Origin of the sequence: Cysteiniphilum marinum (genome assembly GCF_014857925.1) — a bacterium.
Lineage (GTDB): Bacteria > Pseudomonadota > Gammaproteobacteria > Francisellales > Francisellaceae > Caedibacter > Caedibacter marinus.
Genome location: NZ_JACYVZ010000007.1, coordinates 1 through 57,671 on the forward strand (window position 1 = coordinate 1; position 57,671 = coordinate 57,671).

At 38.4% G+C, this 57,671-nt stretch carries 42 protein-coding genes and 1 tRNA gene (1 of these 43 running past the window's edge); 19 read left to right on the top strand and 24 right to left on the bottom strand.

Translation table 11 applies throughout. The annotated features are described in order from the left end of the window. Window positions 1-125: transposase (locus IE867_RS05375; RefSeq protein ID WP_192483753.1), on the bottom strand; the 125-nt coding region annotated here is incomplete at its 3' end. 168 nt (window positions 126-293) lie between these two features. On the opposite strand from IE867_RS05375, the gene IE867_RS05380 reads away from it, so the two are divergent. Next, window positions 294-1,259, top strand: a complete 966-nt coding sequence (locus tag IE867_RS05380; RefSeq protein WP_192483754.1) for a hypothetical protein — start codon at window positions 294-296, stop codon at window positions 1,257-1,259. Window positions 1,260-1,344: 85 nt separating this feature from the next. On the opposite strand, the gene IE867_RS05385 is transcribed toward IE867_RS05380, so the two are convergent. The 9 genes from IE867_RS05385 to aphA all read right to left on the bottom strand — a co-directional run bounded on the left by IE867_RS05385 (window position 1,345) and on the right by aphA (window position 10,588). Further along, entirely contained in the window at window positions 1,345-2,646 is a 1,302-nt protein-coding gene (locus tag IE867_RS05385) for a sensor histidine kinase (protein WP_192483755.1), read from the bottom strand. A 7-nt stretch (window positions 2,647-2,653) separates the two neighbouring features. Then, entirely contained in the window at window positions 2,654-3,871 is a 1,218-nt protein-coding gene (locus IE867_RS05390; RefSeq protein WP_192483756.1) for a hypothetical protein, read from the bottom strand. Window positions 3,872-4,028: 157 nt separating this feature from the next. Further along, window positions 4,029-4,865, bottom strand: coding sequence for a hypothetical protein (locus tag IE867_RS05395; RefSeq protein ID WP_192483757.1), 837 nt, complete (start codon window positions 4,863-4,865; stop codon window positions 4,029-4,031). Window positions 4,866-5,006: 141 nt separating this feature from the next. Beyond that, window positions 5,007-6,743 (bottom strand): protein-disulfide reductase DsbD, encoded by a 1,737-nt coding sequence (dsbD, locus tag IE867_RS05400; protein WP_192483758.1) that lies wholly within the window; start codon window positions 6,741-6,743, stop codon window positions 5,007-5,009. A gap of 81 nt (window positions 6,744-6,824) precedes the next feature. Further along, window positions 6,825-7,034, bottom strand: a complete 210-nt coding sequence (xseB, locus tag IE867_RS05405; protein ID WP_192483759.1) for an exodeoxyribonuclease VII small subunit — start codon at window positions 7,032-7,034, stop codon at window positions 6,825-6,827. Then, entirely contained in the window at window positions 7,024-8,502 is a 1,479-nt protein-coding gene (gene xseA, locus IE867_RS05410; RefSeq protein WP_192483760.1) for an exodeoxyribonuclease VII large subunit, read from the bottom strand. Before xseA ends, xseB begins: the two co-directional genes overlap by 11 nt. 13 nt (window positions 8,503-8,515) lie before the next feature. Next, complete coding sequence (locus IE867_RS05415; protein ID WP_192483761.1) at window positions 8,516-8,662, bottom strand: hypothetical protein; 147 nt, start codon at window positions 8,660-8,662, stop codon at window positions 8,516-8,518. A 351-nt stretch (window positions 8,663-9,013) separates the two neighbouring features. Beyond that, complete coding sequence (gene lexA, locus IE867_RS05420; RefSeq protein WP_192483762.1) at window positions 9,014-9,631, bottom strand: transcriptional repressor LexA; 618 nt, start codon at window positions 9,629-9,631, stop codon at window positions 9,014-9,016. Between the two features lie 255 nt (window positions 9,632-9,886). Continuing rightward, window positions 9,887-10,588 carry an acid phosphatase AphA gene (gene aphA / locus IE867_RS05425; protein WP_192483763.1) on the bottom strand — a complete coding sequence of 234 codons (702 nt, stop codon included), beginning with the start codon at window positions 10,586-10,588 and terminating at the stop codon, window positions 9,887-9,889. Between the two features lie 307 nt (window positions 10,589-10,895). Between aphA and IE867_RS05430 the strand changes: the two genes are divergently transcribed. From IE867_RS05430 to aroC, 5 genes are all read left to right on the top strand, one after another. Further along, on the top strand, window positions 10,896-11,246 hold the full coding sequence (locus IE867_RS05430) for an ArsC/Spx/MgsR family protein (protein WP_192483764.1): 351 nt from the start codon (window positions 10,896-10,898) through the stop codon (window positions 11,244-11,246). 75 nt (window positions 11,247-11,321) lie between these two features. Next, the gene (tgt, locus tag IE867_RS05435) at window positions 11,322-12,440 is read left to right on the top strand and encodes a tRNA guanosine(34) transglycosylase Tgt (RefSeq protein WP_192483765.1); all 1,119 of its coding nucleotides are present in this window, start codon (window positions 11,322-11,324) and stop codon (window positions 12,438-12,440) included. Window positions 12,441-12,531: 91 nt separating this feature from the next. Beyond that, complete coding sequence (gene cysS, locus IE867_RS05440; RefSeq protein WP_449720071.1) at window positions 12,532-13,920, top strand: cysteine--tRNA ligase; 1,389 nt, start codon at window positions 12,532-12,534, stop codon at window positions 13,918-13,920. A gap of 29 nt (window positions 13,921-13,949) precedes the next feature. Further along, window positions 13,950-14,909, top strand: coding sequence for a 50S ribosomal protein L3 N(5)-glutamine methyltransferase (gene prmB / locus IE867_RS05445; protein WP_192483767.1), 960 nt, complete (start codon window positions 13,950-13,952; stop codon window positions 14,907-14,909). Further along, the gene (aroC, locus tag IE867_RS05450) at window positions 14,899-15,960 is read left to right on the top strand and encodes a chorismate synthase (RefSeq protein WP_192483768.1); all 1,062 of its coding nucleotides are present in this window, start codon (window positions 14,899-14,901) and stop codon (window positions 15,958-15,960) included. The genes prmB and aroC overlap by 11 nt, the downstream gene beginning before the upstream one ends. 116 nt (window positions 15,961-16,076) lie before the next feature. Here the strand turns inward: aroC and iglH are convergent, their stop codons facing one another. The 8 genes from iglH to IE867_RS05490 all read right to left on the bottom strand — a co-directional run bounded on the left by iglH (window position 16,077) and on the right by IE867_RS05490 (window position 37,367). Then, a complete protein-coding gene (gene iglH / locus IE867_RS05455; protein ID WP_192483769.1) occupies window positions 16,077-17,549 on the bottom strand; it encodes a type VI secretion system baseplate subunit TssF/IglH in 1,473 nt (490 codons plus the stop codon). Between the two features lie 5 nt (window positions 17,550-17,554). Beyond that, on the bottom strand, window positions 17,555-20,752 hold the full coding sequence (locus IE867_RS05460; RefSeq protein ID WP_192483770.1) for a DUF4280 domain-containing protein: 3,198 nt from the start codon (window positions 20,750-20,752) through the stop codon (window positions 17,555-17,557). 9 nt (window positions 20,753-20,761) lie between these two features. Further along, on the bottom strand, window positions 20,762-21,253 hold the full coding sequence (tssI, locus tag IE867_RS05465; protein WP_192483771.1) for a type VI secretion system tip protein TssI/VgrG: 492 nt from the start codon (window positions 21,251-21,253) through the stop codon (window positions 20,762-20,764). Then, complete coding sequence (gene iglE, locus IE867_RS05470) at window positions 21,253-21,672, bottom strand: type VI secretion system lipoprotein IglE (RefSeq protein WP_192483772.1); 420 nt, start codon at window positions 21,670-21,672, stop codon at window positions 21,253-21,255. Before iglE ends, tssI begins: the two co-directional genes overlap by 1 nt. 97 nt (window positions 21,673-21,769) lie before the next feature. Then, a complete protein-coding gene (locus IE867_RS05475; protein ID WP_192483773.1) occupies window positions 21,770-25,153 on the bottom strand; it encodes a hypothetical protein in 3,384 nt (1,127 codons plus the stop codon). Then, a complete protein-coding gene (locus IE867_RS05480; protein WP_192483774.1) occupies window positions 25,150-27,795 on the bottom strand; it encodes a hypothetical protein in 2,646 nt (881 codons plus the stop codon). Before IE867_RS05480 ends, IE867_RS05475 begins: the two co-directional genes overlap by 4 nt. Before the next feature lie 8 nt (window positions 27,796-27,803). Then, a complete protein-coding gene (locus IE867_RS05485; RefSeq protein WP_192483775.1) occupies window positions 27,804-32,342 on the bottom strand; it encodes a hypothetical protein in 4,539 nt (1,512 codons plus the stop codon). Window positions 32,343-32,381: 39 nt separating this feature from the next. After that, window positions 32,382-37,367, bottom strand: a complete 4,986-nt coding sequence (locus tag IE867_RS05490; protein WP_192483776.1) for a hypothetical protein — start codon at window positions 37,365-37,367, stop codon at window positions 32,382-32,384. Between the two features lie 442 nt (window positions 37,368-37,809). Between IE867_RS05490 and tssB the strand changes: the two genes are divergently transcribed. From tssB to iglJ, 5 genes are all read left to right on the top strand, one after another. Continuing rightward, window positions 37,810-38,379 carry a type VI secretion system contractile sheath small subunit gene (gene tssB, locus IE867_RS05495; protein WP_151192517.1) on the top strand — a complete coding sequence of 190 codons (570 nt, stop codon included), beginning with the start codon at window positions 37,810-37,812 and terminating at the stop codon, window positions 38,377-38,379. 12 nt (window positions 38,380-38,391) lie between these two features. Further along, complete coding sequence (gene tssC / locus IE867_RS05500) at window positions 38,392-39,942, top strand: type VI secretion system contractile sheath large subunit (RefSeq protein ID WP_192483777.1); 1,551 nt, start codon at window positions 38,392-38,394, stop codon at window positions 39,940-39,942. Window positions 39,943-40,015: 73 nt separating this feature from the next. Next, window positions 40,016-40,684, top strand: coding sequence for a type VI secretion system tube protein IglC (gene iglC, locus IE867_RS05505; protein ID WP_192483778.1), 669 nt, complete (start codon window positions 40,016-40,018; stop codon window positions 40,682-40,684). 33 nt (window positions 40,685-40,717) lie between these two features. Next, window positions 40,718-41,893, top strand: a complete 1,176-nt coding sequence (gene tssK, locus IE867_RS05510; protein ID WP_192483779.1) for a type VI secretion system baseplate subunit TssK — start codon at window positions 40,718-40,720, stop codon at window positions 41,891-41,893. A gap of 9 nt (window positions 41,894-41,902) precedes the next feature. Beyond that, entirely contained in the window at window positions 41,903-42,691 is a 789-nt protein-coding gene (gene iglJ / locus IE867_RS05515; protein WP_192483780.1) for a type VI secretion system baseplate protein IglJ, read from the top strand. A 45-nt stretch (window positions 42,692-42,736) separates the two neighbouring features. Here the strand turns inward: iglJ and IE867_RS05520 are convergent. Together IE867_RS05520 and IE867_RS05525 are read right to left on the bottom strand one after the other, a co-directional pair. After that, window positions 42,737-42,812 (bottom strand) — tRNA-Glu (locus IE867_RS05520). A 325-nt stretch (window positions 42,813-43,137) separates the two neighbouring features. Beyond that, the gene (locus IE867_RS05525) at window positions 43,138-43,569 is read right to left on the bottom strand and encodes an acyl-CoA thioesterase (protein WP_192483781.1); all 432 of its coding nucleotides are present in this window, start codon (window positions 43,567-43,569) and stop codon (window positions 43,138-43,140) included. Window positions 43,570-43,723: 154 nt separating this feature from the next. On the opposite strand from IE867_RS05525, the gene lepB reads away from it, so the two are divergent. The 4 genes from lepB to rnr are packed head-to-tail and all read left to right on the top strand — an operon-like array spanning window position 43,724 to window position 48,610. Next, window positions 43,724-44,557, top strand: a complete 834-nt coding sequence (lepB, locus tag IE867_RS05530; protein ID WP_192483782.1) for a signal peptidase I — start codon at window positions 43,724-43,726, stop codon at window positions 44,555-44,557. A gap of 3 nt (window positions 44,558-44,560) precedes the next feature. Continuing rightward, window positions 44,561-45,271 carry a ribonuclease III gene (gene rnc / locus IE867_RS05535; protein ID WP_192483783.1) on the top strand — a complete coding sequence of 237 codons (711 nt, stop codon included), beginning with the start codon at window positions 44,561-44,563 and terminating at the stop codon, window positions 45,269-45,271. A 2-nt stretch (window positions 45,272-45,273) separates the two neighbouring features. Continuing rightward, window positions 45,274-46,206, top strand: a complete 933-nt coding sequence (gene truB, locus IE867_RS05540; RefSeq protein ID WP_192483784.1) for a tRNA pseudouridine(55) synthase TruB — start codon at window positions 45,274-45,276, stop codon at window positions 46,204-46,206. Further along, window positions 46,184-48,610 (top strand): ribonuclease R, encoded by a 2,427-nt coding sequence (rnr, locus tag IE867_RS05545; RefSeq protein ID WP_192483785.1) that lies wholly within the window; start codon window positions 46,184-46,186, stop codon window positions 48,608-48,610. Before truB ends, rnr begins: the two co-directional genes overlap by 23 nt. A 135-nt stretch (window positions 48,611-48,745) precedes the next feature. Here the strand turns inward: rnr and secF are convergent, their stop codons facing one another. The 4 genes from secF to acnA all read right to left on the bottom strand — a co-directional run bounded on the left by secF (window position 48,746) and on the right by acnA (window position 55,260). After that, on the bottom strand, window positions 48,746-49,699 hold the full coding sequence (gene secF, locus IE867_RS05550) for a protein translocase subunit SecF (protein ID WP_192483786.1): 954 nt from the start codon (window positions 49,697-49,699) through the stop codon (window positions 48,746-48,748). Between the two features lie 9 nt (window positions 49,700-49,708). Further along, window positions 49,709-51,655, bottom strand: coding sequence for a protein translocase subunit SecD (secD, locus tag IE867_RS05555; protein WP_192483787.1), 1,947 nt, complete (start codon window positions 51,653-51,655; stop codon window positions 49,709-49,711). Between the two features lie 80 nt (window positions 51,656-51,735). Beyond that, window positions 51,736-52,092: a preprotein translocase subunit YajC gene (gene yajC, locus IE867_RS05560; RefSeq protein WP_117003873.1), complete on the bottom strand. Its 357-nt coding sequence runs from the start codon at window positions 52,090-52,092 to the stop codon at window positions 51,736-51,738. A 477-nt stretch (window positions 52,093-52,569) separates the two neighbouring features. Then, window positions 52,570-55,260, bottom strand: a complete 2,691-nt coding sequence (gene acnA / locus IE867_RS05565) for an aconitate hydratase AcnA (RefSeq protein ID WP_192483788.1) — start codon at window positions 55,258-55,260, stop codon at window positions 52,570-52,572. 201 nt (window positions 55,261-55,461) lie between these two features. Between acnA and IE867_RS05570 the strand changes: the two genes are divergently transcribed. From IE867_RS05570 to IE867_RS05585, 4 genes are all read left to right on the top strand, one after another. Beyond that, on the top strand, window positions 55,462-55,716 hold the full coding sequence (locus IE867_RS05570) for an AbrB/MazE/SpoVT family DNA-binding domain-containing protein (protein ID WP_192483789.1): 255 nt from the start codon (window positions 55,462-55,464) through the stop codon (window positions 55,714-55,716). Further along, complete coding sequence (locus IE867_RS05575) at window positions 55,713-56,048, top strand: type II toxin-antitoxin system PemK/MazF family toxin (protein ID WP_192483790.1); 336 nt, start codon at window positions 55,713-55,715, stop codon at window positions 56,046-56,048. The genes IE867_RS05570 and IE867_RS05575 overlap by 4 nt, the downstream gene beginning before the upstream one ends. A gap of 91 nt (window positions 56,049-56,139) precedes the next feature. Beyond that, on the top strand, window positions 56,140-57,132 hold the full coding sequence (locus IE867_RS05580; RefSeq protein ID WP_192483791.1) for a sensor histidine kinase: 993 nt from the start codon (window positions 56,140-56,142) through the stop codon (window positions 57,130-57,132). Window positions 57,133-57,190: 58 nt separating this feature from the next. Then, window positions 57,191-57,671, top strand: the 5' portion of a protein-coding gene (locus tag IE867_RS05585; RefSeq protein ID WP_192483792.1) for a response regulator transcription factor. The gene runs 200 nt beyond the window's last position; only the first 481 of its 681 coding nucleotides appear in the window; the start codon lies at window positions 57,191-57,193; its stop codon lies beyond the right edge, outside the window.

Consider the following 57,671-nt stretch of genomic DNA (forward strand, 5'->3'; position numbering starts at 1 on the left):
ATCTGCGTTGAATGCACACCATACTTTGAGGAAATCTCATTAATCGTTAAATCGCCTTTTATCGCGTCCAAAGCAACCTTGGCTTTAAATTCTGCTGTATAGCTTTTATTCTTCTTAGCTGGCATTTTTACCTCCTAACTTGGCACACAGTTTAACATTTTTGAGGCGCTTTTTGTGTCTCTAACTGTGGTCCAAAATATGGGGAGTATTATACTGGCATTTTTACCTCCTAACTTGGCACACAGTTTAACATTTTTGAGACGCTTTTTGTGTCTCTAACTGTGGTCCAAAATATGGGGAGTATTATATTATCATTTTCTTGGAAAGCTAAACAATTTCAAAAGATAGCCAATCAACTTACTGTCACAGCAGATACTCAAAAGAAGTATATTGATGAAGGCATTAATCAATTAGTTGATTTGACAATCGAAGTTATTAACATGTCAAAAGATCAGAAGAATCATCTGGAGTACAGTAGTAATAATAGCTCAAAGGAGTATATTAAGAATCATGGAGAAAGAAGACGTGCCGCGCTAATCGATTTTAACTTTACAAAAATACTTGAAGAACTTTCAGAGGAGAATAGAGCGCTATACATTGATAAGCTAGGAATAGGTAATTTTGATAAACTAATGATAAAGTCTGATTTTATTTCTTCACGCGCTTTAGCACTTTTGCCAATGGAAACTCAAAAGCAATATATTGATCACATAGGGTATAGAACACTAAAAGAGTTTTCTAAAAAAGATAAAAAATTAGAAAAGTGGCTAACAAACTGGACTGATAACGTAAAAAATAAATCTATAGCGCAGGTTTTAAGAAACTTTCATGATATGTGTGAAATTGATCAAGAAAACGCACCTAAGAAAACTTATGCGCCTTGTAAAGCTATAGTAAATAATATTGAATACAAAGTGCCATTTTTCTTGATTAATTACTACCAAGTGAACTCAGCAGAAAAGGCTATTAATCAACTTTTAATTGAAAAAGATCCATTACATGTACTTGAGCAGGCGACTGATGATTTTAAAGTCAATGTGGTGGATAAAATAGATGCTATTAAGCACGGGAATACGAAAGCAAGTTATGAGTATGAATTGAAAGCTTATCATTCTATGAAACAAGCGTTAAAAGAAAATGTTAATGAGGCTCAAAAGTATTTTTTCAAGCAAAAAGACTTGGGAGATGATCGTGACTTTGAGTTAATATTTAGGCGTGGTTCAAAAGAAGCTCAATATATAGGCATGGTTCAGAAATGAGGTATTTTAGTAAACACAATACGTGACGAATTGTAGCGTCCCTGACTATTTGGCGTTGATAGTCCCACGGTGAATGCGGATATGATCAAGCACCTTCTATTATTTTTAGCTTAATGGTCACCGTTAATCCTGTACTATTTGTATTATTGGCAAATGTCAACTCCCCTTGGTGCTTTTGAATGATTTCATTAGCGATATACAATCCAAGACCATGCCCAGGCAAGGCACTATCCCCTTGACTAAATGGCTTCTTTAAGCCAGATAAAACGCTTTTATCGACACCATAGCCTTGATCCTGAATATAAATATTGACATATTTACTCTCAATGACATAACTAATCTGTGCATAATTTCCATACTTAATCGCATTATTGATCAAATTGTCTATTGCGCGTTTAAACAACGCTCGATCAACTAAAACATTAATTTTTTGAGAATAATTGACTGGTATAAGCATAGCATTTTCTTGATATTCAGCCACTATTTCCTTAAGGAACGACTTAATATCCATACTCACGCATTTTTTCCTATCTAGCGGTTTTGAGCTTATGAGTATATCGTTAAGCATCGTATTCATTTCGATCATTGTTTTTTCACAAATACTTTGCAGGTTGTCTATATAGTTATTTCTAACTCTAAATAACAATTTTGATACAGGTGATTTGAGATCATGACTTACTGCAGCCATGTTTAACTTAAGTTTCACGATTTCATTGATCGCTTGATAATTTGCCTCTATCAGATTCTTCACTGTATTTGCTTTAAATAGGTTGAGTTTTTTGGGAGAGCTATCTGGCATTATAAGCGAGCTTTGTCTTAATCTAATGATAATACCACCTATCCCAATCGCCCTAAGAAAAACAAAAATAACCAACAAGGCCAGTAAGCAATAAAGTAACTGCAACAGAATAGCAAGCATACTCATTTTAATTGGTCGCGACTCTATATCAATATAAATATTAAGCCAGCCATTTCCATCATTTGAGTAAACAGATAAGCAGTTATTATTATCATGTAGAACAAATTGATGAATGATATCATGTGTTAATTGTTCTCTATTTAACTTTATATTACATTGCGGCTGAGCTGAAACTTCTCTTGTCACCTGAAATACGGTACCATCTAATGCTAATTGCATTTTCTGTATTTGTAAATTTACTGCCCCACCTTTCCGAGCTGATCGCCCCCAATCACCCAATACGACATCCATTACCTTAACTAAGCTATCGTCACTGAGGTTATTGAGCCTTTTATTGTCTTGACGCAACCCAATGAGCGTTTGTGCAGCAAAAAAACTATTTATACCAACAATCAAAAGGATCAGGATAATAATGGCAACAGCCATGGGCAAAGGGATCATTTTTTTAAGATGGTTAATATTACCCATAGAATTTTTAACTCAATGATCTTATGGCGAGAATATTGAGAACAGCAAGCAATACTAACACACATAAAAGCAAGCCAATTCCCAGATTATAATAGGTGTACACTAATGGCCAAGTGACTAATGTTATCGCGTAGTAAACACCAAAGCTCATCCCCATTTTGCGCTTCTCGTGTTGATATAATAATGGCAGATAAGTAGTTAAAGCCAGCATGCCAAACCATAATATCACCGGATACACGATGATTGCTGCTAATTCCGCACCTATGATACTCAAGACTTTGAATAAAATACAAAAAGACACGGTTATACAAAATGCGACATAATTAACTTTCTGTGGTGAAAAGATCTTTATTATCACTGGGTATATTGTAAATGCACTCAAGAACATTAATACATTAATTGCTATTTGTATCAATAGTATCACCGATAACGGATAAGGCATTGAAGTATAAAAATCAATCATCAATCCTGTTGATATGCCCACCACCTGATAAAACAATACCGCTGAAATGATAATGTACACAAAATTTCTGTTCTTAAATAAGCTTAAGTTTGCAAGGAGAAAGCTTGCCAACATCTTGCTTTTCTTTGCTTTAGAAATATTGCTTTGTATATTACATCTCAATAAAAAGCATATAAAATAAGCGATGAATATTAAAATAACTGCAGCAAAAACCAAAGTACTCAAGCTAAACATTGATCGAAAATGCAGTAATAGCGATGAAAAAATTCTGTAAACAGAATAAGTCGATATAAATATTATAGCTATTAGATAGCCCTGATCTAGGCGCGTATTTTGACAGTCTATGTTGTTGATAGCAATATACACACAGAGTGTTAGGATACAATAATGTGCACTCGTAAAGATTGCAATAAAACAAAAAATCACACCATCTACGAGTGTTATTTCTTTAAAGCCAAACTTGACCTCACATAAAAGCAAGATATAGCCCAACATCAAGACGAGTAAACAATATCTTAGTAACCTAACACAATGACTTCGATCACTTAAATAACCGATCCAAAAGCACAATATAAATGCAGCCGAAAACAATACGCCTTGGTACATATTAACTGCCAATGCATCTAAAGTAGTTGACGTGAGGGTAACATAAACTGGGTGTATACTCGCAATGACACTTTGCCATACTGAAAAACTAATAGCATCCGCCAGCGCAATAACAAAAAGAAATATAATACCACCATGCGCTCTACTTTGCATCATAATCACCCTAACATTTGAACACCCAAAAAATTATTGATGAGCAGTATATATCCTACCCTACAGTAAGTGAATAATAATTGAATTAAAGATTTAATTAAAGTAGACCCTTAAAGCAGGTAACTTGAGTTGAGCATGAGTAGTTTCAACTCAGGTTTTATCATAAAAACACAGGGCTTTTGCACGCTTGATCTAGGCAATACTGCACCGTGTCGCTTGAAGCAACATCTAAAATATCAACGACACCCTCATTAAGGCCTGAAAAAGGCTTTGCATAGCTTACTTTATATAGTTTTCCGTCATTCATTTTTTCGATTACTAGCTGAGCATCTGTTTGCTTTGGTCTAAACACTTCTTCAATCCTAAAGTCATTTCCACTTTGCAATTTGATATAATATGATTTAGCAAGATATGGCACATCTTGATTGTTATTTTTTAAATACAAAGTTTGATCTGCAAAGGTTAATTGGCGTTTTGTATCAGAGTTTTCGTACACGCTTGAAGCACTCTCAAGAATAGAATTATAGGATACCACAGGTTGTGCACATCGAGCATCTATACAATTTTCACCATAGGATAAGCTAAATTTCCTATTATGCTCCATGTCTTTACGCACATCCTTCACACTTAATAAACAGGTTGTAGTATTCACGGACAAAGTTGATCCGCATGATTTATTAGTCACCACTAAATCATATGGCTGAAGTTGCTCATTCAATTTATTAACAATAGTACTTACCTCAGGGTAATCAGGCTCGGCATTGTTGATGCTATCAAATGAATAAGCAAGGTTAATTTCAAGCAACGATTCTTGTTGCGCTTTAATACCATAGATACTAAAAGCAGAGACACTGGTTATCACTTGTTTTGTCGCAGCACGCGATGAATCATCACTACCCGCCCCACCACCACAGGCGCTCAAAAAAGCACCCATAACAGTTAATAAACTTGTTAAACTTATTGCCTTAATCTTCTCTTTTGAAAGAAATTTGCTCATACATAACCCCATTATACTTTTATGATTATTCTAACTAAGGAGATCATCCTTATTCGACCAATATGATCAAAATGCGCTCACCAGGAACAAGCGTCATTATACAAATGAAATCTCAAAAAAATAGCGTAGTTCTACGGTATTTTAAGGAAATTTGATATTTATAGCCGCATGCTCTTTTGAAAGCGCTACATTCAATTGCTGCTTCAATGCATTAATATCAACTACCCCAGCAATGCGCTTAATTTCACTATTTTGTTGATTGCGCAAAATAAGTGTTGGTAAACCTAATACGTTCGCCGTTTTAAGCAGCTCCGTGCTATTGGCGTTATAGTCTGAAACATCCACCTTAATAACCTTGATATTATTTTTCTTAAAGTAGTCTTGCATGGTAGGCGATAGCAAAATGGCTTTAAGCTTTAAGCAATTCTCACACCAATGTGCAAAGTAGTCGATTAGAACATATTGATGCGTTTTTAATGCTAAAGTGACTTGTTGCTCGAGCTCTTGGCTATTAGATACTGTAGTGAAATCGTTTTGTGTAGAGGTCGTGCTTGTCTTGTTTACGGTGTGTAAAGTGTGATTAGCAACTATGATTAATAGCACCAAAAACAGGATAACAGCCGCAATAAAATGTTTGGTTTTTTGTTGGATAGATGCGGATATAACAGATGCATAAACAAGATAGATTACGTAAACACTAATCAATAGAACATATAGGCTAAAAATAATAGCTTCTAATAGCGTAATGCGACTTAAAAGGAAAATTGCCATTGCTAACATCGCAAAGCCAAAAATGACTTTGATTTCCTGCATCCATGCGCCTGATTTCGGTACAAAGCGCTTAAGTCCAAGCGCAATAAGCATCAGAGGCACACCCATACCAAAACCTAGCGCAAAAAGTGCTACCCCTCCATAAAGAATATCACCTGTTTGCACAATGGTCGTTAATACTCCAATTAAAGGGGCTGATGTGCAAGGTGATAATACCAAGCTTGCAATTGCACCCATGAGAAAGCTTGCGAATATGCCGCCGGTTTTAATATTGTGTTGTGATTGTCCAAGGCGCGCACTAAGCGCTTGAGGCAGTTGAATTTGAAAAGCACCAAACATGGATAGCGCTAATATAGCAAATAATGCGGCAAGTAGAATGATGACCCAGCTTTGCTGAAAGAAAATCTGGAAAGATAGTCCAATGCTGCTAATAATAATTCCCAAAATGGCATACATCACCGACATTCCAAGCACATAGGAAAGCGCTAATAGAAAGCTGTAAAATTTACTGTGATTTTTACCGACAACAATGGCGCTGATAATTGGTAACATAGGTAAAACGCAAGGTGTGAAGGCAAGTAATAAGCCAACACCAAGAAGTGCTAAAATACCTAACCAGTTAAAGTCATTTTGTTCATAGGGTAATACGTTTGGATCAATTTTAATTTCTTTGACTTGGGGCAAATGACATAAGTTTTTATCACAACTTTGGTATTTAACCTCGAGCTTGCTGTGAGATGTTATTTCACCTGAAAGTGGAATTCGTAATGATAATTGATTTGTATAAACTTGTTCATCTTTAAATACAGGATGTGTGGTTGCTGAAGGAAAGTAAATCTCACCAAGCTTTGCTTGATCAGCATGTTGTAGCTGTATGCTGATCTTTTTTTTATAAAGGTATTGTCCTTTGGGAATACGCCAGCATAAGGTGATTTCACCTTTGTTTTGAGTTTCTATCACGCTCAGCTGATTAAAGGATTGTTCAGGTGAGCTAAAGAGATCAATATTGCTAAAACTATTATCCGTTAAGAAATTATTAGCATTAGCAAAACCAAATAGGTTAAACACTAACAAGAATAACAAACAGTTTAGCTGCCGTAGTAACACAAAAAGACTCATTAAAAGGTATCTATTAATAAATGGCATGGTAGCACGATGCTGCTGGAAATGAAGTGTCGAAGTGGTGCTTTAGAGATTATTTTTATTCTCAAATTCAGCGATAAACTTCTCCGCAGCGGCAATACGCTCTTTGCAAATAAGATAGCTTTTGGATGCTTTTTCCAACATGGGGGCAAGCTCATCGATCATGTTGGGGTTATTTTGCCCTTGCTGAAGTTGGTAGTTTATCTCTTCTAAAATGGCATAGTTCTCGGCATAAGTTTTGGTTTTATTTGTCATTTGTAATCTCTGCAGCTATTTGACCATCATGGTAATGAAGGGTGAGTTTATCACAGCTTTTGGCACTTTGGGCAGAGGTAATATATTTCCCTTCATAACTCGTTAGGCTAAAGCCACGCTTAAGTGTTGGTTCAATTGAAGCGCTTAAGATTAACTTATACTGCGCTTGAGCAGTGTTGTTGGCGTATTCTAAGACAACTCTGGCTTGCGTCAATGTGCTTGAATGCCAGTGGGCAATTTGAAATGCGTGCTGTTGTAACATCGCTTTTGCTAACGTGTGTACATGTGTTGCAATATATTCAATATTAGTTTGCGCGATATGTGTATAACGATGTGTTAACTGCATTAATTCATGGTAGTGGCGCTCATGCAGTTGTTTTTGATAACTTAAGGCTTCTTTTGAGAAGCTTATAATTAATTGGAAATAATGCGTATAAATCGTTTTATGATGATTTAACGTTGTTTTTATAAGGTGCTGCGCTGAAGTTTGTTTAGACTCAACATCTTTATGATGGTGTTGCACTAAATGACGTGCTTGGCTAATAGTAAAGTCAAAATGCTTTTGTGCATTTTGCGCTTTGGTACTGATATTTTCTTTAATAAATTGAATGACCTTAGATGGGGTATCAAAACTTTTATTGGCAAGTTGATCAAGTATCGTTTGATCACGCTTATGCCCAATACCGGTAAAAACAGCAATCGGCATATGACAAATTGCATTGGCTGGCTCAAAGTAATTAAAGCCATCAAGATCAGATTCAGCACCTCCACCACGTATAATGACAATGCAGTCATAGTTTTTCTGATGTGCTTTTATGGATTTGTAAATCGTGCGCAATTGTGTGGTAATTTCAGTTGCACAAGTTTTGCCTTGCATACTGGCATGATAAACATCAAATTGGCATAGGTGATGTTTCTGTAAGAGCTTTGCTTCAGTAAAAAAATCTTGAAGCCCTGCCGCGTGTTTACTTGATATGACGGCAACGTGTGTGAAATCATTAGGTGTCTCAAGCTTAAGATTTCTATGGTGTAATCCTTCTTGCTCCAATCGAGTTAAAATAGCTTGTTTGCGCGCTTGACGATCACCCAAGGTGAAGCTTGGGTCAATATCAAGAATATTAAGGCTTAAGCCAAAGGTTTGATGAAAGCTCGGCTCGATTAAAAGCAATACTTTTAGTCCTGATTTTAACGATTCACCTGTACTGCGTTGGAATTTAGTATTAATCTTAATCGCCATGCTTGCCCACATATTGATGCGTACTTTGGCAATCATTTGTTGGGTATTATCATCAAACTCAACAAGCTCACCATAAAAATGCCCTGCGTTTTTTTGCCATTGTGAGATTTCGCCACGCACCCAATAACCACGATTACCTTTAAAGTGTTCATCAATGGTTTGTTTAATTTGTGTTAAAAAGTCACTTAGGCTAAGAGGCTCTTTTATCGTCGTCAGTACAGTTAAGCTCATATACAATCTGAATTTATTGCAAGTCTAAAATATCGCTAATTTTTAGTTTTAGCGTTTTGGCAATCACCGATAAAGGCACACCGGCACTTAGCATTTCTTCAACCTCAAGCTTAAGCTCGGTATGGCGCAAATTATTTTCAAATGAAGATGAATGTTTCATAAACCCTCCTGGTTTGGTTTTTATTTACATAAGATCATGCACTTTTTCTATTTCAACACCCCGCCTCGCAAACTCGGCACCCCTCTTGCAAAGAGGGGAATATAAAATCACCATTGCCTAATTCCCCTCTTTGCAAGAGGGGTGGCAGCCGCAGGCTGACGGGGTGTTTATAAAATACATAACTTCAGTTATTTAAAATTAATTTAACGAATTGACATTATACGCTTTGATAAAGACGCTGCTTAAGCGCTTGGCGGCGTTGCTCATAATGTTTCTGTTCATATTTACTTAGCTGCAAAGTATAACTGATTTGACCGTTAAATTTCAGCATGATTTTCTCCTTCTCTTTTTCTATAGCAAAAATGACCTATCCAAGCGCATTCCCAAGTAAACACCTTGAATGCTCACGCGATGCGCAGGATAGATCATCGGGGGGAGGTCTTCATTGTGGGGAATAAGTGTTACAGTTTTATTATCCTGCATTTTAAATTCTTTTAATGTTGCTTCCTTTTCATCGATTAATGCCACGACAATCTGACCGTTACGGGCAATATGTTGTTTTTGAATCAACACTAGATCACCATCTAAAATGCCACTTTCTTGCATTGAGTTGCCGGATATTTTTAACAAATAGCGATCAGGCATATTCAGAAGTTCAGATAAATCAATGGTTTCGATCACTTCATAAGCTTCTAACGGTAAACCTGCGGCAATCGTGCCAACCAATGGTAAATGAAGAAGATTATGCTGCCCATTATCTGCTTGATCAATGATTTCAATATGCTTGCGCTTACCTTTAGGGATATGAATATACCCCTTTTCTTTGAGCGCTTTAATATAGTAAGAAATTGTGGCTTTTGATTTGAGATTCAAAGCTTCCGCAATGTCACTAAAAGTAGGTGAGTAGCCATTTTCAACCTGAAAACTCTGGATAATGTTTAAAACTTGCTGCTCTTTGTTATTTAACATGAACCTGTCTCCTTGCCGTTGATCTATACCACCCGCAAACCATTTTACAGTCTTTCTGCCATTGAATTTATTGTTCTTTTGAGCCATTTGATATTGCTAATAGTCCTTGCTATTACCTGCAATCCAATGACTCAAAATTTTCAAAAACTTCTTTGACATTAAACAACGCAAAATGATTCACGAGTGGTATATCGCTTATTATGTTCTAAAAAAGTTTAAAATCAAGCGTAATATGCAAATAAGTTCAAATTAAGTTTAATATTGAGAGTTGATAAGTACTTCTTCGCCAAATTTACCATTGTGTGGCATCGGTTTATGCGTTGAGTTTAAAGGTCGCAGGATACGGATTGCTTTGGCACCTGCAGCGCGGGCATCGCTAATATCCCCATCAGAATCGCCATAATAAAGCGTAATTTTATGTTCTTTAATATAAGGCGTTTTCGCGCCATGCTTAGGACCACTAAAAATAACTGGATTCATTTTATCTTTGGGAATATCAAAATCATGCTGCAGAATGCTTGTTAATTTTTCTGTTTTTGTTTTAGGTCTTCCCGTAATAAAGTAAATATGATCTCCTCGCTTAAGATGCATTTGGATAAGTGCATATCCTGACTGCTTGGGAATCGAAAAATAATCCCAGTCATTATTCATTTTCTGCCAAAATTTAGGATTCTTGAGATACTCATTGCTCTTTGGTGAGAACGCTTGCTTGCCGCGAAAGAAGCCAGGACTTGAGAATAGCAGAGTATCATCAACATCGAAGCCGACATTAATGGGTTTGGTATTGGCTAAACTTTGTTTAATTTGCTCAACAGATACCCAATGTACTGGCATGCGCTGACTGAGCTCACTCATTGTAACGCCAGGATTTAATGGGCTATGTGTGTTGGCAGCTGTTGTTTGCGCGAATGACGCAAAGACAATGCAAGATGTAATTAATGTGGCTTTTTTAAGCATGTTTAAGTTCCCTCATTTCAGTATATGAAAATATCATTGCCGCAAAATACACAAAAAAAATGAAATTGTCATGCAGATTGTGTTAATGAAGTTAACGTGATCTTGAGAATGCGGAACACTAGAGTTTGAATGTATTAGGCTAATATAAGAGTATCTTGGGGCTTTATCGCGAAAGTGTTTATACAATACCTAGATAATAATTCAATTTAACGTATGCGTATTGCTTCAAAAAACCTAAAAATTGTTGTTTGCAATGCCAAATAAAACTAGTATTAACAATATTAGAAAATTCATTTGGATAATTGATATGTATAAGCTATACCACAACCCCCGCTGTAGTAAATCGCGTGCAGCATTAGCGTTTTTAACGCAAAACAATTATGAAGTTGAAGTGATTGAATATCTCAATACACCGCTATCTCAAACAGATATATTGCGACTTTTAGAGAAGTTGACCGCTGCCAAGCACATGCTTATTCGCAGCAGTGATGATGATTTTAAATCTTTAAATATCAATGATGTTGAAGAACTATCAGATAGTGAAATTGCAGAGATTTTAGTAAAAACACCTAAATTAATGCAGCGCCCAATATTGGAGACGAGAGACAAAGCGGCGATTGCGCGCCCCATTGAAGATATGATCGCTATTTTAGAATAATCATTAAAATAACATTTCCCCTTTTTATCTGAGGGTATATCATGAGCCCTTTATTGTCGATAGTGGTCGCATAACATGAAATTTACTTTATTAAAGAAAAGTGCCAAAGCGCGTCGCGGCACTTTACAATTTGAGCGTGGTCAGGTGCAAACACCTGCGTTTATGCCAGTAGGCACTTATGGTGCAGTCAAATCTTTGTCACCTGAAGATGTCAAAGCCACGGGCGCTGAAATCTTACTTGGCAATACTTTTCACTTATGGCTGCGTCCAGGCACTGAGATTGTTAAAATGCATGGTGATTTACATGATTTTATGCAGTGGCAAGGACCGATATTAACGGATTCTGGTGGCTTTCAGGTGTTTAGTCTGGGTGCATTGAGAAAGCTTACCGAAAAAGGGGTTACCTTTCGCTCGCCACTTGATGGATCTAAAGTATTTTTAGACCCTGAAATCTCAATGCAGATCCAGCGTGATCTAGGATCTGATATCGTAATGTGTTTTGATGAGTGTACACCGTATCCGGCAACAGAGCTTGAAACAAAGGCATCGATGGAGTTATCGATGCGCTGGGCATTAAGAAGCAAAATCGCGCATGGCGATAATCCATCGGCTTTATTTGGGATTATCCAAGGTGGGATGTATGAGCATTTACGTGATCAATCCTTAAAAGCATTAACGGATATAGGCTTTGATGGTTACGCAATTGGTGGTTTGTCTGTTGGTGAGCCCAAGCCTGATATGATCCGTATCTTAGATCATACAGCACATCAAATGCCTGAAGATAAACCACGCTATTTAATGGGTGTTGGTAAGCCGCAAGATCTGGTTGAGGGTGTGCGCCGAGGTGTAGATATGTTTGATTGCGTGATGCCATCAAGAAATGCCCGCAATGGTCATTTGTTTGTCAAAAGCGGTGTTATCCGTATTCGTAACAGTCAATATAAAACAGATACCTCACCATTAGATGAGAGCTGTGATTGCTACACTTGTAAGAATTTCTCAAGAAGTTATTTACATCATTTGGATAAAACCAAGGAAAGCTTGGGTGCACGTTTAAATACAATTCACAATATCACTTATTATCAACGCTTGATGAAGAATATCCGTAATGCGCTAGATGAAGATCGTTTTGAGGATTTTGTACAGGAATTTTATAATGATATTGGTCAACCGACGCCAGAGCTTAAAGCATAAAATGACACAATTGTGAATTGTGTATTTCAACCTTGCTAAGGCGATGGTAACATAAGCTTATTATAACCATGCCAATGCAAGATTCATGAATATCTATTTATACAATTCATTATCTGGAAAGAAAGAACTGTTTCAGCCGATTAGCCCACAAAAATTAAAAATGTATGTCTGTGGTATGACGGTTTATGATGATTGTCATATTGGACATGCGCGCACCCAGATCGCCTTTGATGTTATCGTGCGTTATTTTCGCTTTTGTAATTACGATGTAACTTATGTGCGCAATATCACCGACATTGACGATAAGATTATTAAGCGTGCCAATGAAAACGGTGAATCAACTGATGAACTCGTTGAGCGTACGATCAAAAGCATGTATGACGATTTGGATCGTTTAAATATCCTAAGACCTGATTTTGACCCGCGAGCTACGCAAACGATTCCTGAAATGTGCCAGATGATCGAAAATCTGATTGCTAAAGGCTTTGCTTATGCACCGGGCAATGGCGATGTTTATTATCGCGTTGAAGCATTTAATGACTATGGCAAATTAAGTAAGCAAAGTTTGGAGCACTTGCGTGTTGGTGCGCGGATTGAAAGTAATGAACAAAAAGAAAATCCCCTAGACTTTGTATTGTGGAAAGCTGCCAAAGCCGGTGAGCCAAGTTGGGATTCACCATGGGGACAAGGTCGCCCTGGTTGGCATATTGAGTGCTCAGCAATGTCTAAAAACCTCTTGGGGGATAATTTTGATATTCATGCAGGAGGTTCAGATTTACGTTTCCCGCATCACGAGAATGAGATCGCGCAATCGGAAGCGGCTAATGGTTGCAGCTTTGCTAATTACTGGTTGCACTCTGGCATGGTGCAGGTTGATGATGAGAAGATGTCTAAATCATTGAATAACTTCTTCACCATCAAAGAGGTATTATCTGAGTATCACCCTGAAGTGGTTCGCTTCTTTTTGATTTCAGGACAATATCGCAGTGAAATCAACTACTCTAAGGAAAATTTAGATCAGGCAAAAGCAGCAATTGAACGCTTATACACGGCACTACGTGGCATTGATATTACTGAAAAGACAGCAGAAATAGCAGAAGCAAAGCAATATATTAATGACTTTAAACAAGCGATGAATAATGACTTTAACACACCAGAAGCATTGCCAGTGTTATTTGCCATTGCCAAAGAGATCAATAAATATCGCACAAGTGACCAACAAAAAGCAGTTGGCTTTGCTCAGTTGTTATTGGAGCTTGCTAATGTATTAGGCATCCTTAAGCACTCGCCAGAGAGCTATTTTAAGTATAGTGTTGCTGATGATTTAAGTGATGAGGTGATTGAGACTATGATTGCTGAGCGTATTAATGCGAAAAAGAATAAAGACTACGCCAAAGCAGACCAGATTCGCCAAACGCTAACAGAGCAAGGCGTATTGCTTGAAGACTCAGCAACGGGCACAATCTGGAAAAGAGCGTAAGGCACATAAAGCATAAGTAAGGGTAAAAGATGAGTGATATATTTGGTGGAGATGTCAATGTTGATGCATTGGCACAGGACTTACATACAATCCGTGATTATCTGCGTTGGGCGACTTCTCGTTTTCTAGAGGCAGAGCTTTTTTATGGGCATGGTACGGATTCGGCATGGGATGAAGCAGTACACTTAGTGCTACAAGCGCTTTATTTGCCACTGGATATTGATAATCGTATTTTGGATGCGCGCTTGACGCATGTAGAACGTCAAAAAGTGATTAAATGGGTGTATAGACGCGTGGTTGATCGTGTGCCATTGCCGTATCTTACAAAAACGGCATGGTTTGCGGGGATGAAGTTCTATGTTGATCAACGCGTTATCGTACCGCGTTCACCGCTTGGTGAGCTGATTCGCAATGAGTTTGAGCCATGGGTTAATCATCATAATGTCGAGCGCGTATTGGATCTATGTACTGGAAGTGGTTGTATTGGTATTGCAACAGCACATGTATTTCCTGATGCGCAAGTGATATTAAGCGATATCTCAGAAGATGCACTAGAAGTGGCTAAGCGTAATATCAAACAGCATGATATGGAACAGCGTGTTACTGCAGTGCAATCGGATTTGTTTGCAAATCTAACAGACCAGAAGTTTGATTTGATTATCTCTAATCCGCCGTATGTTGATATGAATGATTTGGCATCTATGCCACAAGAGTACTTAAAAGAACCAGCATTAGCATTAGGCTCTGGTGATGATGGTTTAGATATTACACGTAAAATCTTAGTTAACGCACTTGATTATCTGAATGAAGGTGGCGTATTGATCGTTGAAGTCGGCAATAGCCAGTATGCGTTACAAGAAGCCTTTCAAAGCGTGCCTTTCACATGGCTTAACTTTGAAGATGGAGGTGACGGTGTGTTCTTATTGACCTATGATGAGCTCAAAACTTATCGATCAATATTTACCGAGGGCTATCAAGATGCCAGGTAATACATTAGGAACGCTTTTTAAAGTCACTACTTTTGGTGAGAGTCATGGTTTGGCACTAGGTGCGATTGTCGATGGCTGCCCGCCAGGATTGCCATTAAGTGAAAACGATTTGCAAGTAGATTTAGATCGACGTAAACCAGGACAATCAAAGTTCACCACACAGCGACGCGAACCCGATCAGGTCAAGATTTTATCTGGTGTATTTGAAGGCAAAACAACAGGAGCGCCGATTGGTTTAATCATTGAAAACACCGACCAGAAATCCAAAGACTATGGCGAGATCAAAGATCAGTTTCGCCCAGGACATGCTGATTTTACCTATTTTCATAAATATGGCATTCGTGACTATCGTGGTGGTGGACGCTCATCAGCAAGAGAAACAGCAATGCGTGTTGCAGCAGGTGCGATTGCCAAAAAGATATTAAAAGAGCGCTTTAATAGCGAAATATTTGGCTATGTTTCACAAATTGGTGATATTGAGCTTGAGCTTAAAGATCAAAGTTTTATTGCGCAAAATCCTTTTTTCTGTGCGGATCCTCAAAAGATCCCTCAGCTTGAGGAGTTGATGCAGTCCATTCGCAAGCAAGGGGATTCTATTGGTGCCAAGGTCAACGTTGTTGCACGTAATATCCCTGTTGGATTGGGTGAACCGGTATTTGATCGCTTAGATGCTGATATTGCTAAAGCATTGATGAGTATTAATGCCGTTAAAGCGGTAGCTATTGGTGATGGTTTTGATGTTGTTAGCCAAAAAGGTAGTGAGCATCGCGATGAATACATTAAAGATAAAGGCTTTTTAAGCAATCACGCCGGCGGTATTTTAGGTGGGATTTCCTCAGGACAAGATATCTTGGTAAGCATTGCCTTTAAAGCCACTTCAAGCATTTTAGTACCTGGTCGCTCAATCGATATTCATGGTAATCAATGTGAAGTCATTACCAAGGGCCGTCACGACCCATGTGTCGGCATTCGCGGTGTACCAATCGCCGAGGCGATGTTAGCACTTGTCCTTATTGATCACTATTTACAGCACAAGGCGCAGAATTTATAACTATACCGCCCATATTGTAAACCACAGTTAGAGACACAGAGAAGCTCTCAAATAATGTTAAACCGTGCGCCAAATTGACGGGGCAGATCAAGGTGCTATAGAACCCTTGTTTTATTTTATTTTACAAGCACTTTCACTTCGACTACTTGAGGTGAGTTGATATAGAAAAATCGCGTCACAACATTAGCCACATATCGCACATAAGCATAATAATGCGGATAAGCTGCCTCAATAACAAGTACATTGCTCACATGATCATAATTAACTGATTTAATTACTGATTTAAAAAACTGATATCTTTCTGCATTTTCCTCACCATAGAGGAATTTTAATGCCAATAAAAACCCATCATTATTACGAATATCTAGATCAGAAAAAGCTCTAAAAACCTGCACCACACGATCAATATGACGAAAGCTATTTAGTCTTAGCTCGGACTTTAAAGCAATCAACTCAAAGTGCGCACTTTGAGTGTTAAAACTATTGGTGCTTACCTTGATCAAACTACCGTGTTCGGCTTTTTGGGTCCATTCTACTTTGGCAAAAATCCTTTTCTCAATATCTAGCGCCTCATTGATATCTTTAGGAGAGTAACTAAGTTTACCGACATGCTTATGAAAGACATATTCACTGACCGTATGATTGTAGTAATCTTTATACGGCTGGTTATTAACCCATACTTGATGAACATAACAAGCGCGAGCCTCAGGATCCTCTGGATGGAGCAAAGGGATTTTATCGTAACGCTCATCAATTTTTTGTGACGTTGAATAGGCTTCAAAGAGATTAAATAGTGGGATAACATTAGTAATAAACAATCGATCCTTCTGGCTAATGAGCTCAAAAAAGTCTGCTCTATCATATATCCCCACGGGAAACATCAACATCATTTCTTTGACTTTGGCAGTCGTCTCAGTCACCGGAATCTGCGACAGCTCAATGCTTAATTTTAAAGAAAACTCAGGTGACAATAAATCTAGACGCGTTTTATCATTTAAACCCAAGGTATATGCATCACTATTGTAAACCGTCGCTAACACTTCCTTTTGCGTACCATCATCATAGATGACACACACCTTAATTTTATTTTCTTTAAGCAACATTTCTTTTAATTGACACAGTTTAAACTCGCCTTGCTTCCACAACAAAGGATTGACCCACAAATCAAAGACATTGTGATTAAGCTCTGTTGGGGCATCAGTCTGTAATGAAACTTGCGTTGAGGTCGTTGTTAAATCGACATGATCAACTTTAAAACACGTCAAATTAACTTCGCTTAAATTACTATAATGAAACTGTTTTTTTGCTTGAATATCATAAACATCAAAACGCTCTTTTGGCTCAAGGCTTAAGCAGGCTTTTTTAATCTTTGACTTAACAGCAATGAGCATATGCTTAGGCAACTGCATTAAGAGATTTTGATTATAACGCGATAAACGATAATCTCGCTCACTTCTAAGTTGTGCCACCAAGTTGCTTTGAATATCCTTGCCCAATGCCTCAAACAAATGGGTCAACACCTGATAATGATCATCGGATAAATCATAGTTTTTGCTAACAAAAGCCGTTTTTTCATCGAAAAAATTCATACCTTTCATCCTGTCATCGTTGTCATTTGTGATGGATTAATAAAGCTAATAACTCCGCCAACTGCCGTCGTACACATCGCTTTATTATTCATCGTGTTAATGGGAGAGCCTTGCACCATCGTCATAATATTCGTTGGGATAAACTGTCCTGCTGGAATGCACGGCGAAATAGGTTTTAATGGATTCCATGCCGGATTCGTCACTGCTGTGCAACTTGGCATCGGCAAAATATTTACCATAGGTGCCGCATCGGTGATATTAGCTGCCGGCTTGTTATTAATCAGCACGGTTGCACGTAACGTACTATACATCCCAGGACCCAAACCAAAAGTGCATAACATTTGCGAGCTTGTACAAGTGACCATTGTTGCCTGTGGTGAGCCGCTACTGGCACTTAATGCACTCGCTGTTTGACCACTTAATACGGCTGTATTACTTATCGAATTATTTAAATTTGCTAAAGCAACCTCAAATTCAGCTTGCTTGACAACCTGTTGCGCTGTTTGCACGCTTTGAATGTTACGCTGCTGAACTGCGATTACATTTTGCATCTGTATCGTTTTTGCCTGCATTTCATCTAACGCTTTGGCTGCATTTTTTGACTTTTGCGCATGTGAGCCAATCTCGCCTGCGGCTAGAGCTAAGGCATTATTAATCTCATTAATTTCATCTTCAATATGTGCTAAATTCTCACAACTTTGTAGCTGATTCAACAGCACGGGTGTTTCAGGAATTAGGTCGTTGACACTCGGGATACCAGATGTTGACATACTAGGTGTCGCACCACTTAACAAGGCTTGCATGTTAGGTAGCGATGGGCTCCCCATGGCATTGATAAAATTTTGTTGATCCAATGCCATAAGTTGATGCTGATAATTAAGTACTGGCTCTAAGATGTCATTAAGATTAGCCACACTCGCCATAGAGACACCGCTAGGTAATGGTACCTCCTTATTGAGCAACATTGACAAGCAATTTTGCAAGTCTTGTAAAGGAGATAATAGATCAACCGACAGCGGAGGTAAGTTTGGCACTCCCATCAAGGGCGGCATCGAGAAACTCATCGCATTTGCTAAACTTTGACATAATGCATCAAGCTCCATTTGAATTTGCTTAAGCAAACTTAACACATCAGGCAATGACATAGTATTAAGATCAATATCTTGCAAAAAGCTTGCCAAATCAGGCAATGATGCCAAGCTTGGTGTATTGACATTAGGTAAACTGATCTTAGCAATAAGTGATTTTAATTGGCTAAAAGCATCCAATACTTCATCACACAAACAGCTTGCCATTTGCATATTCGCCGTCGGTGTTTTAGGTAGATTTTGTGATAGATTTTTAAGCTTCATAATTTCCGCATTGATACTTGCCTGCAATGCCAATGACACATTACCTTGTTCAGCCAACATTGCATTTAAACTTGCCGTATAAGGTCCAACAATAGCACTACTATCAAAGCTTCCACCTTCGGGTAATTGAGGTAGTCTAGGCAAATGATCTAATGCGCTTTGTAGCTCAGTCATTTTTGGCAGCATCTCTTGTGCATCGAAACTCATATCAGGCACACATGGACAAAGTGAGTCATGTAGTGCATTAGCATTTGCGGCAAGTTGTGATTGAAATGCCAAAGCATTTGGAACTTGCTGCTTAAAATGATCTAACGCCGCTGTTGTGCTTTGTAAATGTGTTTGATAATTTGCTAAAAGCTCATCGCTACTCGAATCTCCTTGCCATGCCAACGCACTTGTTTTTAATCCCGAGAATTCTGTCATAACCGCAGCATTCGCATTGGTTAATTCTGATAATGGTGATGTGCTTACCTGTGATTGAGCAATGAGTAAACTTGGCGCCACTTTAGCAACACTCGTCAAATAATCACTTTGCAATCGTGTCACTTGCTGCGATGGCATACTTGCAAATGCTTGCTCGAAACGCGCCTGCTTAGCAATTTGTAGATCACTGCCAATAAGATACAATGTACTATCATCATTTAACACCATCACTACACCCTCACCAGCAACAACCTCCATCTTGCGATTTTCTGCTGACTGACTTTGCTTGGATGCTGTTGATTGCGTATCGCCTAACATCCGCGCCTTTTTACTGACATTTTCAGCTACAAGCGGTAAACCAGCAGGTACCACAAACATCGACCAACTTTGCACTTGCCCATTAAGCTTATTCAATGCTTGTTGCTTTTGTGGATCTTGCGTATTACCTGCTAGCGCTTGCACATGTTCTGATACCGTATTTGGATCTCCTAGCTGAACGCTTTGTGCTTTGGTAACTTTTTCATGATAACTGACGATTGATTTAACCATTTTAGCATCATGCTCAGGCAATTGTATTTGCCCTGTTTGCTGCAAGAAATCTGTGTTTTTCATCATTAATTGATCACTCATGGGTAAAACAGCTGTATTTGCAGTCTTAGCATCGAAAGGGGCATTGGGATAGCTCATAAAATCAGCTAAGGTTTGCTTTTTTGCAATCTCATTTACTGCATCTTTGCCCTTATTTCCATTATTTCCTTTATTCCCATTACTCAAATCACTTAACTCTTTTGATAGATTCTCTTGATACTGGGCATACGCCTGTGTCTGGCTATTGATATCTTCAACACTACTTTCTGAATTTAAGCCGAGAATATTTTTATGAATCTGTACTAGGCTTGTCTTTTGATTGCTATCGTTTGCTACATTAGTAGCGCCTATTGCAGGCGCTTGTGTTTGGCTTTTCTTTAGTTGGTCACTCAAGGCATTGATATATTCACTACTCGGTGTCATGGTTTGCGGATCAACATTAATTCGCTGTGATTGCCTCGTTAATAGCGCTTTCTTTTCACTTTGCTGAAAATTACTTACTTGCAGACTTAAACTTTCGGATATTTGAGCAACTTTTGACATATCACCAGCGGATCTTGCATCGGTTAATGCATCATTTGCCGCTTTTAAACTTTGTATACTTGAAGCATCTGGTGCTTGAGTTGATCTTAAGGTCAAATCCGCAATTAATTTCTGTGTTTGATCAAGATTAACATTCTCAAGACCACTGGCTTTATAATCAGGACTCGCATACTGTTTCAATGCACTTAAGTTACGCTGCAAAACACTACTTTTTTGTGTCAAGCCTTGTGTTTCACTTTCATTGTAGAGCGGTAAATTTTCGATAAACTTTTGGAAATATGTCAACTCATTTGCCATAGCCAATCCTTAACCCACCGAGGTGGTTAAACCTTTTACCGTTGTACTTGTCGTGCCTTTAATATCTACTGTCATACCTTGTACAGAAGCCGCTTGAGTAGCCTTAACAGCAACACTACCACCTTGCAAGCTTGCACTACTTGTTGATTTTAAACTAAGTGAACTGGAACCCGTAATACTGACTTTATCCGCGTTAAGCGTAATCTCACCGTCTTTGACTTCAATCACACTACTACCCACTGCAAGCTTAATATCCTTGTCTTTAAGTGAAATGCTCGTGCTACTTTTTTGAATCAACACTTCATCTGTAGTCACTTTAACCGTGATATCACCAACGACAAATGCAATTGTTTTTTCAGCTTTTAAATTGTATTCATTGCCAATTTGCAATACCGCATCACCCGCACTTTTATATTGAATATTGCAGACTTCTTTTTCTTCTTTACCTTTGACAGCAACCGAAATCCCGTCGCTGTTCATTGCGATTGCGTGCTTTGCCATTATAAGTCCTTTTTAACACTAAATTGATTAATGGTGAAACTCACACTTTCACCTTGAGGTTTCTCAGTATAATATTTCCAACCAGATACCGGTTGATGCTTTAAGATAAAATAAATAGCAACAGGCGTATCACTCACATCTAAAGAGATCTTCTGTGCCCCTTGATCTGGCATAAATACATAGCGGCTAACGCCTTGATCAAGTGCGCTTTGGCTAATGGTTGCGTAATCTGCGGTAACAAAATTCTTTTGATCTGCCGGTTGACTAATCAACATTGTGATTGGCTGTTTATCATTGGCATCTTTTGACATGTCAACCTTAACCGTCATTGTTGTCGAATGATACCAAGGGATTAACGAGCAGCCACTTAACATTAAAAACACTGCCACTATTGTTATATATTTCATCATTTTTGCCATTGTTTTACTCCTTTGTGGCGATTTTAGCCTCTAGCTCTTTAATATGCTCATGCTTCTGTGGGCGTATGCAATACGCCCCTACATATACCCAAGTTATCTACGCCTGAAAATTATCCGCATTATTGTCTTGTTGATACTTAACCAGTTTCAAAATGTCTGACTTTAGCTGAAAGCTCACGACAAATGGCGCTACTTTGCTATTGTCACTACTGATCTTCCAGCTGCACAACCAATCACTATTGCAATGAGCATCCGCCAACATCTTAAAGACTGCCCACTCACCCTGATAGGTTTTTTGATAAGTTACATTGCTGTTACTTAACCAGCCAATGGATACGGTTGGTTGCAGTTGCCAATCATAAACAACCGGATGGTTACTTTGATCATAGGTATCTAAGCCCAATACACGATCCTTGCTGCCAATTTGCATAAATGACAGTACCATTTTGCTAATGCCATCTAAGGAAACCTGTTTAAAAGGTGTTGCTGCTACAAACATATCCATCGCTCGCGGTTTGCCATCTGTTGTCCATAAGTCACTTTGCAAACGATAGAAATAATTAAATGAATCGACATAGCTCACAAGCGTTTTTTGCTGCTCTTGAGTTAAATTATTATCAACTTGCCAAATGCCACTAATCGCATCTAAATGAATAAAGCCTTTAAGTAGCGAATACATCTCATTATAAACAGTACCTTTAGGTCCAAACATGTCATTTAATGCATCTGAGCTAATAATACTACTGGAGCCTAAATCCAATGGGAATTTACTTTTTACAAGTGCAATTTTTGGCACAATATCAAGATCCCATTGCTGCTTTAAATCAGTAATAAGATACTGTGCCACACTCAAGCGAATAATGCGCTCAGGCACTTTAAGCAATTGATATGCCTCATTATTTGGCACACCTAAGGCGTCAATTAAACCATTGAGCTTAGCTAATAATGAATCTTCTTTGGTTGAATTGATCTCTTCATATAAACGGGTGTAATTTTCACGATTACGTTGATAGAGATTATTACTAATGGATGACAATACTTGCTTATAATCTTGATATTTTGGGGACGCTACAAACTCATTTAATCGTGCAAAATTATTTGGGATAATTTGCAGCTCAGCTGGCAGCGTTTCATCTTTTCCAAAGCTTGTATTGGTCTTGATATAATCAAGCATATTGCTAAATGGCGTATTATCCGAAGTAATATCAATCAAAAACATTTGCAGGTTATCAATGGATACTTTAGTTGGTAGCGCGTTTTGTAACACTTGATTTAACATCTGCACATATTGACTGGAATAATGTGTTAATGCCCCCTTTTCCAAACGATCAAAGGCGCCATAGTTGATATTATATTGCTGCAGTAATTTCACCAAACTCTCATAGCGCTTTAATAGCGGTAATACTGAGTTGATCAACGTGTTTTTTGAATAGACTAATGACACGGCGGTTACGTTACGCGAGAAGACCGTTTTAAAAGTGTATTTATAGTAATCATTGTCATCGAGCAAACTGATTGTATTTTGATTGCGATTAAGCACACTGACCAAAATAGAGTTAAGCTCAGCACTCAATAAAATACGCTTCCACACCTGCTCTTTTGATTGATCAACTGAACGCTTGCTAAAGAAGGCATTGACTTTATCGTTATAGTGAAACATTTGCTCAACAATATCTGCAAAGCTTGTGATATTATTTTGCGTAGCTGGAATAAGATTTTGCAGATCAATCAATGCCGTGCTACCACTACAATAAGACTGATCCTGCGGCAAAGCGCTACCTAACTTAGCCAAGAATTTGCTCACGCCTGAATTATTATTAAGCACATCATTAGTTAACATATCCGGCACAACTTGCTGTAATAAACACACCTCTTGATGAGTAATCACATTACGACTGATATACTCTTTTAACTGATCATTCGTTGCATGAAAGTAATCACCATCAAAAAAAGCGCTCAACATCTTACCTGAAGCAATAGTACCTGCAGAGTTGATAATTTTAGAATCATCCGATTCTGCGTTATATAGATTATTTGGAATGTGTGAGACCAGTTTTCTATTGTTACTGCCATAACGATAAACAATACCTAATTGCTGAGAAGATAACCCAGTAATCAAAGAAATAAGAGACAAATTATCCTGTAGCACATCGACTACCTTGCTTGAATTGGTGCTGGCAATAAGTGATAGATAAATTGCCTTATGCAGATAGTCCTCTGTTTGATAGATTTTGGGTAACAGCACGTTTTCATATAAATAATTAGCATATAAGCGGTTTAGTGTTTTATTACCATGCGCATTATACAAAAAAGGCAATAATAATTGACTGCGGTAATAACTTACCCATTGCTCATAGATTTTAGCAGCTGCTTCTGTTTCCATCGTCTCTAGTGGTGCAAAAGGACGCTTTAATTGAATAAACTCACTAAACTCATATTGTTGATAGGCATTATAGGCAAACACCGTACTAAAGAATGCCGAAACAAATACTGCCGCAGGTACTAATACATGCCTTGGTTTTAATGCATTTTTATACGCTTTGGAGCCAAAATCAAAAAACGTACTGTGATAGTTTTTAGCATGTATACCAAAATCAAGGTGGATTGCTTTGGCAGGCACTTGGCCATAAGCGCCTTGCGTTAACTCAGAGACTAATTGTATGGCTGGCAAAGTCGCACGCTCAATTTGATAAGCTGCCGTTAACGCACGCTGTACTTCAGTCGTATGATTATTTAAATCACTCAACTTCACTGAAATTCGATGACGGATAACAGCAAACTCGTCATCCAAGGTTGTTTTAATCTCCTCAGCAGAGCTTGGCGCTTCAAAGCTTATCTTAGTGTCATGTTTCAACAAATCAAACAATGCTTCTATTTCTTCATCCATCGCAAAATCAGCAACCGATAAATGTATCTGATAATTCCCATGTGAGAATAATGGCATTTGTGCCATAAATTTCTGAAACATCGCAAACTGACTAGATATAAAGTCATTACTTGTCGCCTTTAGCAGAACGACAGGTAATTGAATCGCACCACGATGATAAAGCTTATTCAAAAAACCATTAAACAACGAAACATTTAATTGCTTGGTACTTTCTAAGGTAATCACGAGAATCATCTTGCCATGCCCAACGATGATCGATTGATTCGCATCAATAATAGTAATCTCAAAGGCATCTAAGTCCATCAAACCACCAATATAAGTCAAGGCATGATCCATATTGCCTTCATAAACACATAAAAAGGATGGCCAAAATGAATGCTTTGCCTGCTTTTGAATATTTAGCTGAGCATCTGCATATGGGTTTTTGTTTTTCTTGGCTTTCGGTGCTGCTTTTTTCAAGCGACTAAACATTGACGTTGCCTTGCTTTTTTCAGTCTTTAAGGTCTTGATCAACCAAACAATAAAGACCAAAAAAGCAGCCACGCCCATCGCGCCAAAAAGCATAACGGCATATTTACTGGTTAATAGACTCATTTTGACTCCTTTTCATCACTAAAGCTTAATATAATCCCCTGTTTATCACTAAACGCTAATGCGTTAATCCCCTCGCCATTTTTTGTTGATTGTTTTAGGTTAAATTGTTGATCATTCGCATCTTGGGTATAACTAAGTGCACACTCTTGTTGTGCACCATAGAGTGTTTGCTGCGCTATTTTTTGTGAGGCTTTATCTTCAATTGTTGCCGTGTTTAGCTTAACGGATTTAATTGCCACGGTTTCTGCCGAGCTAAACTGCAATAACACAACATCACCATTTCGTAATAAATTAAATGTATTTGCTGTGACGCCAAAGCCTGCTACTGGCACATACAGTGGTGCAGGTTTACTCGGATCTTTATAAAGAGATTTTGGCAAATTACACGCATAGCTTAATAAGTTCTCACTTTGCTTGGCATAGACATAATCGGTGAGTTTAGTGCCTTGATCGTCAGCAAACGAGCTTTCAGTTTCAGATTGACCTTTATAAAGCTTATAAGCATATTTGACACTATCATCAACATCTTTACCAATTGTTACCACCGCTTGTGTTTGAAATGTTACAAACGATTGATATTGAGGTAAATCATTTGCCTTAGCACTTTGATCTAACCATTGACTTTGAAGCTGTACAAAGTGAGTGATGCCAGCAGGTGCACCAATCATCGTGATCTTTTCATAGCGATCCTTGTCCGTTTCTGATTCATAATTTTGCTCGGTTAATTTACGCTTCACAAACTCGATCGTTGCCCTATTCTGCACAAACTGAAAGTGTTGAGAACTCAAGATCACTGCTGTGCTTTGCCCAACAAAGGTGTTTTGCCATTGTGTTTTATCCAAAGCAATCAAGTCATAACTTGGTGTTATCGGGAAAAAAGGCATAAGCTCACGCAAACTCACCTGAAACTTTGCCACACAAGACAACGTGCTTTGCAAATCGCTTGTAATCTTTTGCTCGGTGTTGGTGTAAATCTTCACATCCTCAACGAATTGAACGCGATCAAGTGCAAAACCTTTGATTAATGGCTGTTTTTCATTATAAATTTTTGCCAAGGGTTTTCTATCTATATTCATATCTGCTAGATTCATCATGTTCTGTGTTTTTGACCATAGTGGCTGCACTTGGCAGTGTGCATGATCAATTTGAAATAAATCTTTTGAGGTTAATGTGCCTTTACCTTCTGGTTTTTTTTGCCAGTCACTGCTTAGCGCATCATATAAAACATAGCTGCTTTTGCCCTTTGTGAGTTTGCTGTAGTCATACACCAAATAAACACTGTAATGATCCAAAGCTTCAATGAAATAATCATAAAAACTACGTGCGTAAGCAGATACCATCATTTGTTTTTGTTTGACTGCAAGCTTTTTGCATTTGGCTGCATCAATCTGCACCCAACTTTGGAAGAAGTTATTGTCATTAAACACATCGATATATGATTTATCAAAATCAACATAAATAGGCTGATGTTGTGACCAGAATGCCTTTAGGGGATCGCTAAATTTCAAGGTGAAAAACGGTAGCATCGAGGCGATTTCACTCGTTTGCTTATCAATATTTTGTTCAACCAAAGGATCGACAAAACGTAAATGTTCATCGTTTGTCATGGAAGCAATTGCTTGTAATTGCAGCTTAGTCTGATACTTGGTGTTTTTCTTATCCGGATCATCAAAAACATAGGTGTTTTCTAATGTAATCGCCATTGATAACGGAACATTCTGATACAAAAATGCATAATCTGGATGCACGCCATCATCATATGAAGTTTGAAATTTAAGCATACCATCAAAGCCGTAACGTTTAAGCTCAAGATCAAGCTCGGTAATATGATAATTAGCTAACATCAAACCCTTAAACTGTGACTTTTCCGTTTGATTTTGATACTTGTTACTGACTAATGTTAATGGCTTTGTTGCTAGGTTTTCATCTAATGGATTAAGCTCAATCGTGATAACCTGTTCAACGATAAATGGATCATATCCAATCACTGGGCGAATCTTGGATTGTAGTAGTGCGAACAACTTGCGTGACTCGTTCTTGCTGACAATGCTAAGTGCGAAAAAGCGTGATAGCTTATTCACCACCTGCTTAAATTTAAAGATATCGACGCCATCAAGTTGCAGTAGCACTTCTTCAACCAATAAAGTCTCAAGTTCATCCAACATTAAGCGTGCATTCTCAAGCATGTTCGATGTATTTTGAAAATTTGTCTCTAGAATCTCATCCAATAGATTGATAAAAGTCAATTTTTCAAAATACACCTTAAAGGGGCGTATCACATAGCGTGATAAGACACCAGCAGATAATAAATCAAGCACACGAGCATAAGCAATACTTTGGCGAAACCCAGGCTTTTGTTTGGCTTTGATTAAGCCTAGAATCTTTTGATGCAATAGCTTTAATTTATCAATACTCTGATCATTTAACTCATCAATCACGGCAATGGTTAATACATCCAGTAACGCGTGTGAGATATAGGCAAAACGCTCTGAACTTAAGCTTAGATTCGGCAAAACTTCGGCTAAGATATCTGCCAACTGCACATTAATGTCTTTTGTTACAGATATAGTTTCTGACTCTTGCTTTGCTTCAGGAGCACTATCATCAAGCAATTGATTTTTATCTATAATTGCCACACTCATATGTCCCCCTACGCATTTTCTTTTTGTTTAAATTGACGTTTGGGATAAAACTCATGGCTATTAGGATCTTTCTTGCCCGCATCAGCAACGGAAGTCACTGCAGAGCCATCTAGCAACACCAAATCAAATTGACCACTTGTCTGATAAGCATCAATTAAACTTTGTAACTTAGCAGGTTCATCAAGAATCAAATATGCTTGCGCAAGTAATGCCTGTTTTTTTCCACCATCAAAGACACCTCTGACTGCAAGCCATGTATTTTTCTTATTGGCATAGGCAGGCTCATCAATACTTGATTCAGGCTGTGACAAATACTCCATGACATCTTGATCAAAACCACCAAAGCTTTGAAAGGCGATTTCTCTCTGCGATTTCGGATCAATCATCACACCTTTAAGCAATCTATACTTTTCAATTTCAACAATACTATCTTGAGTAAACGTCTGCTTATCAAGCACATGATGACTTGATTTAAATGTGTAGTTTGATAGTGCGCGCAAGCTTGCATTGGACTCCATACAGGTAAGAATATTCATATAAATCGGCGTTTTACGCTGACCACTGCGTGTGGTTTTTCTCGTGATAAGCGCATTATACTGACGATCTTTTCTGCCTGCCGATGAACCTGTTAAATTATAAATATGTGCTAAGAATTGTGCTTGTGTGTTTTTTAGCTGCTCTTGTACGGTTAATTGTATTGTTGTGCGCTGTGTGCTTAGACTGCCAACCGCTTCCTTTTGGCGCTCACTGGTATTTAATAGCATTGCTTTTAATAATAAGCTGACTTTTAGATTATCCACTTTATACACCGGCGAGAACCCTTGATAACGCACATCACCATTATCATCAAAACGCTTGATCTGTAATTTAGTCATCACATCATCTGCCCAGACGCTTAGTTGGTTTTGCTCACTGCCACTGAAGTTTCTGCTGCGTGTTGCATATTCAATATTGATCGCAACTTTGACATAGGCTTGCAATAAAGCATGCATAATTTCAGCCGCAACCGTGTAAAAGCTAACACTGTCATCATTTAATAACCTTTCTTTCTCTTGGTTTTTAAATTCACTCACAGAGATAAGGTCTAAATACTTAGCGATAAATTCACTCAAAGAAATATTTGATTCAGTATTACACAACTGGGCATAGCGGCTTTGCGCTGTGCCCTGCCCTAATGCTAATTGCATGCGCTCTGATAATACTTTATCTTTGCTATCACCCTGATAAATCGGCTCATTATCAATACCATGGGCATACATCTTCAGCATTAGCTCATTGAGTTGACTAAATAAACCATAGAGATTTACCATGTCTTCAGTATTAATAACAAAAGATACTAACTGACGTATATTCACGTTATTTTTCAAGGTCGAACTACTGCTCGATAACACCAGTTGCATATAAATATATGCTTTACTCTCAGAGCTAAATCCACTCATGATCTGGCTTGGAATATCTTGAGCTGCAGCAACATCTTGCACCATACCAGTGAAGTTATAAGGTCTGCTGCCTAGTTTCTGTCCTAGTGCAATTTCCGTTAGTTGATCCTCAATCACCATACTGACAAGCTTTGGCTGTTGATTATCAAGACGCAAATCCTTTAAGATTTTGACACCTTGCTCTAAATAGGCATGCATTGAATCTTGGAAATCTTTGTAGCGCTTATCCTTCAAAGTACTGGCAGCTTTGATTACATTCGCATCATAAAATTGATCTAGATTTTTTTCTAATTGTGGCGCATAGATTTGAGCCTTACTATCATTAATAAAGGCTTGACAGAAACCAGTATAGCCTTGGGCTTTTGCCCATTCCTGCGCACCTTCGATAGCTTTCACCTGCTCATTGGTTTTGGTCACCAACTCCTTATAAACATCTAAGCGCTCTCTTAATTTGCTAATTTTACGAGCTGCTTGGTAGCTATTACCATGCACCTTGACACGCGTTGCGTCTTTTTGCAAAGCCTCTTTCCACGCATCGATACTTTTGGTTAATGCACGTGAACTATCCTCAAACTTCTTATAAACTTCAGACAATACTTTAGTGAAATTATCAATAATCTGCTGAAAACTCTCCGTTCTAATAAACTCCTCACCATATAACCCAACAAGCTGCCTTAATGCTTGTTGCACTAAGTAAAGCTGAACCAAGTGGTCATATTCAACCATTAAAGCCGCAACACATAGCGAAATCAAAAAGCGAAAATCTGTCTCACTTGCTCTTAAACTGGCAATCTGTTCAATCAATGCAGTTTTTTGATCCAAAAACAAATCCGCCTCACCAACATTGGGTGTCTTACCTTGAAAATAATCAAATAGTTTTGCTTTAAGATCTTCTTGTGCAATTTCACCGCGTTCAATCGCCCCTTTACCATATAACTCTTGGGTTGAGAAATACAGCATACTGTGTGCTAATTGCCAATGCACCACCATGTCATAGCTACTAAACTTAGCAAATTCATTGAGTAAACCCATGCGCGTTCTAAACATGTGTTGTAAAAACGGCATTTGTTCCGGATAAGAGGCTGAAAACATCTGCATCGTTAATTCAGACACTTGCTTGATATGTGACTGATTAATGCCAAATACAAACTCATTAATAAATGCCGTCATCTGTCCATAGCATGCCTCACGATAGTTCTGGCTCGCATCAACACTAATGACTTTTTCTTTCGTTAAAAATGCCGCTTCAATTTCTTTTAAAAAGCCTTTTAATCCTTCCAGAGCTTCATGTCGTGCTTGGATAAATTGTGCAAGTGGTTCTTTACTTTCAGGCGCAAAGCATGTTAGCAACTCCTCAACAGTTTTTTGTCCTTGGAAGTCTTTTTTTGCTACATCCTTACATTCAACTTCTAGTTTCTTAACCTGCGCTATCTCCTTGCTTTGATGTGATAGTGTTAGCACTTTCCCAGTAACATTATAAGTAACTTTAACTTCTTTCAACTTAGTCACAACTGGGTTTAGTTTATCCACATCCGCAGTTGTTAACTTATCCTCTTCAACCATTAAAAACTCAAAGCTTGATGAGGTCATTTGTTGAAAGTATTTTTCTTTGCAAGTGGTAATAAAAATGCCATTATCAATCACAGGATAGCTTGGGAAAATAATCGTTGATAATTGAAATGGCAGATTTTTGACAAGATATTCAAGTGATTTATCAGCAAGCATTAATGATACTTGATCACCGGGCAAGCTCTTTTGTGCAAAGCTTTCAACCGCAACAATATAGTCTTGGAAAACACGTAAATGCCCTTGAAAATCATGCAACTTAAAATAGCTTGATATCACCGTCTGGCGCTTGTTCTTTAAAATACCAAATAAATTACCCAGTGATGCACTATCAACAAACACATCACATTGTTGTGCTGATTTCTGTAAATCGTGAATCGCTTTGACCGATTCAGCATGTGCTTTCTGTGCCTGAACCAAATCTTTAGATACTTCATCAAACTGTGTTTGAAAGTCAACCACTGCTTCACTTTCTTTAAAGCTACCCAAAACCCCGCTTTTTGAAGATTCCTGCGATTTTTTCAAGCTGTCACTGATAAGTTGTAGTGCCTTAATATTTAGTAAGTTTGCCACCTCGGTATCAGTAATTGCCGAGGGCTGATTACCACTGGCGTAATCCGCCATTTTTTTGACCAAGGTGCCTTTAGAGGTCGTCTTTGAAAGCTTCTCAACAACTGCTTTGGCATCATTTGCAAGCTTTTGACGTTTATCTTTAATCTCTTGATCATGCTCAGGACGTCGATACTCTTTTTGTAAAAACTCATTTAAGAAATGCATATGATAAAGCGCAATAGGCACAATGCTAGCAATACCAAAACTGCCTGAAACAAGTGTTTTGTCATTATGACATTGTACATTTGGACAAGTTAAGATCTTGACCAGGTGCGTCACAATTACCGCTGTTTTCCATAAGTTCTCATCATGGATGATCCACAGCTTTTTCTGCTCGGAGTAGTAGCATCCGGCATACAGTTTCTCATCATCTTCTTGTGTGACTTTTTTGGCATCCTCATTCATTGCCAACCATTCATAATAAGAAACATATTCGTGATAGAGGGACTCTAACACTTTAGCAATCAGCTTTAAGTTATCACTTTCTAGATTTTCATAATTAAATGTCAGCACATTTTTTAACATCCGTGGATTTAAGCAATCGGTAATATAAGCATTTTTGCCTTGGAACCAATCCGCAAAACGGATCTTTGTCTTTTGCCAAAAGGAAGTTTTTTCCTGTACTTTGTCAAACTGCTCTTTACTAACTTGCGCGCCCATTTTAACGGCGACATCGAAAGCGCGCTCGTTATAGCCAGAGCTGACCATATTCTTAAGTGATAGTTTTTTATCATTAAAGAAATCACGATAAGCTTGCGCTTGCGCGGGTTTTGCAACAATCACCACCGTATCATAATCAGCAACAGCCAATTGAGTTTCAATATCCTCACTGGCACTTAAACGCTTCTGCACCTCATTGTAGCCATCGATCACCTTGCCTGCATTTGAGGCTAATGTCGCTAATTGTACTGCGCCGCTAATTAAGCCCATGCTCAAACTCCTTTTTATCTATTTTTTTCTGCTATTGGTCTACTGCTTTAATGCTTTTTCAAAATCTGCGACATACGCTTGTAGTTTCTTAATGCGTAGTTTTGGATCTGCTTTTGACATCCAATCGGAGTCATCATATAAACGGATTAATGCTTGTTCGTCGTATAGATCAACATTCTTCCACTCTTCCCTCCATTGATCGCTAACTGTCATAACTGCTTTCCCTGTTAATAAGCTCTGCAAACCACTTTCCATCATTGTTTTAGATCGACGCAACATAAAAACATCAGCCCCTTTACTTTGAGCAAAACGCTCAAATGAATCTTGATCAATCAATCTACGCATTGCTTCTAAATGATTAACTTTAGTTGCTCTAGAACTTTTTGAATCATCAAAAATATCCACATCCTCTGAAGTGACATATTCTTGATATGACTTGATATATAAATCATCGTACTCAGTATATAGCATGCAAAACTCTTTAAATCGATAATCTTTAATATCACAAAGCCTCTCGCTCAACGTTGAAGCATTAATATCGGACTTCGCATCAAACACATAGGATGATTTGGCCACATAGGCCATCATTACCATAGCAATCGCTAACGTAATGGCGCTGGTATGCTCAGGTAAGGTCTTTTTCGGCAGAGCCATTTCACTCAGACTAATTAAATCTAGAAGTCTATCTGCTTCTTGCTTAATCAAAACATAAACCGCAGGCATACTTAACATACTTAGCGCTATATAGAGCCTTGCATCCCACGCCTTTATTTGAGGGTTTGTAAGGTTACTCCCCATAATATCGCTGACTTTTATTCGCTGAACAGGAACATATTTCTCCTCACCAAATCGCATTGTATTCCATTGAAAATTTCCTTTAGTTACAAATTTAGAGGGTGACTGATCTTTTTTTTCATTATTCACAAATTTGAAAAAGCTCGCATGTCGCATACTACCCATCTCACCACTCTTGCTATCCTGAGTTGTAACTTTTTCTTTCTCTAAAATTTTAAACACCTGTAGAGACCGAGTATATATTTGACTGTTGTACAGTTGGTCTTTTAGTCGTCTTACACTTTTTGCTGATACTTTTTGAATCTGCTGTTGCATTCTTTGCTGCAGCTCAGGATCTTCTAGCTTATTTTTTAGTTTGATAAATGCTTGATGGACGCTATTTTGAATATTAGCAACCATTAATTCAATCTGCTGAGAGATAAGCTCAAGATCAAATGCACTATCTTCTGCAATCGCTAACAAGCTTTTTTGCTCATGATCAGATAATTTATGTTGGTGAGATGAAATGGCTTTTTTCATACTATCGACAAAGTCACTTGCAGAAACTTTATTCTGACAAAGCAAATATAGAATATATATTAAGAAATACATAGCGCCTGGCATTTCTGCATCGTCATAACGAAAATGCTGAATAAAATGATTAAGAATATCATCATAATATTGCCCCTTATCATCTATCGCTGTCAAACTTAAAGAAAGTGGGTGAGATTTATAGTAAAACCCGTTCTCTAATGAGGCATATAAAAGTGCAGCGACAATCGCTTTTTTATCAAGGACTTGATAACTCTTAAAACTATTGAATAATTGACTGACTTGCGCAATCTGAGTTTGCAGTGACTCTCTTAAAGGGTTTTGGTCTTCCGGCAAAAAATGCAGCCATATAATGACTTTATCAAAATCTTGCACCTCATAACTCCCTTTACGCGCATGATGAGAGGCCTCTAATAGACACCAATCCAATGTACTATCTGACTGATATTTTTTTATAAATTGTTGATTTAAATCTAAAAACATTTCACTTGGTACAGGAAATGATTGCTCTTGTTTAGAGAGTAAAGTTTGATGTGTATCATCTAAAAATGAGTACATCAACTGCGCACTATCAACACTCGACAACAAAAACTCATCTGACGGGATGGGATGCGTGCTAAACAAGCTCCACCCACCACCTCTTAACATACTGTAAAAAAACATTTTCGTTTCTAATGGGTACGCTTTGGATTTTGAATATTCCGATACCTTATCAAGTAAAGCACGCTTTTGTTTATCAACATCCTCTGTGATTTGATCTCTTTTTATAATCGCTGATTGTACAAATGTATCATATTCAAACTTTTCGCCTTTGGCGTTATAGGGCACTGTTTGCACTTGCTGCTTTAAGAATTCATGGATATTGCTAAGCAAAGTTAAATAGGCTTTTTGCTTAATATCAACTTTTTGCCCATCTTTGAGGTAAACACTGGCTTTATCCAAATAATCAACTGCCATCTGCCCATGTTTATACAGTGAATCCGATAAAGTCATCATTTGCGGGCGTACACTGTTATAGACTTTCTTTAGCCCACTTAACCAATAATGACTATTGACTGTATCAGCATACTGCTCAAGCTCAGGTAACAGCTGATAAGTAATGGCTTCTAATACTTGCGCGATACTTCGCTCATCTTCATAAAGCTTTTTCAAACTGCCTCTAAATGCTTCGTTATGAAAAATCATGCTGCCATATTGTTTAATCATACTACTTGCTGAGCGTTTACCGATATCAAGTAAAACCAAACGCTCAAATAATGACATCATTGTTGCGAGTATCAATGCCATGGTTGGCAGTAACGCATCTTTTGCTGAAGCGGCAATGGCCTTTATGACCTGATTAACAGGATCACCTTCCAATATTTCATCAAGCTCTTTTTGTGAAAAGCATTTTTGATAACGCTTTAAGTACTCTTGAATTAATTTTTCTAAACGTTTTTCAATGTTTGTATCTTTTGCCTTTTCCTCATCCTTTACATAAAGATGCTTTTTAATCGCCTGATTTGCCTTATCCATTGATTCACGCGCGTAGTGTACAACAAAAGAATGCACAACCATGCTATAGCTATAATCAAGCAATAAATAAAAAGGTGTGACACCACTGATGGCTAGTGATGACTGACTGACTGCACTGCGTTTTCTAAACAAAAATTGTAACATAGGCATTTCAAGTGGAAAGCAGCTGGCAATGACTTTTTCTAAATCATCCGCATTTTCAGCAAAATGCTTATACACTTCTTCACGCTTTTCTCTCTTTAAAATAGCAGCCACATCATCACCAAAGCCTTTAGCATCGGCGTCTTCAGAAACCTCAATTGCCGCCTGCATTAAAGGTGCGCCCTGCTTAGCAGCAATCGCTTTGATCATCAATACCTTATCGACCCACGCTTGAACAATTGGGATTTGTTCTGGATCCTTCATCTTGCTAAATAATACATCTAACCTTAATTCTAAACTCTCTATTTCAATACATTCAAGATATGCCATCTCAGGCATTTTTTGCTGAGTGCTGCCAAATAATAATTGAGCAATCTCTTTTTCTGTTGTAAGACTTATATCTGAATAACTAATAGCAACAATTTTATGTTTTACAGGCTCTGATTCTGCTACTTTTTCCAAAGTAATACTCACTGCAGTATTAACATAGTCTTTACCCATTAAACCATTGAGTTTTTCATCAACAGCGGCTTTGTCCTTAACCTCGGTAAAAAAAGCATCATAATAGGTAAACATCTTAAGATATAAGCTACCAATAAAGGTATTTAACATACTGCTATTAAGTGAAATATCATTATAGCTAAACATCAAACGTAAAATGGGGCGCACTAAATCAAAATAATAATTCATCAACGGCATCGATTCATGGATATGTTTAAGCATGGCAGTTGGCGCTGAAGTTTCCACTTTGTACAAGACACTTTGGAAATATGACTGTGACAAGCGTGCCACTTCAAAGGGTGGAATGGCTTTTTTAAACTTGCCACCTAAGTCAGCGCCACCTAACATCGTATGACCAAAATTACCGCCAAAAACTTTCAAGGTTTTGTCATTAGGCTTCTCTTTTATCATTTGCTTGGATGCTTCTATGGCTGCCTTATTTTGCGCAATCACTTTTTGCATCTGATCATAATGCCCTTTTTGCTCGGCAACATCGGTCACAAATGCTTTGACATTACCCATGCTTGAAGCGATATTGCTGTAGGATTTCTTTGCCAAGAAACTGGCAATTCCTGCGGTTGGTGCGGCATTCATATAGGAGACTTCATTAACCTGTTTATCCCCTATGCGACTGAGCATGGTTGACATCTTCTGCATATGGATATTTTGACTTTCCTTAAGCACACTAACCAAATGTGAAGTGGCATTACGAAAGGACTCAGAGCGCTCTTGTAAATTTTGCTCTTGCTTTTGCTCTAAAAGCGGAATAGCGATTGATGTAATATATTCATTTAAATGATCGATATGCGCGTATAAAGTTGGATAGACTAAATTACCATTTTGATAAAGGTAATGCGTCATATTGAGAATACTATAAAGATGATTGGTAATGATAAATAACAAGACAATATCCAAGGATACAAAGGTATAAACCGTGCCACTTTTATTGACCATCGTCGAGATATCAGCATCGGTTTGTGCATCAGAGAGTTTCTTTGGATCTAATGAACTTGCCGTGTGCACTTGCAAAAAAGTAACCAAATCAGCAAAAACCATAATAAGATCACGTTTTACATCATCCAGTTCAAAAAAGTTTGAACCGTTATCAATGCGCCCACTTTTAGAAGCCACCGCTAGTTTATATGGCGCAATACCATCGGTTAAAAACACGCGTTTACCCGATAGATAGCCCCATATTTTTTTGGATGTTTCACGTAAACCCCAGCTTTCAGCTAAGAATTTATGCGCCTCTTTTGAGTTTTCACTACCAAACTGCATGCGACATTGCAGATCATGGCTTTCGATCTTATTAACACTTCCCTTTAATCCTTCGCGAATCTCATCAATTTTATCATCAAAGAAATTAACATATTGCTGCACAATCTGCGGATCAACGACAATAAGTGAAACATCCTCAATCTTGGTATTATCATTAACATCTTCGATTGATGCATAGCTTTTATATGCTTCCTGCAAGGCTTGATAGCCCAGTTTGGCAACCGGTGAAAAACTTGCAACTGAAAAAGGCATTCCAAACATCATCCATTATCCCTGTAGGTTAGTTACTCCAAAACTCAGGCTAATATATCTATCGCAAAATGATTTACGGTGGGTATATTCTTTGCCATTTCCTAATAAATAATCTATCGATAAACAAACAATCAGGTCAAGTCAATTTAAAGCATTTTTTGAAAATAAAGAAAACAAAATTTGTCTGATTGATTAAAATCATCATTCATCTATGCATAGAATTCATATAAATCAATAGGTGAATGCTATTTTTTCAAAAAAGCCTATAAAATCGCTCAAAAAATAAATTTGCATTTTTTGCCTCTAGCTATTGACTAATCATAAATCAACAGGTTACATTGATCCGGTCAAATAACTAACCAGAAAATTGAATTTCTAGTAAAAATCCGAGTGCTGATAGGAAATATTCTCAGCATATAATCAACCATAATCGTATTAAAAAGGAACGGATAACATGGCTGTAAATAAAAAACTCCCAAAATCAAGATTGATGATTCAATACGACACGCGTGTTAAAGGCGAGGCAAAGAAAAAAGAACTCCCATACCGCGTTCTCGTGATGGGCGATTTATCCAAAGGCAAATCAAAAGATGCCAAACTCCCATTTGAAGATCGTGATGTTCGCGTGATTAAAAATGGACTTGACGCCACACTCAAAGATATGGAAATCACTGCAAATATGCGTGTTCCCAATAGCATCAACCCTGCGAAATCACCAATGATTGATATCAATTACAAATTCACATCAATGGCAGATTTTCAGCCTGATCGTATTGCCAAAAAAGTACCTGAATTGAATGCACTTCTTCAATTAAAAGAAATGTTGTCTTCCTTTGAAAAAGACATTGATAACAATCGCACATTGAAAAAAACCATTGACGGTATTTTTTCAGATAAGCAAACGCTTGAATCCTTGAAAAAAGAGATTCCTAATCTAGATCACTATAACCTTGCCAAAACTGATGATGGTGCGATTGAAGGTGAAGTTGTCTCTGGTGAAGAAAATCCACAGCAAAATGGTTAAGGAGAACATAAAATGTCTGAAACAAGCACTATAGAACAAAATGCCTTGGCAAGTATTTTTTCAATGTTTGGCGGCTCACAAGAAGAGCAAAGTACCAGTATTGAAAAAATAAATGCCAACATTAAAGAAGACATCAATGCCGTTGCCAATATTGCGGATGATTATTACTCGAGAAATATTGCAGCACTTGCACTGGTCTTGGCAAATAACGATGATATCGTCAATTACAATAAAATCTATGTTCAGCGTGCGATTGAGCGCATCAATCAGATCATCGAAGAGCAAGTCAATAGCATCTTATTGCACCCTGAGTTTCGTTATATAGAGAATCAATGGTTACAACTTAAAGAAGTCATGCAGCATGATTATGATAACATCGATGTTGCAATACTTGATGTTACTAAGGAAGAGCTGCAATACGACTTTGAACGCAATCTGTATGATATCTCAAGCAGTGAACTATTTAAGAAAGTCTATGTTTCTGAATATGACCAATACGGTGGTGAACCATATGGTTTATTAATGGGGCTATATGATTTCAAAAACAGCATGGATGATATCACTTGGTTAACAGGGATGGGGATGGTTGCTGAGAGTGCACACGCGCCGTTTATTTCTGCGATTAACCCACAATTTTTTGGGGTTGACGACATTGCTGAGCTCAAACAGATCAAAAGCTTTGAAACCTTGCTTGAGCATCCACGCTATCGCGACTGGAATGCCTTTCGCAAAACAGATCAGGCAGCTTACGTTGGCTTATGTCTGGGTGATTTCATCTTACGTCAACCATATCATCCAGTAAACAGTCCCGTTGCTGATAGCCGCATGAATAACTTTGTTGAGCAGGTTAATAATTACGAATCAAATGATACCTATCTTTGGGGTAGTTCATCATTATTGTTCGCCAAAAATGTCATGCGCTCTTTCGCTGAAAGCGGTTGGTTCCAATATATTCGAGGTCCTGAAAACGGTGGCTACATCAAAGAGCTCATTGCACCGGTTTATAACATTCGTGGATTTGATGAACAACGTTCCGCTTTAAACATTTCATTACCTGATTATATGGAGTTGTCATTAGCAAACATTGGTGTTATCCCTATTATTGAGGAGAAAGGCACAGCAAATGCCTGCTTCTTTAGTGTTAATTCAATCAAACGTGTTGAAGAATTTGTCGATGACTTTGACTCAATGAACTCACAACTCGTGGCTAACCTTTCCTATACTTTATGTATTTCACGCATTGCACATTATATTAAATGTGTTATTCGCGACAAAATTGGTAGTGTCACCAGTACTGAGATCATCCAAGAGCAATTATCAAAATGGCTTGGTCGCTATGTCACAACAGTTTTCCAACCAACTGCACTTGAGATGGCAAAATATCCATTTAGAGCCGCTGATATTCAAGTAACTCAGATCCCAGGCAAGGCAGGCTGGTATAAGTGTAATATCACGGTATTACCACATATTCAATTTGAAGGCATGGATACAACCTTAAAGATTGATACACGTCTTGATCCAGGTCTTTTTGCTACAGCAGAAGCTGAAGGCGAAGGTGAATAATTACATTATTAAACATCGTTTACTACATATCCATTTCCCAACCACTAACCACTAATAAACAAGGAGTTTTAAAATGGCAAGTATCGAACCTAAAGTACCAAGATCCGTTGTCTTAGATGCCAAACCACTAAGTGTTAAACTTGGTGAATCTGACTTTGCAGGAAGTCATTCTAAACCACGCATTTGGTTTGACTCATTAACCATCTTAGGACAAGACATGGGCAAGTTTTTATTTGCCATCGATGGCGGTCAAAACTTAAATGATGTCACAAGCCCAACGGCTGCTTGTAATCTGATTGAGTTTCATTTATCAGGTCCACAAATGAAAGCAAGCCTTGAGGTGACGATTGGCTTACCAATTAGTCCAAAAATGAAAACCACACTAGAAGGACTTATTTCCTCTGTTAAAAAGTCTGAAGCAAAAGATACTTCAATCAAGTTTGGTAAAACCAATGCCTCTCAAGAGTACAAAAATGATGACAAATGGGATGTAATTACTGATCTTTCTGAGCTTGTATTAGTCCCTGTTGAAAATTCGGCATTTAATATCGATTTCCAACAATATGGTTTCCTCGGTGGTTCAACTGCAGCCGCTGACTACTACATCGTAACGATTTCCGGGGTTATGGTTGATAAAGCTAATTTTTCTAAGGCAGCATTAGATGTTGTGCATGGAGAAAGTACTGAAAAAGGTCAATACGGCTTATTGAGTATTGATGAGGCGGCTTCTACAGCTGGTTAATATACCGCCTAAAAACAATTAAAAAGGTAAAATATGGCAGCAAAAGTTCATTGGCAAGATGGTGCATTATTAAGTGCTAAATATTTCATCACGCAAGATATGCTGGGGCATCAATATGTCGCGCAAGCGCTACAATTACCCTATCAAATGCAGTATGGCATACTTAGCTTAAAACTTGATACCAAGCTTCTTAGCGTGGGCGAGCTTAAGATTGATGAGCTCGCACTCTACACGCAAGCCCGTTTATTTTTTGAACTTTCGTCACAACATAACGCCTTACATCTTCCGCTAACGGATCATGATGATACCAAAGCATCTATTTTTGTGAATGTTACACATCAAACGCATATCGCTGATATCCCAACTTTGCGCCCTTGTTTTCACTTATCTTTTACATGTGACCCAAGTGCCATGCATAGTATCAAAATTTGCGAACTGCACCTTAGCAGTGAGGGTTGGCAGCTTTCTGAGTTCACACCGCCACTTTTAAGTTGCAATAGCACAACTTTCCTACCAATTTTACATCGACTAGAGAAGATTCTTATTTCTCTTAAACACCTTATCCAACATTATCAGCACAAATCCCATTTATATCCATTATTAAGCTTAATGCTGTTTAAACTTGAGGATAAACTACAATCTATTACGCAACGTGCCATTCATTACCACCCCTTTGAGTTATATACCCTTTTAAAAGAGCTGTGTTTTTTACTACCTGATGAGCATCACGTCTTCCAGAAAAACACCCTACACATGCCTTTTGAGTTTTATGCTCCACATAAATGCTTTCAAAGTTTATTTAACACACTTGAGGCATTCTTAAACAAACCTATTAAGCAGCAATTTATTGAGCTAAAACTTGAGGGAGAGTATTTCACAGCCTCGCACTTAGCAAGTGACTTCCTTGGCGCAAAGCAGTTCTTTTTGGTCGTTAAGAAGCCAAGCATTGAAAGCATTGATCTTAATCCAAAATTCATTAAACTCTCAGCGATTTCACGCAATAAACATATCAATCAAATGTCGCTATCAGGTGTGCAACTAGAATACATGCCAGATAGCGGAATACATCAGTTAAATAATCCATTGCTATATAAAACCTATCGCCTATCACCAGGGCAAGAATGGGATTATATCCTAAGCGAAAAAAACCTCATTTTTCAAGCCAATACTAAAAATGAAACCTATCAATTTTTTATCTACTACCGTTAATGCTCGATTATGATTAAGGCATTTATTGATCGCTATCACCGGCTCAAACGCTTCGTTAATATTGCCGAGCTACTCGAGTTAATCCACTACTATAATATTAGCGCACAACATGTCTGTTTTGTGGCAAATTTCTCGATCACACCGAGCAATCACCTAATTGAAGATGTTTATGCCAGTGATCATGATATCTTTGTAATGATTAATCTCTCTAAACTCACTATTTTTGCGGGTCTTCAACATTACTACAGTCTCGCGGATAAAAATGATCAAATACAAATTATCAACACCCTTAATCAAGGGACGTCTTTACTCCTTCACAATTATTTTTATGGTCTATATCCTGAGTTTAATCAGATTTATGACAGTAGCTATCAAAACGGTCAAGTGCTTTATTACGAGCATGATACCAATAGCTTGTCAGTCGCTACACTTGTCACTAGTTTACAATATGAGTTATCAGAGTATTGTGTAAGCTTCAGCGTGCAATCTAAGCAATATCTGAACACATTGAAACCCTATTATATCAATCAAACCAGTTACTTGAATGCCTGTTATCTACAAGGACTTAAAAGCACAACCAAAGCATTCCTTAAGGTGGTCATTAGCGTCCCACGATTCAATCAGTATATTATTGAAAGCATTCAAAAAATAATTAACAACAATCCGTATTTCCAAAAAATGCAACATCTCGTTATGATTGATTTAACCATTAAACTCAATGAAATCGATCATAAGTCCTTTTTACCGATTGCTTGTGGCCAAGATACGCTTAATTCAATTTTCCGCACACAACTCTAAAACCCAAACAAATAAAAAAGGCCGCTTACGCGACCTTTTAAATTATGGCGTCCCCAAGGGGATTCGAACCCCTGTTACCGCCGTGAAAGGGCGGTGTCCTAGGCCTCTAGACGATGGGGACACTAGGAAACTTTCACTGATTTTCAACATACTGCCGAAAACTTCAGCGCATTCTAGTGAGCTTTATGTTTACTGTCAAGCTCTATAGAAAAATATTTTTATTAATTTTCAGACACAAACCATAATGTTACTAAAATCATATCCCTTGCACATATGACAAGCAAAGTCACTTCATTTATGGGGTAGCTAGAAAAGCCAAACTTTTTGCGCAAAGACTACAAAAACTAAAAGAGCAGCAATTAGTCAATCGTGAGCGCGCACAGCTTCAAATATATCGCAGTCAACTGGCTGATAGTTTGCACAATATTACGCATTATTTGATATATCTATCTCATAATACATTGAATCAATTTCTCAGGCACAGGATCTGGTCTGCCACCATCTCCTGCGACAAAAGCACATTCGATAGCGCCAAGCGCGCATAGATCACCTGCTTCATTATAAAGCTCATTATAAAAACAGAGCTTCAATTTAGATAAAGACAAAACATGTAGCATGACCTTCATTCTATTTGGATAAAACACTGGCTTTTTGAATTTTAAATTTGCCGCTGCAAAGACCAAATGCAACCCATCGACATCACTAAATGTCATATCATGTTTACCGAGAAACATCGAAATCGCCTCATTGAAATAATCCAAAATAATATGATTACTTAAATGCTGTCCTGCATTCATATCTAAAAACCGCAGTGGAATATCGCAACTAAAAAGATTTTCTTGTACTAGGTTTTGTGGTTTTTTTAAGGCAACAAACATAAAAAGTGATTCCTGATCAATCTATAATTATTTTGATTACACATTCTAAAACTTCCAATCAGCGATAGAAACGAGTTTAGCAATAAAAGCATAGCGATTTTTGGGCTAACCCGTATAATAATGCCGGTATATTGCACAAAGGAAATAAAAACCTATGAATATTGATTTTAGCTTTTGGCTACTGGTACTGACAATTGCCTCAGGCATTATTGCTGCCATTGACAAATTTAAGTTTGAACCAAAACGTTTGGCACCAGTTATGGATGAGCTCAAAGGCATGAAGAAAAAAGAGCGTCGCAAGTTCATTCAAAAAAACAAAGCGCTAAAAGCGCCTCTATTGGCTGATTATGCACGCTCACTGTTTAGTGTGTTCTTGATCGTTTTTATCTTACGTGGTTTTTTAATCGGTAATTTTCTAATCCCATCAGCTTCAATGACACCAACGTTACCTGTAGGCAACTTCATCTTGGTGAATAAAACGGCTTATGGCATCAGAAACCCACTTACTAACAATGTCTGGATTGAAACAGGCAAACCTGAGCGCGGTGATATCGCAGTATTTCACTTCCCTGTCAATCCAGGGGTTGATTTTATTAAGCGCGTTATTGGCGTGCCCGGTGATGTTATTTCTTATAAAGATAAAAAGCTTACGGTTAATGGCAAAGCCATTGAGTACACCAACTGCCTAGATAACCAAGTTAATAGCTATAACGGCAATGGTCCAAACACAATTTGCACCGAGCATCTAGGTAAAGTTGCGCATCAAATTGATGATATGGCAAACGCCCCATCAGCCAACTTCACCAACCTTGTTGTGCCTAAAGGCATGTATTTCGTAATGGGTGACAATCGCGATAATAGTGAAGATAGCCGCTATTGGGGCTTTGTTCCTGACAAAGACCTTGTTGGTAAAGCAAGCTTTGTCTGGTTTAGTTGGAATAGTTTAAACAGCTCTGTACGTTGGAGCGAAATAGGACGAGTATTATAAATAATGACCATTGATTACACCCCTTTATATCGTAGCATTGGCTACCACTTCAATAATGAAGCGCTTATCACTCAAGCGCTCACTCATCGCAGTAAACAAAAACAACATAATGAACGTTTAGAGTTCTTGGGCGATTCCATTCTTGGGTTTGTAATCGCCGAAGCGCTTTATCAGAAATTCCCACATGAAGATGAGGGTAGTTTATCTCTCTTACGCATGTATCTTGTGCGTGGTAAAACACTGACCGATATGGCAAAGCATTTTGACTTGGGTGAATATATGTCCTTTGGGGTTGGCGAGCTTAAATCCGGCGGACATAAACGCGCGCGCTTGTTAGAAGACGCTTTTGAGGCACTGATTGGCGCAATTTATCTCGACAGTGATATGCTTGTTGTTAAAGAACGTATTTTGCATTGGTTTAAAGATGTCTTAGCAACACTTAATGTTGAAGAGCATACCAAGGATCCCAAGTCACGCTTACAAGAGTATTTACAAGCCGAGATTCAGACACATCCAATTTACTCAATCATTGCCACTGAAGGCTTGGATCACGATCAAACTTTTACAGTTGAGGTTTCGCTAGGATCACTTGAGCACAGCTATCGCGCCAAAGGCAAATCACGCAAACAAGCAGAGCATAACGCTGCCAAAGAAGCCTTAAAAGCGATTAAAGCACAAGATCAGCAAAACAAGCAAAATAAGCAAGATCAATAACTATGGCACGTAAACGTAAAGGGATTGCCTTAAATGGCATTATCGTGATTGATAAACCACAAGGTCTATCCTCGAATCAAGCACTACAACGTGTTAAGCGCCTTTTTAACGCACAAAAAGCAGGTCACACGGGCAGCCTTGACCCGATGGCAACTGGCGTGTTACCCATTTGCTTTGGTCAAGCAACACGTATATCACAATATCTTTTAGATGCTGATAAGGCTTATCAAGCAACGATTCAGTTAGGTATCAGCACTGATAGTGGTGACGCTGAAGGTAATGTTATTGAACAGCACCAAGTCCCTGAAATCACCCTTCAGAATATCCATAATGCATTGGATAAATTCCGTGGTGAGATAAGTCAGGTCCCACCGATGTATTCAGCGCTAAAGCTTCAAGGAAAGCCCTTGTATGAGTTGGCACGTCAAGGTATCGAGATTGAGCGCAAAGCGCGTAATATCAACATATATGCACTTGAATTGATTGACTACAATCCTGAAAAGCACACCATTGATATCGATGTGCGCTGCTCCAAGGGCACCTATATTCGCACACTTGGCATGGATATTGCCAAAGCGCTAAATTGCGCTGGACATTTAATCAAATTAACACGAACCGCATGCGGGCTATTGACGATGAATGATACATCATCGCTTGAGACGCTGCAGACACTCACACTGGATTCATGCCATGAAAAGCTACTTAATCCAGAATATGCATTTACAGATACACCTATTTTTACTATACCTAATGACAAAGTGGACTTATTTTATCTGAAAGGAAAGATGCAACTAACCAACAATTTCACTGGCCGCGCCCGTATTTATGATCAAGATCGATTTGTCGCACTTGGTCACTTTAATGATGGCGAGCTTGTGAAAAAACAACTTTTTTTACAAGGCATCATCGAGAATGAGCAAGAAATACACGATTGATAACGATCCGAATAAGGATTTAGAAGCACAAAAATATGATGACCCTATTCCAAGTAGAGAGGTCATTTTAACCTACTTAAAAGACCTCAAACAGCCGACTGTTTTTGAGAAGATTGCTGATAATTTGGGGCTAAAGCGTAGCAGACAACTGGATGCCCTTGCGAATCGCTTGGGTGCGATGGTACGCGATGAACAGATTGAACAAGATGGTCAATATTTTAGACCATTAAAACAAAAACGTCGCATCATTACCGGCTATGTACGCATTGAAAATGATGGCAATGCGATTATTACTACCGAAGATAGAATGCACAGCGCATTTTTACCACAACATCAAGCACGTTTAATCTTTAACGGTGACAAAGTCTGTGCGATGATCTTGGGACTTAATCGCAAAGATAGATTAGAAGCGCGTATTGATAGTATTATTGAGCGCAATACCATCGAAATTACTGGGCGCTATAGCCAACAGTTGGATAGCCATTTCATCCAACCAATTAGCAAAACTATGCCGAAATATATCGCACTTTTACCCCCGTCAGAAGAGCTTGAGCCTGACACACTAATCAAAGCAAAACTCGTTATCTTCCCCTCAACGGTTTGCTCAGCAGTCGCGCAATTTGTTGAAATTATTGAAGAGCAATCACCGATTCTCACGGCAATTTCAGTTGCCAGCAAAAAGCATAATCTAATCGAGGACTGGAGCAACAAAACCGCGCGTCTAGTGCGCAAACTCCCCAATGAAGTGCTCGATACTGAAATATCGCCACGCACAGATCTACGTGATTTACCGTTTGTCACGATTGATGGTGAAGACGCCAAAGATTTTGATGATGCTGTTTACGCACGCAAAAGCTCAACGGGTGGTTGGAAACTTTATGTTGCGATTGCGGATGTTTCGTATTATGTTCGCCCAGACTCAAGTCTTGATAAAGAGGCTCAAGCCAGGTCAACTTCTGTGTATTTCCCAGGTTATGTCATCCCAATGCTGCCTGAGCAGCTCTCCAATGAATTATGTTCATTAAAGCCCAAAGTAGATCGCTTAGCATTAATCTGCGAGATGAATATCAGTCCCAATGCCAAACTTTCACGCTATAAGTTTTACTCAGGCGTTATTAACTCCAAAGCGCGCTTAACCTATACCGAAGTATCCAAGCTTTTAAACAATAAAGACAACAGCATCTATTACGATCAACCCGAGGTTATTCCGCACTTATTTGATTTATATGATCTTTATAAACTCTTAGCAGCTGCACGCAAACAACGCGGAGCAATTGATTTTGATACCGTTGAATCACAAATTATTTTAAATGAGCATCAACATATTTCAGCGATTATTCCACGCCAACGTAATGATGCGCATAAACTCATTGAAGAATGCATGCTGTTAGCAAATGTCGCCACCGCACGCTTTATTGAGAGAAACAAAGCACATGCCCCTTTTCGCGTGCATGGCGCACCACCTAGTGGCAAAATTGATGACTTAAAGGCTTATCTACATTCACTTGGCATTGCCTTTAAACCGAGTAAGTCAGGCGCCACTCCTGCTGATTACAGTCAGATGCTAAGCTCTGTCAAAGATCGCGATGACTTTGCCAATATTCAACTGATGACACTAAAAAGCATGAATCAGGCATTTTACACACCGGATAATAATGGGCATTTTGGCTTAGCCTATCCGGCTTACAGTCACTTCACTTCACCGATTCGTCGCTATCCTGATCTATTAACGCATCGCGCAATCAAATCGATTATTGGTGAGAAAAACCTTGGCGCGTATCACTACACGCGCAGTCAATTAGATGAGCTTTGTGCTCATGCCTCTAGTCAAGAACGCAATGCTGACTCAGCCTCCAGTGATGTTGAAAAATGGCTCAAATGTCACTTCTTACACAATCGTATTGGTGAGCTATTTGATGCTAAAATCGTTCATGTTACTGGCTTTGGTATGTATGTTGAGCTCATTGAAAACTATATTGAAGGGTTAGTGCATATCTCGTCAATGCATGGTGATTATTATGTATTTGACGAGGTGCAGCATCGCTTAATCGGTCAGCATACAAAGAAAACCTTTGGCATTGGACAAAAGGTTCAAGTACAACTTGTGCGTGTTAATTTAGATGAAATGCAGATTGATTTTGAATTAACGGTTAATGGTAAAGGTCGCAGTCACCAAGAGCTTGCAGCTGGCAGCACACCAAAACGCCGTCGCGCGCGTATTAAACCCTCAAGCCTAAAATCATCATCAACACAAAAGCGCACACGCAAAAAGCCTACGCGTAACAGTACCGTTGAACCCACAAAATTAGTTGATAGCAAACCGTCAAAAAGCAAAAAGAAAAAATCCAGTAGCGCTAAGCGCACGCGCAAGAAATCAAATGCAAAATCATCACAAACTGAATAACCCTCAAAGCTGCTTCGACCTACGCTCAGGCTACGGTGAGCACTTATGAGTGAATATTTAGTTATAGTCGAAATTAAAGAATAATATTTGAGTAAATTTTAAAAAGACTATTCCAGAGTCGTACCTTGACTGAAACTAAGGGCGATCATCATCCAAACGTTGTGGCGGCAATAGCGATTCGCGCTTTAAGCCAAACAATACCGCTAATACACCAGCAACATAAATCGATGAATAGGTACCCACAATCACACCTAAGATAAGGGCTAATGAGAACTCATGCAATGACGGACCACCGAAGAAATACAGCACAACTACGACCAATAAAGTTAACCCTGAGGTCATAATCGTACGTGATAAGGTATCATTGACTGAGCGGTTAACCACCTCAATCACTGATGCCTTACGCATCTTACGGAAGTTTTCACGCACACGGTCATAAATCACTACCGTATCATTTAATGAATAACCGATCACCGCGAGCACTGCAGCTAATGTTGTTAAGGTAAACTCTAACTGGAATGCCGCAAAAACACCTAGAATAATAATCGGGTCATGAATAAGCGCAATACCTGCACTTATTGCAAACTTCATCTCAAAACGAAAAGCAATATAGCCAACGATACAGATCATCGCTACTAATAACGCCAATAAGCCATTGGTTGCAAGCTCTTTACCCACTTGTGGACCAATATAATTTAAACTGGTGACTTGTGCTTGAGAGCCTAAGCTTTTCTCAATTTTCACTTTAAGCAGTTGTTGCGCTGACTGCCCATCTTGATTAATCACTGCCTGATTGTTTTCATTTTTTTGAATCGGCAGCTTAATCATCAAGCTATCACTTGAGCCAAAAGTCGTTACTTGCGCAGTAGGGAAGCCATCATCTGCCAATACTTTTGCCACCTCTTGGGTTGATGGCGCTTTATCATAATTAACTTGGATCTGATAACCACCGGTGAAATCCAAGCCCATATTTAAGCCGCGAATAACTAAAAATACAATAGATAAACCAATCAATAGGATCGAAACAATCGCGGTCCATTTACGGATTCCCATAAAGTCGATATTGGTTTTACGTTTAAAAAACTCCATGCGACACCCCTATATTCCGATTGATAATTTTTTAAGATTGCGACGTGAGCCATACACAAGGTTCGTCATCGCCCGCGAGACAGTTACTGCTGTAAACATTGATGTTAAAATACCGATAATCAATGTCACCGCAAAGCCTTTAACGGCACCCGTACCGATCGCAAAGAGGATAATTGCCACAATCAAAGTTGTGACGTTTGAGTCAACAATCGTACCAAAGGCACGCTCATAACCTGCCGAGATCGCACTTTGCACTGGCATACCATTTCTCAGCTCTTCACGTATCCGCTCAAACACCAAGACATTTCCATCAATTGACATCCCTAAGTTCAACACAATACCGGCAATACCTGGCAATGTCAGTGTAGCACCCGGAATAATTGACATGATTGCAACAATTAATACTAAGTTTAGGATGAGTGCAACGTTGGCAATCATACCAAACAAGTGATAATAAATTGCCATGAACAATACAACAAGGATTAATGCGACAACAATAGATAACATCCCTTGCTCGATATTTTGCTTACCAAGCGTTGGACCAATTTGTTGCTCTTGTGCGATATGTACAGGCACTTGCAATGCACCTGAACGAATCATTAACGCTAAGTTATTGGCTTCACGTTGATCAAGACCCGTGATTTGGAAATTAGCCCCTAATACGGTTTGAATCGTCGCCGCGTTAACGAGTTTTTCAGTCTTTTCAATCTTATTGACTTCTTTACCGTCAACCATTTCTTTTTTATAGGTCGTGTTAACCAACATTACACCCATTAGATCACCGACATGCTTGCCTGTGACTTCTCTGAAATGCCCTGCAGCGTCCGAGCTTAACTGTACGGCAACGATTGGTTGACCACTTTGATGATCCACGCCAGGAGAGGCATTAACAATCGCACTACCACTGACAACTGAATTACCATTTAATTGATAGTAATATGTCTGACCATTGGTAGTTAATGGGTACACTTTAATACCCTGCTCTTCAACTTTCAAACGATCGGTGACAGGTGTCACGATATAAAAGCTTGCGGTTGATGTGCCACCTAAGATTTGTTTAGCACGCGCTGCATCTTGCAGACCAGGCAGCTCAATAATCACACGTGAATCACCAGAGGCAGCAACAGAAGCTTCGGCAACACCTAATGCGTTAATACGATTACGCATTACTGTCACTACTTGCGAAATCGCTTCTTGCTTGATTTGTGTTAATAATTGCGCATTGAAAGTCACCAACAATGTTTTGTCTTTCAACGCACTATAAACTAACTGATTGTTTTGCGTCTTACTATAGTCTGTTTTAATAAAAGCAATTGCTTTGTCTAGATCTGCCTTATTGGCAAAAGTTAACGCAACATAACCAATACTGCTATAAGTCGCAGGCACTGGCAATGCTTTTGTGATTTCAGGTTTTTGCGATGCTTTTAGTTGTGACTCAGGTGTCACACCCAATTTCTTAATGCCTTCTGCTAAACTCTCTAAGGTATTATCCAAGCGTGCATTAATCGCAGACTGTGTATCAGCTTCAAGCACCAAATACATCCCACCTCGCAAATCCAAACCTAGATTCATTGGCTCAGCACCTAGTGCTAATAACCAATTAGGCGTGTTTCCTGCCATATTGAGTGCAATAATATAGTTACTGCCAATGGTTTTTTGCAAAGCTGTACGTGCTGCAATTTGATCCTGTGCATCTGAGAATCTCACTTGAATCACTGTATTTGATTCTTGATGCAATGATTTATACGCGATCTTTTGCTCATTTAATGTGTCTTTAATTTGCGTTACAAGGGCTGAGTTCACCGTACCATCTTTGGGAGAGATTTGTAATGACGGCGTTTCACCAAATAAATTGGGCAACGCATAGATAATCGACAAAATCGCAATTACTAGAATAGTAATATATTTCCACAAAGGATACTTATTAACCGCAGCTTTTTGTCTGGGATGAAGCATAATCCTAATACCTTAGTTTGAGTTAGTCATATACTCATTGCAATATCATTTACAATGGGCATATAGCAATGTAGTCAAAATTAATTGGTTTTAACAGCACCTTTTGGTAAAACACCAGAAACCGCACTTTTTTGTACTTTAATAATAACGTTTTCAGCAATTTCAATTTCAGTATAGTTCTCACCAATCTTAGCGATCTTGCCGATAATGCCGCCATTTGTCATGACTTCATCACCTTTAGCCAACTCTGAGATCATCTTGCGTTGTTCTTTATTACGCTTCATTTGTGGACGAATAAGTAAGAAATAAAAAATGGCGAAAAATGCCACCAACATTAGAATTGAGCTCATTGCTGAGCCTCCAGCTGCTGCACCTTCAGCAAAAGCGTTTGAGCTTAACAACAATAGCGATGATAGTGCTACTAATAACTTATTCATTATTTCTCTCCTGTTGAGGTATATTATCACACCGAACGTAAAATAATTATCAAACGGTATACTATTTAAAAATCTGGGATAATGTACATGACAGGTGGTATTTTGACAACTGTTGTCTGCTGCAAATCCTTATATGAACGATATTTGTATGGAGGATAATTTGTGTTAGGTAATTTGTGTTAGGTAATTTGTTTTGGGTAATTTGTGTTGGGTGATTCATGTTGGGTGATTCATGAATCGCCCCTACGATCATCCATTATATTAAAGGGTTACAATAACACATACAGGCCAACCCATGTATTGGCGATTCATGCATTGCCCATATCGGTTTTATATCAAATGTTTGTGATAACAAATATACGAACAATTGGCATATCGACATGTAGGGACAATTCACGAATTGTCCAACACGAATTGCCCAAAACGAATTGCCCTCTTATAAACCCCCCTCTAACGAATCGCCTTTTTCTAAACAGTTTATGACATCATATTTTTCAAAACGGTTTGCAAAATGCCACCATTTTTCAAATAATCAACATCGACATCAGCATCTAGACGTGCCAACGCTTCAAAGATGGTTTTGTGTCCATTGGTATGCACTGCTTCAACGATAACATTCTCACGTGGTCTCACATTATCCAATCCTTTGATATTGAATGTTTCTGTGCCATCTAAGCCAAGAGATTTAGCATTCTGACCATCAACATACTGCAAAGGTAACACACCCATACCAACCAAGTTCGAGCGGTGAATACGCTCATAACTCTCAGCAATCACGGCTTTAACACCTAATAGGAAAGTCCCTTTAGCTGCCCAGTCACGTGATGAACCCGTGCCATATTCTTTGCCTGCCAATACAACTAATGGTGTATTTGATGCTTTATACTTCATCGCCGCATCAAACACATATTCAATTGAACCATCTGGATGATATTTGGTGACACCTCCCTCTGTGCCAGGGGCTAATAAATTGCGAATACGGATATTAGCAAAGGTACCACGCATCATCACTTCATGATTACCACGACGTGAACCATACGAGTTAAAGTCTTTTTTCTCAACGCCATGCGCTTTCAAATATTGTCCTGCCGGATACTCCTCTGGGATAGAGCCCGCAGGAGAGATATGATCTGTTGTTACTGAGTCACCTAGCATCAATAATGTACGTGCGCCAACGATATCTAAAGAGTCTTTGCCAGAATCTGCAAAGTTCTCAAAGAAATTAGGACATTGAATATACGTTGATTTCTCATCAAACTGATATAGCTCACCCGTAGGCGCTGATAGTTTCTGCCAGTCTTTTGTACCATCTAAAACAGTTGCATAGGATTTCTCAAACATCTCAGCATTAATCACTCGAGATTGTAATTCAGCAATATCATGACAACTTGGCCATATGTCTTTCAAATAGACATCTTGCCCATGCTGGTCTTTACCAATTGGGTCATTCTCTGGATCAAAATCAACCGTTCCAGCAATTGCATACGCCACGACATGGATAGGAGATGCTAGGTAATTTGCTTTCACATCAGGGTTAATACGCCCTTCAAAGTTGCGATTTCCTGAGCCAACCGATGCAACGACTAAATCACCTTTGTTGATCGCATCAATAATTGGTTGATCCAATGGACCTGAATTACCAATACATGTGGTACAACCATATCCAACAACATCAAACTTCAGTTGTTCTAAATACTTTAATAAACCTGATTTCTCAAGGTATTGCGTCACAACTTGCGAGCCAGGGGCTAATGATGTTTTAACATATGGCTTAACGGTTAAACCTTTTTCAACTGCCTTTTTCGCTAATAAGCCAGCACCTAATAAAACGGATGGGTTAGATGTGTTTGTACATGAAGTAATTGCAGCAATTGCGACATCTCCATGCTTTAATTCACAGTCCATACCTTCAATTTTAACTGCAGTTTTGGTTTGCTCTTCTGTCAGTCCGAAGCCATGCAAACCTGCTTCATGTGTTAAACATTTTTTGAAGCTTGCTTTTAAATCATGCATAGGCACACGGTCTTGTGGACGCTTAGGACCTGCTAATGTCGAATCTACTGTTGACATATCAAGCTCAATTACTGCTGTGTACTCGGGCTCTTCTGCTGGGTTATGACGGAATAAATATTGCTCCTCATAAACTTTCTTCGCTAGATCAACATACTCATCACGATTACTGTTTTTAAAGAAAGCTAAAGTTACATCATCTACTGGGAAGAAGCCCATAGTTGCACCATACTCTGGCGCCATGTTGGCAATGGTTGCACGATCTGGAAGGGATAAGTGATTTAAACCCTCACCAAAGTATTCAACAAACTTACCAACCACCCCATGCTTACGAAGCAGTTCAGTAATTGTTAATACCAAATCAGTGGCTGTAACGCCCTCACGCAATTCACCTGTTAGTTTGACACCAACAACATCAGGTAACACCATATAATATGGCTGACCAAGCATAACCGCTTCAGCTTCAATACCGCCAACACCCCAGCCCATTACACCAACGCCATTAATCATGGTTGTATGTGAATCTGTACCGACAAGTGTATCAGGATAGGCGACTTTCTCGCCATTTTGATCTTTAACCAAAATGCCTTTTGCTAAGTACTCTAAGTTCACCTGATGAATAATTCCCATACCCGGTGGCACAACAACGAAATCATCAAATGCTTTTTGTCCCCATTTCAATAGTGAATAACGCTCGCCATTGCGCTCAAATTCTTTAGCGACGTTTTTCTCAAGCGCATCTTTCGTGCCGTAATAATCTACTTGTACCGAATGATCAATAACCATTGCTGTATCAACTAATGGATTAATTTTTTGTGGATCGCCTCCTGCATCTTTAATTGCTTGGCGCATAGCAGCCAAATCAACAACCGCGGGGACTCCTGTAAAATCTTGCATTACCACACGCGCTGGCATATGTGGAATCTCAGGGCGCACCTGAGCTTTAGCATCCCAGTTAAGCACGTTCTCAACATCAGACACTTTGACTTTGTAGTCATCAATATTACGCAATTGGTTCTCAACCAATACACGAATAGAATACGGCAAACGCGTAATATCTTTGCCGGTTTCAGCCGCTAACTTTTGCAAACTATAGGCGGTATATTGTTGACCTTTAGCGTCAATCAAAACCTTTGTTGAACGTTTTAAATCCGTCATGAGGATAGCTCCTTCTTTACTGTTTTTTCTGTCTATTGAGGCTTATTTCGGCGCTCATATTAGCCCAATTAGCTGCTTTTGTACAGCGTGATGCAAGCTCCATGACAATAATCATCCATGCTTAATAAAGAAGATTAATGACTACATTTTTCATCTTCTCATGTTATACTTTTATATAACGCAAAAACTAGGAGCATATAAATGTCATCACTATCACTCAGACAATCAGGCGGGGCTAATATCGTAAGCATTCCCAAAAAGATACTTCAAATACTCAACCTTCATACCGGAGATAAGTTAGATATTCATATTGAAGATAGTAAAATAATTTTAACGCCAAGAATAGAAGAATTAAGCTTAGAACAAATGCTTGCTGATAGTCCAAAATCAAGTTTTAAACTTTTAGATGAAGATAGCGAGTGGATGCACGACAAACCTAAAGGAAAAGAGCTTTGAAAAAATATATTCCAAATCAAGGCGACATTATCTGGCTTGACTTTGATCCAAGCGCTGGGCGCGAAATAATAAAGCGTAGACCAGCTCTAGTGCTTACAAAAGCCGTTTTCAATGAACATACTGGGTTTGCCTTTGTTGCCCCAATAACAAGTACTCAACGTGAAAATAAATTTGAAGTTATACTCCCTAATAAGTGCAAAACCAAAGGTAGTGTAATAACCTTTCAAATACGATCAATGGACTTCAACTCACGAAATGCAGAGAAGATAGAATCATGCCCCAAAGCTCACCTTGAACAAGTTTTAAAAATATCAAAAGTCATTTTGTCATAACACATCCATCAGATGCCCCACAAATATATAAATTCAGCTATATTTGAATCTATATCAAATATCGTAGCGACTGATTTAGGTGATAAATATCATGCAAACAACCAATACGCAATACCATAAACTACTTAAGAAAGTAATAAAGCCTGAGTATCTTGTATCATTTCTCACAATTATCATGTTGTTTCGCCTTAGCCAGCACCTAGCAGAGCAAAAAGACAAAACAGCTGCACTTGATCTTGCCGAGTACTATTACATCTACGCAAGTATTACCTTGGCGATTTTAAGCTTATTTCTTATCTTTGTGATTGCTTACTATATTTACTTCAAAATCACACGATTTATCCGTGAAACACGTAAGGTGATTTTAGGTTATAGCGATTATGAGACAACGCTCAAACAAGGCTATTTCTTCAAACAGCATCTTAAGTTAAACCAATTGGTCAAGGATGTATTAAGGCGTCAAAAAAGTGATATGCTAACGATGCTGCATGACTTACGAACACCTTACACACGACTATCATTTAAACTTGAGCTTGATTACAACGCTGCTTATAACGCTGTCAAAGAAGATATCAACGAGATAAAAGTGATCACAGGACATTCCTTAGCAAAGCTTAAAGAAAATCAACTACTCACTGAGCAAAAAGAACCGATTGAAATAAGATGCTTTATCGAACAATTATTTATAGATTATAAGCGCATGCTTATACAAGATAACAAAGAGCTTACTCTAAACTTAGCACTTAATATCAATCAAAAAATCTATGTCATGATCAAGCCTTTTAAGCTAAAGCGCGTGCTATATAACCTGCTAAACAATGCCATTGAGTATGCTAATACCAATATTCACTTATCGGTTGAGATCACTGAGCAACACGTTCGTATTACCATAGCAGATGATGGCGTCATACAGCAAAATCTAGATTTAAATGCGATGAAGCAGCTTTTTTGGCATCATTCAAAAAATGGTCATGGTATCGGACTCTATTCAGTAGCCAAAATATTGGCTGAGCATCAAAGTGAACTTCAATTTGCAAAAACTCATCATGGCAAAAGCTTTTATTTTGAGCTTAAACCCATTTGAAATATCTTCCAAACTCCACTATAACTTAGAACATTGCAATAACATGGATTAATCACAGATGGAACGTATTTTAATTGTTGAAGACGACGACTCACTGGCGCAAATGATTGCACGCTATCTTGAGCGGATGAATTATGAAGTCGTCATAAAATCAGGCTCCATTGACGCATTAGCTGCCGTTGAGGAAACGCCCTTTGATTGTCTGTTACTTGATATTAATCTGGGTAGCGACAATGGCATTCAACTTTGCCAAAAAATACGCCAAGTCTATGATATGCCAATTATTATGGTTTCAGCGATTAGCGATACCACGCAAAAGTCTTACTCATTAAACATTGGCGCAGATGATTATGTCACAAAGCCCTTTTCACTAGAGGAACTTGAAGCGCGCATTAGTGCAAATATTCGCCGTTACAATCAGATGCACAAGGTAGATCAAGCACCCGAAGCATCAAGTGCATATGACTTAGAAGACTGGTGTTTTTATCCTCAGCAATATTTACTTGAACATAAAAGCGGTGAAAAGGTTTATATTAAAA

Excerpts from the sequence above, each read along its gene's own strand:
- IE867_RS05380 (WP_192483754.1), top strand. The coding sequence starts at position 294 with ATGGGGAGTATTATATTATCATTTTCTTGGAAAGCTAAACAATTTCAA.
- IE867_RS05385 (WP_192483755.1), bottom strand. The coding sequence starts at position 2,646 with ATGGGTAATATTAACCATCTTAAAAAAATGATCCCTTTGCCCATGGCT.
- IE867_RS05390 (WP_192483756.1), bottom strand. The coding sequence starts at position 3,871 with ATGATGCAAAGTAGAGCGCATGGTGGTATTATATTTCTTTTTGTTATT.
- IE867_RS05395 (WP_192483757.1), bottom strand. The coding sequence starts at position 4,865 with ATGAGCAAATTTCTTTCAAAAGAGAAGATTAAGGCAATAAGTTTAACA.
- xseB (WP_192483759.1), bottom strand. The coding sequence starts at position 7,034 with ATGACAAATAAAACCAAAACTTATGCCGAGAACTATGCCATTTTAGAA.
- xseA (WP_192483760.1), bottom strand. The coding sequence starts at position 8,502 with ATGAGCTTAACTGTACTGACGACGATAAAAGAGCCTCTTAGCCTAAGT.
- IE867_RS05415 (WP_192483761.1), bottom strand. The coding sequence starts at position 8,662 with ATGAAACATTCATCTTCATTTGAAAATAATTTGCGCCATACCGAGCTT.
- lexA (WP_192483762.1), bottom strand. The coding sequence starts at position 9,631 with ATGTTAAATAACAAAGAGCAGCAAGTTTTAAACATTATCCAGAGTTTT.
- aphA (WP_192483763.1), bottom strand. The coding sequence starts at position 10,588 with ATGCTTAAAAAAGCCACATTAATTACATCTTGCATTGTCTTTGCGTCA.
- IE867_RS05430 (WP_192483764.1), top strand. The coding sequence starts at position 10,896 with ATGTATAAGCTATACCACAACCCCCGCTGTAGTAAATCGCGTGCAGCA.
- tgt (WP_192483765.1), top strand. The coding sequence starts at position 11,322 with ATGAAATTTACTTTATTAAAGAAAAGTGCCAAAGCGCGTCGCGGCACT.
- prmB (WP_192483767.1), top strand. The coding sequence starts at position 13,950 with ATGAGTGATATATTTGGTGGAGATGTCAATGTTGATGCATTGGCACAG.
- aroC (WP_192483768.1), top strand. The coding sequence starts at position 14,899 with ATGCCAGGTAATACATTAGGAACGCTTTTTAAAGTCACTACTTTTGGT.
- iglH (WP_192483769.1), bottom strand. The coding sequence starts at position 17,549 with ATGAATTTTTTCGATGAAAAAACGGCTTTTGTTAGCAAAAACTATGAT.
- IE867_RS05460 (WP_192483770.1), bottom strand. The coding sequence starts at position 20,752 with ATGGCAAATGAGTTGACATATTTCCAAAAGTTTATCGAAAATTTACCG.
- tssI (WP_192483771.1), bottom strand. The coding sequence starts at position 21,253 with ATGGCAAAGCACGCAATCGCAATGAACAGCGACGGGATTTCGGTTGCT.
- iglE (WP_192483772.1), bottom strand. The coding sequence starts at position 21,672 with ATGGCAAAAATGATGAAATATATAACAATAGTGGCAGTGTTTTTAATG.
- IE867_RS05475 (WP_192483773.1), bottom strand. The coding sequence starts at position 25,153 with ATGAGTCTATTAACCAGTAAATATGCCGTTATGCTTTTTGGCGCGATG.
- IE867_RS05480 (WP_192483774.1), bottom strand. The coding sequence starts at position 27,795 with ATGAGTGTGGCAATTATAGATAAAAATCAATTGCTTGATGATAGTGCT.
- IE867_RS05485 (WP_192483775.1), bottom strand. The coding sequence starts at position 32,342 with ATGGGCTTAATTAGCGGCGCAGTACAATTAGCGACATTAGCCTCAAAT.
- IE867_RS05490 (WP_192483776.1), bottom strand. The coding sequence starts at position 37,367 with ATGATGTTTGGAATGCCTTTTTCAGTTGCAAGTTTTTCACCGGTTGCC.
- tssB (WP_151192517.1), top strand. The coding sequence starts at position 37,810 with ATGGCTGTAAATAAAAAACTCCCAAAATCAAGATTGATGATTCAATAC.
- tssC (WP_192483777.1), top strand. The coding sequence starts at position 38,392 with ATGTCTGAAACAAGCACTATAGAACAAAATGCCTTGGCAAGTATTTTT.
- iglC (WP_192483778.1), top strand. The coding sequence starts at position 40,016 with ATGGCAAGTATCGAACCTAAAGTACCAAGATCCGTTGTCTTAGATGCC.
- tssK (WP_192483779.1), top strand. The coding sequence starts at position 40,718 with ATGGCAGCAAAAGTTCATTGGCAAGATGGTGCATTATTAAGTGCTAAA.
- iglJ (WP_192483780.1), top strand. The coding sequence starts at position 41,903 with ATGATTAAGGCATTTATTGATCGCTATCACCGGCTCAAACGCTTCGTT.
- IE867_RS05525 (WP_192483781.1), bottom strand. The coding sequence starts at position 43,569 with ATGTTTGTTGCCTTAAAAAAACCACAAAACCTAGTACAAGAAAATCTT.
- lepB (WP_192483782.1), top strand. The coding sequence starts at position 43,724 with ATGAATATTGATTTTAGCTTTTGGCTACTGGTACTGACAATTGCCTCA.
- rnc (WP_192483783.1), top strand. The coding sequence starts at position 44,561 with ATGACCATTGATTACACCCCTTTATATCGTAGCATTGGCTACCACTTC.
- truB (WP_192483784.1), top strand. The coding sequence starts at position 45,274 with ATGGCACGTAAACGTAAAGGGATTGCCTTAAATGGCATTATCGTGATT.
- rnr (WP_192483785.1), top strand. The coding sequence starts at position 46,184 with ATGAGCAAGAAATACACGATTGATAACGATCCGAATAAGGATTTAGAA.
- secF (WP_192483786.1), bottom strand. The coding sequence starts at position 49,699 with ATGGAGTTTTTTAAACGTAAAACCAATATCGACTTTATGGGAATCCGT.
- secD (WP_192483787.1), bottom strand. The coding sequence starts at position 51,655 with ATGCTTCATCCCAGACAAAAAGCTGCGGTTAATAAGTATCCTTTGTGG.
- yajC (WP_117003873.1), bottom strand. The coding sequence starts at position 52,092 with ATGAATAAGTTATTAGTAGCACTATCATCGCTATTGTTGTTAAGCTCA.
- acnA (WP_192483788.1), bottom strand. The coding sequence starts at position 55,260 with ATGACGGATTTAAAACGTTCAACAAAGGTTTTGATTGACGCTAAAGGT.
- IE867_RS05570 (WP_192483789.1), top strand. The coding sequence starts at position 55,462 with ATGTCATCACTATCACTCAGACAATCAGGCGGGGCTAATATCGTAAGC.
- IE867_RS05580 (WP_192483791.1), top strand. The coding sequence starts at position 56,140 with ATGCAAACAACCAATACGCAATACCATAAACTACTTAAGAAAGTAATA.